The following is a 57,671-nucleotide window of genomic DNA, read 5'->3' as shown; positions in this document are numbered from 1 at the left end:
AACCCGTTTCGTCTTCTTCAGAACCGACTTGTGGAAATGAACCACCAATCGATTTTGACGATTTGATCCCTTTTTAGAGTTCACCTGAGACTTAATATGTAAAATATTTCCATTAAGCCCTTATTTTAAGGGCTTTTTTTGTTTCTAAATGTTGATTTTGTTTTGTAAAAAATATATTGACGCATTTTGTATACCTTGAAAAAATGTAAACATTTGGTGCGCGTATGAACACAGATTATGGAACAACAACATTTTTGATGGATAGTGGTGAGCGTTATACCTTGGTGAGTATAGGTAGCTAGGTTGCGTAACGTGAACCACTAAATCAAATCATCAATATCACCATGTCTTCAGTGTAATTGCCCGCTTCCCTTTCTCTCAGCGAAATGATGACAATCTTCATCTAATTTCACATGAATCACTATCGGAATTTTAAATCCTTTTGCCTTGATCACGTAACACCTATCTTCACAATGAATTCCCAAGCATTGCTTTTGTTGATTCAATCAAAATAACGGTATGCCATAACATGCGTATTCCCTGAAATCGGGTCTTTGACGGTGTAGCATATCGGAGAAAAACTCGTACAGGCTGGTTTTATGGTTTTAAACTTCATCTGTTTATCGACGATTGTAGGGAATTGTTCGTGGTCAAATTGACACTTGATGGATTCTTCATCCGATTAAAAAGCGGCTGAAATGGGGAAGCGGACATGTGTATGGAGATAAGGGCTATATCTCACAGGCGCTGAGTGATGAAATTGCTGCGGAAGAATATCCGTAATAACATGAAAATAAAAGCCTTTTATCTTTGGGGTAGATTAATATTAAGTAAGAAGGTGTTCTTTGATAGGAAATGGTTGTGGAACAACTGAAAAATATCTCTCAGGTAGAACATCAAGGCACTGCAGTGTGTGGCCGGCTTTTTGTTGGCGGTCGTGTCAGGATTAATTGTTTACACTTTTCAACCAAAAAAGCCGAGTTTGATTTATGTGGTTCTGAAATGGCTATTCTTAAACAGATTTGAAGTTAAATGAGGAAAGAAATGTTTAACAGTGAAGATGAGCTTATTGAGTATTTGAACGAAAACGAACTGGCTGGATTGGACAGCGAGTATTCTTTTTCATATACAGAGCTGATCGAGAAATTTTCTGCGAAAGGCATGGATCTGAATCGTTGGTGGATTCTGACTCCGACTACCTGGATATGCCCATGCTGCCAAAGAACAAAGCGAGAGATAATAAGAAAAAACAAACATGGTTATCTTACTGGACACTTGCATGAGCATCATGATCACATGACCGATTTTGTGAAAGATGAATTTACCCGAATTTCACAAAATAACGATATCGTCATTGCAGATCTCCTGGCTGAACGTTTTGTTGCAAGGACTGCATTTGCTTTTTCTGCTTACGACAATACTATCATTTGTGCTGATTGTAATTATGCAGACGCAAGAGCAAAGAAAATAGCCAAAGCACCAGCAGCGTTTTCTTTTTCCCCATCTGAAATAAAAAGATTTATTTTGCCATTACCTAATCGTGATCACGAAATTGACGGTAATGCGGCAATAACACTTTGGCAAGAGTGTAAGGAGACATTTTATCTCCGATGCTCTTTTGTAAGAAAAATAGCAGAAATTGGGGCAAATAACAGGCATTGGTATCAACCTTCGGAAAGGACCGCAAAGCAGACTGAAAGAACCGCCAGGTACAGAATTAATTATTATGGACTTGATAAAATCAAACCTGGATACCCTGAAAGTTTACTTTATAAATCAAACAAATTTATGGGAGATGCGGACTCATGGAGGCGGAAAAAAGAACCATTTTCTTCAACCCCACCGACATCAGGAGAGCTTCAGCACCTGATCAATTTAAATAAAGAGCGCTGGGGAAAAACGCCTGATCATTGGTGCTGCCCTGTATGTTTACGTCCTAAGCTGTACTGTGTTCGTAAATCTAATAAAGGAAAATGGACTTTTCAGCTTATTTCAAAATACTTTTATGACGGGGAGTCAGAAGATTTTTATCAAGTCATCAAGGTATGTAATGATTGCAGCGTCACCGCAACCCATATAGGCGCGGAGGTTAAATCGTATATGGGGATAAAAATTTTATACTCCAGCATGCTGATCTCGCCAGACGAACTTAGAACTGTTATTCAGGCCAAGCCTTATTGCAAGCATTATATAGATAATGGCAATGTCGATTCATTATTACCTGTCTTAAAAGATAGAGTGCTTGAGGGGGATTATTATAAGGCATCATCTTAATATTATTCTGGTAACATGGCAGCTAATTAATAGCTTAAAGGGATTGATCGTTGTTATTGCGATAAGTTCAAAAAAATTCCCTATTTTGCAACAGGGAATTTGTGAAAGACAGGTTTTATGTCCTGTCGTTTTCATTTATCTACTTCCATCAAGAATTGGTTCAATTGTTGGAGGAAAATAAAGTTTCATCCTATTGAGTGTGCGTTGTCGGTGTTCTAATGGGTTGCATAGTAAAACGTAGTCCCAAGGCGTTGGCAACCTTTGTGATTGTAGTAAAATGTAGGTTTCCCTCGCCAGAAAGGGCCTTTCTCAGCTCATTCCAACATTTCTCGCTATTTGGCTGATGTTACGGGCTCGTGCTATGTCACCCAAAGCAGCCACAATAAGGGAAGGATCACCATCTTCCATCACGGCCTCTAGGTACGCCGTAATATCTTCCTCTGTTTGGAGGTAATCAGCGGTATCGTAGCGGCTGAACTTTACTTTTTGGTTTTTCATTGGTTACTTCTTCATGGCGTGGCAATGACTTTTGCCAATTCAATATCGAGGGATTGGCTGTTTTTGCCTCCACCGCACTGTGTTGTGGTTTAATTTCTAGGATACTTCAAAAGCCCGGTTACTTACAGATACCGAGAATAACCCTATGCGAATCTGACAAAAGTATCAAAATGCGTTGACAAAATTTACGCCAGGCGTAGTATTAACTTTACCAACGCTCGCAATGTTCCCTAGGGGATGTTAGTGGGCTTTTTTTTCTTCAGGAATGACGGCTAATCATGCCTTATACCCTCTATCCAAAGCCGTATCGCTCACCGGGGAGCTTGTTGTTGATTTACAGGTTAAGTATCTTTAGCTTCAGAATACTGCCGATGCAGCACGAATTCTTAGTCAGATAAGCTATCACCACTTCAAAATTTACCTGCATCTGTTCCTCAATCCGGCCAGTAGCACGCTGCAAAAATTAGCGGCTGAATTTGGTGCGCGAAAATTTTCAACTTTGTCTAACTGGGTCACCATGTTGCATGATGTTCGCAACAAGTGTGCCCACCATAGCCGCCTTTGGAACGTCAACCTGTCTGCACCAAAAGATATGAATCAGATGATCAAAACGCTTGGTATTACCAGCCTGGACTTTTTTGACACGATTGATGATCTGATCCAGCGATATCCGGCGATTCGACCTTACCTGCGTAGCGCTGGGTTTGCCCATAACTGGCGGGCAGATCCGCTCTGGCATTAACTTTTCACTCTGACAAATTGACTCATTTGACGCACTGACTTCGATGGGTGCGTTTTTTTTGATTTTGCAAAAAGAGTTCTGTATTGAGCGTAGTCCCGGATCCCCGCACAGTAAGCCGCATTTAAGATTACCTGCACGGGAATGCTCATGAAAAACCCTGTTTTTTTCTCACTCAGTTGGCTGCCCGTCATGGTATTGGCTGGGTGTACCGGACAAACTCAGGAGGCTACTGCATCCGGTGTAAGTTTTCACCGTTCTCATCAGGAAAGTCCCGCCGTATCCGATATCTATTCTCTGACACCAGAAGTTACGCGCTATGATCGCTATACCTTGGTGAGTGTAGGCAGCCAGGCTGCGCAACGTGAACCCCTAAATCAAATCATCAATATCACCATGCCAGTACCGTTGGTACAACGTATTGGTGATGGATTGCGCTATTTGCTATTTGGAACCGGTTATTCGCTGTGTGATACCGCCGCAACCCATTTCGTTAAATTGATAGGCAGGCCATTACCGGCTATTCAACGCAAAATTGGGCCGATACGGCTCAGTGAAGCGTTACAGATTGTTGCCGGGTCTGCATGGCGTATCCGGGTAGATGAGGTGAATCGTGAAGTGTGTTTTGTTTTACGTGATGAATATCGTCAGTTTTCCGAGACAACGGTTGGCCGGATGACACCGCCAAAAATGCAGGTACCGTTGCAGAGATCTTCTTCACCGGCGTTATCGGCACCTACATTGTCCAACAGCATATTAGCCACTCCGTTACCAGCGAAGCCCCTGATAGCTGAAAGACCGAAAACAGATACCCCTAAAATTCCTGTGACAGGAGGAAAACCTACGGCCATTTCTTCTGTATTGCCCACTCAGCCCGTTAAATCCTTACTCAGCGGCAGTACACCCGTGACAACGATACCGATAGGCAACATCTGGCGTGCGGAAACGGGAACCACTTTGCGTGGAATGTTGGAACGGTGGGCTAATACAACGAATTGCCCGGTAGGGGGACACTGGGTAGTCGTGTGGTCGTCACCGACGGATTACCGCATTGATGCGCCGTTGACGTTCAAAGGCAACTTTGAGTCCTTGTTGGTACAACTATTTGATCTTTATAGACAGGCCGAGAAACCGTTGTTTGCCGAAGTCAGTCGCCTTCAGTGCCTGATTTCAGTCAGTGATAAACCGGTAACCCGGTAAGCCGTGATGGGGTATGTCATCAGTGGGTTTGCCTTGGTTTTTCTGCTGATTGCCGGGGGTATACAGCTGCGACAGGCAGAACAACTGCACGTCGATGGTGACAACGCAAGGGCTCGAATACTGGCAGACCAAATGTTGCTATTAGCCAGTGCCATTAATCACTGGCGTGGCGGCTCATCTAAAAATGGCACGGTGGATCTGCGTAAGCTCATTCTGCCTTTTCAGCCTGATGCCCGTATCCGGCATGTTATCAGCCAAGATCGGCTCTGGGTGTGGATGCCGGAAATACCCGGTCTTGTAACCGCTCTGCGCGAACGCACTAAGGGGTCAATGTTGATTGGTGAAGTCCGGCAGGGACGGTTGTATGGCTTATCTGGTCAAGAGATAGGACTCACTCTCCCTGACGGGATTAGCGATGGTGATGTGGTGTATTTCAACTGAAAAAGCGAACAGGATTTGATGAAAAATAAACTGTATTCACTCAGGCTTTGTACTTGCCTTGTTCCACTGGCGGCGGTAACAGGCATGGCGCTGATGTCCGGTTGCACCTTGCGGGCAGTGGATAATATGGCGCGTGAGGCTAGTATGCAAAGTCGGGTAGCGCAACAGTATTTGCATCAACAGCATAGCCTGAAACAGCCAGTAGTAACCTGGGTAGATAAACCCTGGGTGAATCTGAAACCGGTAGTTCAGCCTGTCGCATCGGTAAAGTTACCGTCCTGTCAGATAACGATTAACAGTAAAGTCGGGCTGACATTACCGGAACTGGGACAACGCATTACCCAACTTTGTGGTATTCGGGTCACGGTCGCGCCCGATGTTTTAGCACGAGTATCAACCACTGCCGGTGGGTTGACGCGCCAGATGAATAGGGCATTACCGACAGCTGATGATAAGGGACGTATGCCATTGGATTGGCTGGATGATCGCGATATACACTCAATTGATGCTGATGAGCGTCGAGAGTCAGAAGTACTCACGGGTCTCAATTGGCAAGGGGAGCTAACGGGGCTTTTAGACAATATTGCCAGCCGGTTAGGGATTGCATGGAAGATGGATAACAGGGCCGTCGTGTTTTATCGATTCGAAACCCGGACATTTCAGTTGAATGTTCTCAACACCCGTACCAGTAGTAATGCCAGTGTTGCCTCAGGTTCAACCAGTAGTATGGGGACATCAGGGGGCAGTGGTAATGTCAACAATTCTGTTTCTGGGGAGGCCAGCTCTTCACAGAAAACGACGGTTGATCTGAACAGTGATTTATACGAAGACATCCGTAAGACAGTCGAAAATATGTTGACGCCCGAGCGGGGTCGGTTCTGGTTGTCAAGCTCCAGTGGAACGCTGATGGTAACAGACACGCCGGCGGTACTGGATTCGGTATCCCGTTATGTGGAAGAACAAAATACTGTTCTCAACCGTCAGGTTTTGTTGAATGTTCAGGTGCTGAGTGTCAGCACTACCCGTAAAGAGCAAATGGGGTTGGACTGGGGATTAGTTTATAACTCATTGCATAATTTGGGGGCTACGTTATCTGGCAGTTTTAGCGGTATGGGCAGTGGGGCAACGTCTACGGGTGTCAGTATTTTGGAAAATGCCACAGGGAAAGCGGCAAAACTCTCCGGTTCCAGCCTGTTGATAAAGGCGTTGAGCGAGCAAGGTAATGTCAGTGTGGTGACGTCTCAAGGAAGTGCGACCACTAATTTGACCCCCATTCCGATACAGATGGCTGATCAGACGGTGTATGTGGCTCAAAGCAGTACAACGACGGCTACGGATGTGGGAGCCACCACAGCTCTGACGCCTGGGATGATCACTACCGGGTTTAATATGACTTTGTTGCCGTTGATACAGCGTAATGGGGATGTTCAGTTACAAGTGGCTTTTAACCTGTCTGATCCGCCGACTATCCGTTCATTCACATCTAAAGAAGGCAATTCTTATATCGAGATGCCGTATACCCGGTTACGTTCACTGAGTCAGAAAGTGAATCTACGTGCCGGGCAGGCGCTGGTACTCACCGGATTTGAACAGGCTGATACTCGGGTGACTCAGGCGGGAACCTTTACACCGGGTAATTTCCTGCTTGGGGGAGGCCAGTCCGGAGAGAATCAGCGCAGCACGTTGGTTATTTTGATCACCCCCGTATTACTGGATTGAGGAATGAAAGGCTGCATGAATCAATGAAAAGCATCGATTTAGAAATACCCGGTGAGATACCCGAAGTCACGGTTGTAAAGGCCGAGCGCTATTGTTGGATCGGTGGCCTGCGTTGGTCACCGTACATGAAGGTGAAACGGGGACCCCGCAGAAGGCAACGTGTTCGTCCGGTAGCCAGTCGATCTCAATACGCCGATGTACATCGGGTCGTGGGCAATCGTTCGGGGAGACGTCAGCAGACTACACGCATGATGGGAACGGGAATAATCAGGAAATTGTATTGCCGTCACACACCGTATTCTTTAGCCATCGCTTTTTTATCGCATTCCGGCCCAAACGGGTACGGGATTTACGATTTGGGCGAGGGGCAATGGTTATTTTTGGCGACGCAGAATGGTTTGCCGTCCGTAATGGCCGATATTGTTGGAACTCGCGAGAGTGTCAATGCAGCACTGTCCCGTTTTTTAACTTTTAACCCGGCTCCAGATAAAAGCTGGCGGGTAGTATCTGACCCTGATAATCCGGCGCATTGGCGCTCAATAACTTCTGCTTTGTCTGCTCATCAGTATCGGATGTGTCGCCTGCAACGGCGGTGGCGGACACCATTATTGTTGATGGCCGTATTTATCATGTTGTTGATTGTCGTATGGGGGTTATTGCAGTCAGGAAAATCTCCCGATGAGAGATTACCGATGACTGAAACTGTTCAAGTCAGGGCATCACGATTGTTTGAAGAAACGCCAAAACCGGTTGACTTACCTCATCCGTGGGCCGATAAGCCGTTGTTACCCGCGTTTTTGGCACGTTGTGTCATGACCAGTCGGACGATCCCTGTGTTATTGGCGGGTTGGCGCTTGACGGCAGGTTCATGCCGAAAAGATGGCGTCCGCCTTCACTACGAGATTATGCCTGGCGGTACAGCAGCGCATTTTGTTCAGCGTGTACAGAGTGTATTTAAGCAGTCACCGGTTTTTGACCTGGTTCAGGGCGCAAAAGAAGGCCGGGTATTCCTGCCGTGGAAACCTTTGCCGGTTCGCAATGAAGCGGTGCCTGCTGTTTCAGTACAGTTGATGAAGATGGTTTCGAATTTCCAGCAATGGCAGATCCCTCTGACGTTAAATGAACTGACTCCAGCATCGGCATTACCGGGAGACGGGCAATCTATACCTTCCCAGGATTGGCGAGAATACCTGTTCAGCTTCAGTAGCCGGGTGATGCCAGCATGGCTATTTGCTGAACTGGATGATACAGGGCTGCGACTGAACAGCCTCACGTTTACCCTGACCTCACAGGGACAGTTAACCTATCAGACTGAGGGATACATTTATGCCCGGAAATAATACTGCCTTGTGTATCAGTGTGTTAAGTGGGCTAATTTTTATCAGTTCACCCGTATGGGCAACAGAGGATAGCGCTCTTTCGGTAACAGGGATGACAGAAGCATCTGCGGGTGTGACTGTGGGGCAGTTAGAGCATTTACACGCGAAAAATTTGTTGCTGGAAGCGGAATTGCAGCAGGCTAAATTACAACGCCAACTGACAGAAAATCAGCCTTTGGGGTTAACGGGCAGTAATGACCTTGATTTGCCGATGACCGTATCACCGGTGATAACGGCGGGACAACCTGTGACCCGTCCGGTGGTGCAGGAGATTTATGGTCGGGGGCATGCATTGCGGGCCAGCGTAAGCCTGCCGGGCCGCGGTGTGATGGAGTTAGCTGTCGGTGACGCAGTGCCTGGCACTCAGTTCAAAGTTAAGGTGATCACGCTTTCTGCGGTCACGCTAAGTGATGGCTCGGTATTAACGTTCTGAGAGAAGACAGGGAATGAAAGAAAGTATCCAGGTTAATGATGCCGTGTTGCTGTTATGTGAAGAACAGCAGGCTACGGTATTAATTGACAACAATCGTCGGGGCGATCCACAGGTTCAGACGCGGGTCATGCAATTACTTGAAGCCACGCCAGAAGCAGAAATTCGCTTTGTCAATTTGTCAGAATTGCAGGCGAACCGCCAGAAACAACATCAGCGGACGAATGAACAGGGCGTGTGTCTGTCGGACCTAACTGATGTGAGTGAACGTCAGAAGCAGGTACTGACCTGTTTTGAACTGGCAAAAAAGCTGAATGCGTCAGATATTCACCTGACCATCAGTCCGGGATTGACCCGAATTGAAATGCGTATTCACGGTGAGCTGGAAGTCGTCAATGAACTGTCGGAAGAGGAGGGAATGGCACTGGCATCCACGATCATCCTGTCGATGTGTGATGTCACTGAAACGCAATTTTTTCCCGGCCGTCAGCAGGACGGGAGGATTAAAGCGGATTTTCTGCGTCGGGTACATTTGTATGGCGCCCGGTATAGCCATACGCCAACCGCAGATGGTTTGTATGTTGTGATGCGTGTGATTGCTGATGATGGTGACAAAGTGCCTACACTGACACAATTAGGTTTTTTGCCGCAACAAATCAAATTGGTTTCCCGTATTTTGCGACTGCCCGAGGGCCTGATTGTGTTATCGGGACCAACCGGTTCTGGGAAGTCCACGACATTACGCACTTTTTGTCGCCAGTATCTTGACAGGACAGGAGGTAAAAAACGGTTATTGACCGTTGAAGACCCCCCTGAAGGGAGGATTGCCGGCGCGATTCAAACGCCCATCGTGTGTGACAAAAGTGATGAAGAGGCGGTCAGGCTTGCCTGGCACCGAGCGCTCACCTCTGCGCTGCGTCTTGATCCAGATGCCGTTATGCCAGGCGAAATGCGAGACCTGACTTCCATGCTAACGGCAATTTATGCTGCGCAAACAGGACATAGTGTCATGACGACGCTGCATACCAATAGCGCAGTCGGTATTCCTGAGCGCATGATAACCATGGGGGTGAATGCGGGGCTGATTGCTGATGCACAGCTTTTGATTGCGTTGATTAGTCAGCGTTTGGTACAGACATTATGCCCACACTGTCGGGTACCTTGGGCACAGAAACAGGCGGTACTGGATGAGGAACAACGGGCTTATCTGATGCGTTATTGCCATGCTCCCGGTACCTGTTGCGTAGAGAATTTGTATTTTCGTCATCCCGAAGGATGTGAACATTGTTGCCAGACGATTACCTTGAGCGGACGGATTGTTAGCCGGGGAGTAACTGGTCGTAGCGTGGTGACAGAAGTCATTAGGCCAGATGCTCGATTTTTTACCTTGTTGATGACTGAGGGCAAAGAGGCCGCGAGACAACACTGGGTATCGAACCTAGGCGGGATTACTCGTCGCCAGCATCTATTGAATAAGCTGAATGCCGGGCTGATTGATCCATTGGAAGCCGATTTAGTTTGTCCGCTGGATGAAGATGATTATTTGCTGATGGAGCCGTGTGATGCGTGAAATGTCATGGGTTAGCCGTCTGCGCTATGTGTTAGTTCGCCACACGTTCTTACCGAGTTATCGCATCATTTTCTATGAGGCGTTGCGTTTTTTACTGGAAAACAAGATACCGTTATTGAAAGCGTTGCGGCAGATACGTGATGTGTATACGCATTTCGATACCCATTGGCATCCGTTTGCTGAACTCATTGACGATTGCATCTCGGCGCTCACTGATAACAGTCAAACGAATACCTTGGAACATGTGCTGGCTGTTTGGGGACCGGTAGAAGAGGCGGCGTTAATTAGTGCGGGTATGCGCAGCGGTCATTTGCCTGAAGCATTGAGTCAGGCCATTACACTGATAGGTTGCCGTCAGCGTATTCTGATAGTGTCGCTCAGAATGATGATTTATCCCTTGCTGTTGGTGTTACTGATGGCGGGATTATTGGTGATCACCGCAACAGAATTGGTACCAACACTAAAAAATATTGCAGATCCGGAAAACTGGCAGGGGGTGCTGGCATGGCTGAACGGGATGGCGACATTCTTTGAGCATGCTTTTCTGTGGTGTGGTGTCTTACTGCTCTCTTTTATTGTGGGCGTGGCGTATTCGCTCCCGCGGTGGGTCAACCGTCTGCGTCGCATCGCGGATCATCTTATCCCCTGGTCGGTCTATAGCGATATTCAGGGCGCCATTTTTTTACTGAACATGGCTTCCCTTTTGCGTGCCCAGGTTCAGACGCTGGATGCGTTAATTATCCTGCAACGCTTTGCATCTCCCTGGTTACAGATTCGTCTGGAGTCTATTGCTGATTGTGTCCGCGAAGGGGATCACTTTGGCCGGGCATTGCATCACTGTGGTTATGACTTTCCGTCAAAGGAAGCGGTGAATTTTCTGTCATTGCTGACGGAAGGTGATGGTACTCCTGAGATGATTGGACGCTATGGTGAGCGGTGGCTGGACCAAACCATTGTTCGGGTGAACAGGCGGGCCAATTTGGTCATGTTGTGTTCCCTGTTGCTGGTTGTCGGGACATTTATGTTGATCCTGCTGGCCGTTATGGAAATACAGAACATGGCTAACATCATGCCGTAACCCCTTTAAATTAAACCTCCTTTTAACGATTTTCTCCGTAAAGAACCCTTTATATAAGGAATAAATCAATGCAGTACATGATGATACAGAAACAAGACCGAATGGTCCGTTCCCCTGAACGGGGTTGGGCTATTTTGGAAAATGGCGCGGTCGCTCTGGTTGTGATTGCCGTGATTACTGTAGTTTTGGGGGGCATTTATATGTTGTATGACCGCAAGGATGCGGTTGTGGAAACAACGAATCTGCAAACTATCATCTCCAGTACTCAGGGGTTAATGAAAGGCAGCGGCGGGTATGAATTTAGTAATGCAGACAAGATGACCGGCGTCCTGATTCAGTTGGGTGGCATACCGAAGAGTATGACAGTTCGCGGTGATACGACTGCTGGTAATGCTACGTTGTGGAATACCTGGGGTGGTCAGGTTAAGGTCGGACCGAGCAGCACGGGGGGATTTAATAATGGATTCACGGTAACTTACGAGAGAGTCCCTCAGTCTGCCTGTGTTTCATTGGCGACTGGGATGAGCCGGGGAGGAAGTGCGTCAGAGATCACTATTAATAATACTCATCACGCTGATGGCAAGGTGACGCTGGAAAGTGCCAGTACAGAATGCACAAGGAACAACGGTCGTACCGGGACCAATAAACTGATCTTTACGATTAATGGTTAAATGAAGACACTGATTGCGGTTAGCTTTCCTACAGAATATACCCCTCTGGTTATGATGACGTTATTTGTCATCGGATGCGTGCTGCTTCGTCCGGTGAGTAAATTTTTGCAGGAATACGGTCTGTTGATGTGTTCAGTGCATCCGGTACCACGAATGGCTATCTGTTTGTACGTGGTGTCGGGCACGTTGATGTTGTTATCACCAGCGCCGCTGATGGAGCGGATAGCCGCACTGTTGCTGTTGAGTTTTTTGTTGCAATTATCGGTTATAGACGTTTTGAGTGGCTGGCTTCCTCGTCAGTTTACACTGGCTTGCCTGGTGTCCGGTGTCTTGGTCAGTATTTCGTTGCCGTCAGTGTCAATAACTCTTTTGGCTACGGTGCTTATGCTTGCCGGGATGAGTGTGTTACGCAAGTTGATGAACCGGCACTCTCAATGTGAAGCGCTGGGAATGGGGGATGTCTGGCTGATGGGAGCGTTGTGTGCCTGGCTGACAGGGTTACCGGCACTGATAGGTTGCTTGATTGGTCTGTCCGGTTTCGTGCTGTGGTATTTGGCACAATTACCTCATCAAGGTATGAAAGGCGGGCCGCTGGGGCCTTGGCTCAGTTTAGGGAGTGTGGTCATGTTGTTGGAACGATTATATCAGCCAATATGGGTAATCTAATTGTGACAGAAAGAAAGGGTTGTTGTGGCAGCAGCAGAGGGCCGGATAGGGGATACATGATGCTGGGCACAGCTGCCGGACTCATGATATTGCTGGTACTGGCGGCGTTGGGAACCCGCATTTACAACGATTATCTGACAGAGAAGTCTTGGCAGGTCATGGCGGCGAAAAGCAGTCGTTTCAGTGCAGCGTCGAGAGCTTATATTGGTCGTTATTATGATAGGTTACGGAATTTAGCAACGACAACCCAACCTGTGATGATCACCCCGGATATGTTGAGAAAAACGGGGCTGTTGCCATCTGGATTCAAAGACACCAATAGTTCAGGACAGCGCTATCAGACCGCTGTGGTACGAAATACCCAGGATCCGGCATTATTGCAGGCAATGGTGGTGACACAAGAAGGGAGTCAATTGCCTTATAAAGCTCTGCGCCTGATATCGATGGATATCTCTACCGGATTGGGGGGATATATTCGGGATGGCAAGACGGTTACTGGCGCAATGAGTTCATGGACGGTGCCTCTAAAGGATTTTGGGATAAACAGTGGTGAAGGTCATCTGGCCGTGTTATTGAGCGCAGATGAGTTATCTACTGCCCGTGAGGAGAGTGACCGATTGTACCGTTTTGCTGTCCCCGGTCGTCCGGAACTGAACAAAATGCATACTGACATTAACATGGGAGGCAATAACCTGAACAATACGGCTACCGTGAATGCACAGGCTGGACATTTTAGTGGCGATATCCGGGCGAATGCCGGCCAGTTTCAGGGGGATATTCGTAGCCACGATGGCTGGATTGTGACGACAAAGAATAAAGGCTGGTTAAATGAAACCTATGGTGGTGGTTGGATGATGTCAGACAGCAACTGGCTTCGCAGCGTCAATAATAAAAGCATTTATACGGAGGGGCAAATCAAAGGCGGCGCCCTTCGGGCTGATGGTCGTCTGTCGACAGGGGAGTTTTTACAACTTGATAAAGTGACTATGGCGGGTACGGCCTGTTTACCCAACGGATTGGTTAGCCGCGACAGCAAAGGCGCCATACTGTCCTGCCAGTCCGGCCTGTGGACAAAAGCAGAAGCCACCTTACAGCAGAACCAATGTTATCAGGATGGAAACTGGGGCGGACGTGATTTCGCTGAACACCGATGTCAGCCCGGATATTATGCGGCGGGACTTAAATTTGTGGGTCACCAACGCAGCGAATCAGCCTATGTCATTACCTGCTGTAAATGAAAACGTAACATGTGCGTATATCTGATTTTTATTTTGGTGGTTTTGTGTTGTCCTTGTTTTGCACTGGTGAGCGGATTAACGCCTTGGCGGGGATTTATCTGTTCGGGGGTTCGGCGCAGGAAAAAACGGTATTACGTCATTCACCTTTCCCCGACTGACAGGATAGGGCGTCTGACACGGAGCCGAACCCGGTGCTTTCATGCGGCATTTGTTCGCGAACTTGAGGTGGCGCTTTTGCGGGCAGACAGGGATATTCTGTTTCGTTCTCATTTGATGCGGCCTGCTCAGATACAGCTGGCCTATTCGGTTCTGGCACGTTACCCGACATGGCGTTACCGGATGGTTAACGTGGTGATCCCTCGCTGGGAACGAACAGGAATTACATTACAAAACTTACTGTATGAGTGGCGTTATGTTCCGACGGCTGCCTGTGGTGTTATGGTGGTGGTGAAGCAGGAAAAATAACATTTTATATTGGGGTGTAATTTTCATTTTTTCATGTTGAATTTTTTATCGTCATTCTCTTTGGTTTTGCACAGTATGCTTCCCGGTATCAGGTAATCATATGATTAGACTCTAATCACGCTCTGAATAACGCTAACTCGATTTAATGATTTATCTGACATAGTCACCAACATCCGAATGTCTTTCTTATGGCAATAAGGGTTTTATCCTTTATGCCATAAAAAGTGACATTACTAAATTGGTGCTACAGATTCATTATGTCGTTTCCATTTTATGTCAAATGGATAACATCAAATCATATTTATACCCGCTTAACTTGAAGATGCAGGATTCAGAACCTGGAAGTTGTCATTAATTCGGCCCGACAGGTTCCCGGCAAGTTCCGGTAATATTTCCGTAAAAAAGCGATGGATTGCCTGCCTGAACAAGGCCGTCGAGGCGAAATAATAGTTATTTCTGACCTGTTCATTCATCACCTTCCACAGTCTTTCTATCGGGTTCAGATTCGGGCTGTATGGCGGCAAGTAATGAAGCTCAATATTCATCACATAAGCCCAGTCTTTCACCCGCCTGCTTCGGTGGTAACCGGCTCCGTCAAGGATAATATGAACCTTCTGACTAACCGGATAGGTCTCACGGATGGCAATGAAGAACTCGGCGATGTGATAACTGTCGATACGGTCATACTCGCGTACTATCGTTTTGCTGATATCGGCCAGATTCAGGGCCCCATCAGGTTCAGACGGGTACGGCTTCCCGTGGTTTTCACCGCGGTTTTCTGCCCTTTTCGCATCCAGCCATAAGCAAGTTTGGTCCCCTGCGTGGGATGGACGCCATCAATGAACAGGATGGGTTCATGGTCTCCGGCTTCCTGCCTGAGTTTCCCGTAGGTTTCCATAAAGGCTCGTTGCTGCTCCGCATTGAACTTGTGTGGCACGCCGGTCGGTTTTTTATGACTGAATCCATTGTGGCGCAGCCATTTATTCATGCCGGGAACAGTGTAGCTGATATCCCACGCTTCTTTGACAAGGCGGATAACCGCCCGTGTGGTGGGCAGAAGACTCGCGGTCAGATAAGCGATAAGTGCCTGAGTCTGTGTTTCGCTGAGATGGCTCTGAGAGCCGCCATTTTCGGGCTTGATTTTGCGGTGATTAAGGTAATCGCTGATATGACGATTAACGGTCGTTTCATGAAGGCGCAGGGCCTGAGCGATCATCACGGAACTCCAGCCCTCAGAGGCCAGCAGGACCGCTTTGATGCGATCACTCTCTCTTATCACGGCAGGTGTGATGGAGGTGTTCAAGTTCAGCTTTTTGTTCATCGGTAATGAAGATTTTCATGACTGATACCATGAACCTCATTTGGGCGAAGATCAAGCAGTTTCAATGAGCACGGATATATGGTTAGTTGGATATCTGCTTGATGGGTGTATTGCATTTTCGTTACGAAAGTATGCAATATATACTTTCAGTGATCTTTCCCTGCATGATCCCCTTTTTGGGAAAAATCAAGCATCTTCATTGAACACAGGTATAGCTGATGATGGGATTCTAATTATTATTAAATATGACTTTGTCAGTTAAGATGACCGATGCAAATAACGCACCAAGAATCTCATTATGATGAGCAACAATTTGTTTGGCATCTAATACATCGCCATCACAAGTACTATGGGCATCCCCAACTAGCGTAACATTATAGCCTAATGAATATGCTCGGCGGCAAGTAGAATCAAGACAATATTCAGTCTGCATTCCAGCAAGTATAATATTATTAATAGCTAGCTCACTAAGAACGCTATGTAATTCTGTTGACTGGAATGAATCCGGGTGTTTTTTTTGAATTATTATGTCATTGGGCGTTACGCTTATCTGATCAATAAATTGATAGCCAATATTACTGTTTTCCAACGGATGACATTCACCACCACAATGTTGCATATATATAATTGGTATTCCAGCTTTTCTAGCCTGATTAATAAGAGAGTTTATATTTTTGATCAATCGTACTTCATCATAAATTGGCTTATCTAACATAAACAAGCCTTTTTGCATATCTATAATAAGCAAGCCTGATTTCATAATGTGAAATCCTTATGTGGTTGTTAATGACAATCTATTTAGATGATGGTTCAAAAGAAAGTTTTTTTATAAGATTATTATTGTATAATTTAATATAATCGCTCTTTTGCCATAATTGTAACATATCATCATAATTCTTATGTAAAATATTTCCTGACTGACCTAGTGATAAAATAAATAGGCTATTATTATCTATATCTGCTAGGTCTATAATTTGTCTATAACCTGGACCAACGATGTTTTTGAAGTCATCATCATATATTCCAACATTTACTGTATATTTCCCGCCATTAGTGGCAATATCCCTGTTCCATAACCAACCTAGCCATGGCGATTCACCAATGACTAATCCTTTAAATTGGGCTTGGTGTACCCTTCCCCATTGCCATTTCGATAAATTATCCCCATTATCTGATTTAAGCCTGGTCATCGCCGCATGAAGTGATTTAGATAAATAATCTGAACAATTTTGTGTGAATTCCGTAAGACAAAAAGAACCTTCAGAGCTTAGCTGTTTTTTAAGGAATAATGATTCGGACCACTTAAATGGCGTATCAATTATATTATTCATTTTGGATAATTCTTCGTACCAATATGACCAGATTGTAGGTTCAATTCTATTCCTAACCATTTCACCATCCCATTTTTGTAATTTTTCAAGGGCGACTTCACTAAGATCGTCATTTGGTTTAGTTTTTTCCAATAGGATAGGCATAAAATCTAACCATAAATAACTTTTTATATCATTTTGAAGCTTTTTTGTATCTTCAATATTGATTTTTTGACTATTTATGATTGTATCGGTAATACGTTTTGCGCGGTAAGGGGGAACATTCCAGCTGCTGGTGAGTAAAAACGGATATTGTTCAGAAACAATCTTGTTATTTGCTGATACAATATAACCTTTTTCTGGATTTAAAACATGGGGCATCTCATTGAAGGGAATATATTCTGTCCAACCACCGCTATTTACTGGAAATCTCGGGTCAATATTGTTCCTAATTGGTATCCTTGCAGCCAGATAATACCCAATGTTACCTTTTATATCTGCATAGAGAAAATTTTGTGCGGGTGCAACATATTCGCTTAAAGATAATTTAAATTCTTCCCAGTTATTTGCATACCCTAATGTTATTAGTGCTTGCACAGATTTATCTCTAGGCATAAGCGCCGGCCACTTTATTGCAATATCTCTTCCAATCCTATTCGTAGGTTCTATGCTACTAATAACAGGGCCTTCATCACTTAATTTTACAGAATAGAGTACGTCCTGTTTGTTTTTTACCTTGATTCTTTCTTCAATTATCACTTGGTTTGAAGGGTTAATGAATAAATCTTGATTGTCAATGACCGCAGCAGTAACTCCCCAGGTAATATTTTTATTGTGTCCAATTACTATCGATGGGAAACCGGGAATTGTTGCTCCGGTTACGTTTAAATTAGGTCCTTGCATGGTAGCTAAGTACCATAAATTAGGTGCAGAAAAAGATAAATGAGGATCGTTTGCTAATATTGGTTTCCCTGTTTCTGTATGTTGCCCAGAGATAACCCAAGCATTAGAACCAAGACCATAAGACTCCACGGATCTAATATAAGAACTAATTTTTCCATCAAACAGATCTTTCTTCTTAATATTCTTTATTGTAGATATATTAGTACTAACACTATGATTTAACTTATTGCTTTTCCTTATAGAAGAAGTCCAATCACTATCAGAAAGTGTGATAGGCGCATCTTTGGGGTAGCTTATGCTTGCAAGATTAAATTTTTCTTGGCCAAGTTGTGTTATCACGAGATAGTTCTTTAATTTTTCCTCCCAGGCACGATCTAAATTCCAAGCTAATATTTTTTGCCAGGATATAGTATCAATATTCGTCCAAGGTTCTGGCTCATATCCTAATAGTAAAATTTCGATAGGGTACTTTTTTAACTTTAAAAATTCATTAACGCCGGCAGTATAACTTTCTATAATTTTTTGAGTATTATCATTCAAAACATCGAGTGACGACTTGGCCGCTCGTTGAAATTGCCAGGTTCTAAGAATCTTGTCATTATCAAGCGCTTCCTCCCCGAAGATTTCACTGAGCCTACCCTGAACGATACGCCGCTGGACCTCCATTTGCCAAAATCTATCTTGTGCATGAGTAAATCCTAAAGCGAAGTAGGCATCTAAATCGTTTGATTCGGCTTTTATGCGAGGGATACCTAGTTCATCGCGCACAATAGTAACTTTTCCGTATAACCCTTTGAATTTAATCTGCCCGTCATGTTTTGGACTGGTCGAGTTGTACAGATAGCCGACTAAGGCAACAAAACCGAAAGTTGAGAAACAGAACAGGAAAAAAAAATATTTAAACAATTTTTTCATAAAAGTCTATTTCCTGAATTATTAGATAGAATTAATTTGGTATATTGGAAAATAAGTGTCTAAACTTTCATATAAACCGAGCTTAGAAAGATGGGGGATGTCATCCCACTGCCATATTTTATCGGTTATTGGGGGGAGCCAACCATTTGTTTCTGCAAAGGTAACAGCGTCTAGGCCTTCTTCATAAGAAGCATAATGTGTGTGAACATGAGTGTGGCGCTTAATACACTCCACAGCCCGGGAAGAGGTCAGATGCATTCCTTTTTTCCAACCGGACGTTGTTATTACGCCTGGAGAAGCTAATGCCTTTAATGTTGCCCTGAACACTGGAAAACCTACTAGATCCATGAAAATAGCAACGCCTTTTTCAGAAGTTTTTTCGTTAATAATATTTAAGAAGGTTTTTTCAGCTTGCCGATAATTTTTTTTGAAATTTTTATCTGTGTTATAAAGCTCCTCGTTATAAGCCAGATCGCGGAATAAGTTCCTATCGATTGAGTCAAGACCGACATCTGTAATATATTTTAACATCGTTTTTTTCGATGAGATAAGTCCTGCATTAAAACCATGAATTTTTGCTAGAGTGACAAAGGCAAATGAAACTCCGCCTCCCCAAGCACATACATAGGCATCAGAATATGCAGCTTTATTGTTTTTAATGTTAGCCAGCCAACAGTTATAAGATACTTGCCAGTTTGACCAGGCTGTAATATAACGTAAAGAAAAAGCAGCCCACTGTGGTAGCGTATACTTTGAGTTTTCAGGTATTGGAATAAGATATTTATGATGTAACTTAACTTTTTTCGATAATAATCCTATTGTATTAGGTTGATCATAGGCATAAATTTTTTGCGGAAATTTATCATTTCTTGTATTTTCACCACAAAATAAAATACAGATCATACCTTCTCGTAAATGTTTTATAGTATTACCAACCTTGAGAATGCGAACAACACCTGAATTACCAATAACAACTTTGTCCTCTTTTCTTTCTTTACAGATGTCAATTGGTTGGCGTTCTAAAGCGTGTCCCATATTACCTTCCCAGCATCCATAAAGAGGTTCAGCTAACACTTCCTCCGGCTCAATATCTTTAATATAGATCATTTCTCTTTCAAGGTTTTTCCTTTCAAGCCCTTTGTATAACATCCATACTTCTACTTGTTCCATGTTATTCTCCATTAGTAGCAGATGATATATTACTAGTACTCTCGATTAGAATACGGCTTAACTCTGTAACTTTATCTTTTAGGAAATAATGACCAGCATTTTCTATTACAACTAAATCAACTTGGTTACTAAAGGTGCTCCATTCTTTATATTTTTTCATATAATTTGGTGTCAATGGGTCATTTCCTCCAATAATACACGTAATTGGAGATTTTAATTTTTCCTTTGATTTAAGGTGATTATATATATAGTCTTCAGCCCAATTGGCATCACGAACAAATGCTTCTGTCACAAAAGATAATTTTGTTGGATCTTCTATCTCTTCAATTCCCCCTAACTTTTGTATGTAATTCAATATAGCTTGTTGGTTTCTAAAAGGATTAACTAGTTGAATATTACCTATTGCTCTTAATAATTTGTTTCTTGCCCATGGCAATGCGGCACCAACAAATGTTCTTTCAACCCTAAAACCATTTTTTTCCAATTGCTTAGCAATTTCAAGAGCCAAAGCAACGCCGGCACAATGCCCGTAAAGATAAAGAGATATTGTTTCCCCAAAAACAGTTTTTAACTCATTTGTGCACTGTTCGGCGATGCTTTCTATAGACCTGTTGTTATTTTGAGTATCTGGAATTGCTACTGCGTATACATTAAACTTATGTTCGATTAACTTTGCTAAATATTGATAAATAACTGCACTCCCTCCACCATAAGGTACACATACAATCGTTTTCTTTTCTTCAGCATGATTAGCATTGGTTGAGAACTGATATATGAGCTTTTCATCTTTTTGGCAAGAGTTATAATTATCAATCTTAGTAGCTAGCTGAGAAATAGTGGGATTTCGCATTAAATCGATTACATTAATATTAATAGGTAGTTTTTGTATTACTCTGATTAATTTTAAAGAGTTGCCTCCTATCTCAAAAAAATCATCATCTATAGATATTGTTTCAACATCTAAGATTTCTTTCCAAATTGCGGTGAGCATTTTTTCTGTTTGAGTTATAGGAAGAGTAATATCTTGACGTAACTCAATTTTTGAATGGCAATACTCTTGTAATTGCCGTCTGTCAACCTTACCGTTAGGCGAAAGAGGGATTTTTTCGATAAAGACTATATGAGAAGGTACCATGAATGTAGGAAGGTAATCACTAATATGGCTTTTAATTTGTGTAACTGTAGTTTCCACTTTTGGAGCCATAATAATAAATGCAGCTAAACTCTTCGAAGTATTCTCATTATTGAGAGTAATTACTAGCGAATCTAAAACACCAGGTATTTTTTTTATAACGTTGGCAATTTCTTCCAACTCAATTCTTAGGCCATGAATTTTTACTTGGCTGGTATCTATACGGCCAATTAATTCAATATTCCCATCTGGCATCCAACGAGCTAAATCTCCAGTTCTATAAAGTCGCTCTCCAGTAATATTAGAAAAAGGATTAGGTATAAATTTCTCTGCTGTTAAAGAGGGGTTGTTTATGTATTCTCTGGCTAACCCTATTCCGCCTATATATAGTTCACCTTGCATACCCGTTGGTAGCGGCTGCAATGTTTTTGACAATATATAGGCCGTTTGATTTTTCATTGGATGTCCATAAGGGATACTCTTCCAGTGGTCTTGAATAGACTTCACTGGGTAGATTATAGAGTGGATAGAGGCTTCTGTAGCACCACCGAGGACTACGATCTCTGAGTTAGGTATCACCTCTTCTTTAATATTCTTTAACAATGGTATAGGGGCCCAATCACCACCTAAAATTATCAATCTAATTGATTGAATTTTATATCTATCTACGATTTTTATTGATTCTATTAACAGAGACAATATTGCTGGAGCTGAATTCCAGACACTTATGTTAAATTTTTCAATTAGTTCAACCCAGTGACGCGGATCTTTATGTTTACTTCTTTCTGGTATGACTACAGCCGCACCGGCAGATAGAGTACCAAAAATTTCATAGACAGACATATCGAAGCTTGTTGATGAAATTAATATTAGCCGATCGCTTGGTTTGAGAGAAAAATTTAAGTTTAAGTCGAGCAGGTTATTTACAATTCCTCGATGTTTGATTGCAATTCCTTTAGGTCTTCCTGTCGAACCTGATGTATAAATTACATAGGCCAAACTTTCAGGATCCGCATGATAAGAGAGTTTAGAGTCGGTCGGTAGACTATTATTGTTTGCTTCTTCTACAATAAGTAATTGTCTATTATTTTCTTCGATATTGATATTTTTAACATACTTTTTCTGAGTAACTATCGTTGCTACCTCTGCATTATCTAGCATGTATTGTAATCTTTCTTCAGGATAACTAGAGTCTAGAGGAAGATAAGCAGCGCCTATTTTTAAAATAGCAAGCATATATTGAATTAATTCTGTGGAAGGATCTACACAGATTGCTACTATCGCTCCAGGCTTTACACCAAACTGATAAAGAGCTTGTACAGTCAGATTAACTTTATGAGACAGCTCAGAATAAGTTATAACTTGTTCCCCGTCATAAACGGCAACTGCTTGTGGGTTATTGGCTACCTGCCTTTCAAAAAGTTCATGCAGTTGAATATTTTCTATCGGTATCGTTGTATTATTGACTTTTGCTAGGAAATACTCGTCACCTTGATTAAGTAAATTCAATCTATTGATATTTATTGCCGGATTTGTGATTATTTTTTCTAATAAAATATTAAAACGTTGGGTAATACTTCTTGCCGTTTCTTTTTTATAAAGATCAGTATTGTATTCTAATACAGCTTTAACGCCGTTATCTGATTTAATTAAATGTAATAACAAATCATATTGTGCAATGTTTTTTTCAGGTGAGATCATTTCTGAAAAAAGATTATTCATTGTATCAACTTCTAAGTCTGCATTGTGGAATACGATCATCATTTGTACTAAAGGGCTAAAACTAGAATCACGTTTCGGTTGTAACTCTGAAACTAATAGTTCAAAAGGAAGATCTTGGTGTGAGAAAGCTTCACTTGTCTTATTACCTATTCTTCGGATTAGCTCAATAAATGTAGGATTGTTCGAAAGATCGCTACGTAATAGCAATATATTAATAAAACATCCTATTAGTGGTTCTATTTCCGCTCTATTACGATTAGCTATTCCTGTACTAATCGTAATATCTGTTTCTTCCGTATAAATATAAACTAGTAATTTAAAAACTGTTAATAGACCGACAAATAAGGTTACATGATTTTCCTGACAAATTTTTTCCAATATTTTAACTTTTTCTTGGGATATATCGAAAAATATAGAGGCTCCATTATACCTCTGAATAGAAGGTCTTGAATAGTCACCATCGATGGTTAAATTAGGGATAAAATTATTTAATTCTTTTTTCCAGTAGTTTAATAGTTTTTCTGAGTGTTCTTTTGTCGTTAATCGCTCCCTTTGCCAAACAGAGAAATCCTTGTATTGTATTGATAATACATCAAAATTTGGCTTAACACCTTCAAGGTAAGCATTATATGCAATAGTTAGTTCTCGCCCTAAAACAGGTACAGACCACCCATCAAATACCATATGGTGTGTTAAGAATATAAACCAATGTTCAACATTACTTAATTTAATTAGCTTGGTTTTAACTAATGGCCCTTTTTCTAAATTAAAAATATCCTGTACTGATTCATCTGTAATTTCGTGCGCTTTTGCTTCTCTGTCACCAATATCATCATAATTACTGAGATCAATGATAGGCAGCTTTATACTAAGAGATGGCATTATCTTTTGGAGTGGCATGTTATTTTCGGTAGGGAAAATGGTTCGTAATATTTCATGCCTATCAATAACCGTTTGTACCGCCATTTCCAGTGCAGAATAATCCAGTTGCCCTTTTAATTTAATGACAAAAGGAGTGTTGTAAAATGCACTGTTAGGCTCTAATTGATGTAAAAACCAAATCCTCTCTTGAGCAAGAGACAAAGGGATTTCACTTTGGGTCGTTGGTTGTATTTTTTCCTTTTCTGCCAGTTGAATGCCCTTTTTTTTAAGTAGTAGATCAAACAGTTCTTTTTGCTGTTCAGAAAGAATGGGGAACCCTTTAGATAGTTTTACTGCCATAAATCGCTCCAAATATTATGATCTAAACATCATTTAACTCTAATTACTAAAATCAGCAACATGCTATACATGATATAGTGGAAATTGATCGCACAGAGCTTTTACTTGGTTAACAGCTTTGTTCTTTATATTTTCATCCAATCGGAATTGTGTATCGGATATTACGGTTGTGTGGGTTAGAATCTCATTAATAATTTCAGTGCATTGTTTTAATTCTGGTTGACCAAGTCCTCTAAAAGCTAAGGAATTTGTACCAAAACGTAACCCACTTGCTATCATTGATGATTTATTATCTCCGGCAATACGGTTTCTATTAACAATGATGTTACATTCTTCCAATGATTTTTCTGCGCAATATCCTGTAATTCCTCTGTCAAGCAGATTAACTAAAACCATATGATTATCCGTGCCTTGAGTAATAACGTTGTACCCTAATTCGATTAAATTATTGGCTAATGTATTAGAATGCAAGATAACGTTTTTCATTAACAAAGCGAATTCTTTACTATTAACAAAATCCAAAGCCCTTGCCTTTCCTGCAATAGCATTTAAGATCGGCGTCCCTTGATAAAACGGAAATACTGCTTTTTGCAGTTTTTGGGATAATGTGACGTTTTTTTCTACGCAGATATCATAATCTTTACCACATAAAATCAATCCTCCCCTAGGGCCGTATAATTGCTTATATGTACTAGTTGTTGTGATATGGGCATGGTCTATTGGACTCATGTGTAGCCCGGAAGCAACAAGGCCAGCTATATGAGAAATATCAGCTAATAAAAAAGCGTTGATCTTATCTGCTATCTTTCTGAATTTGGCGAAATCTATTTTCCTCGGATATGAGCTTGCACCACAAATAATAAGTTTTGGTTTGCAATGTAAAGCTATATCTTCTATTTGTTCATAGTCAATATATCCTTTTGGATCAACTCCATAAGAGTAGACTTCAAAATATTTAGCAATAGCAGAAACCGGCGCACCGTGAGTTAAGTGACCACCGCTGCAAATATCCATCCCCAAAATGCGATCTCCTGGATTTAGCAAGCCAAAGATTACAATTTCATTACTGGAGGAACCTGAATGAGGTTGGACATTTGCATATTTGGCGCTAAATGCGCTTTTTGCTCTTTCAACAGCTAATTCTTCAATTTGGTCAACAAACCTACAACCTCCATGATAACGTGAATTCGGATAACCTTCTGTTGTAACATTGATTAATGTCGTATTTTCACAAGCAATAACGCTTGGTAGGGCAACACTTGCCGATGCTACCATTGATAGAGCATTTTTTTGGCGCTTAGATTCTTTGTTTATCAATGAACTTAATAAAGGATCTTCGCTTTCCAATAAACAAGATGATTGTTGTTGTGATATATAGTTAATCATTTAATTCCTTCCATATTTCCTTTTTTACTTCATCTTCGGATAGGCCACTTATCCTAATTAAAAGATCTGAGATTTCATGAATATTAATACCATTTTCATGACCAATTGCTTCTAATTTTTCACTCATTGCTCTAACAGTCGGCTCTTTAAATAATTCACGTAGTGGAAAGTCAATCTTAAGTACATCTCGAACTCGGGAAACTAGACGTACAGCTAATAAGGAATGGCCACCTATTTCAAAAAAATCTGTTTCTACACCAATATCGGCTATACCAAATAATTCTTGCCATATATTGACGATAACAGTTTCTAGTGAATTGGCCGGGGTAACATATTGTGATGTATATTGAGGATAAGTTGTTAGACAGGAAACATCATTTCCAGCTATTTTATCATGTAATTGCAGACCTTCTCTATTTACCCACTGGTTGATACGAGAATTCAAATTACCGGTTGAAACCGCAATTTGAGAAAAGGTAGCTAAACCTGTAATTCTATGAAAAACTTCCGCCCCCTCAGAGGGAGACATAGGTAGTTTTGATAAACTTTTACCAAAAACCTTCCCATCATTTGTATCCCAAAGATCCCAGTTTATGCTAACCCACGGCCTACCCTTATTATGGCTATAGGCGTCCATGAAGGCATTGGCCGAGGCATATGCTGAATACCCTAATCCCCCTAAAATTGCGGATAGTGATGACATTAAAATACAAAAGTCTAATTCAACGTTATCCAAAGCATTGGCAAGCGCCAACGTTCCATATATTTTTGTATTTAACTGTAATTCAAGATCATTCCTATTTAATTCAGTTACAGACCTAACCGCTCTTTCCCCCACCGTAGCTGCGCCATGGATAACACCATTAATTTTTCCAAATTTTGCTAAGGTTTGGTTGATCGCTTCACTCATTTGCTCTTTACTGGCAACATCTGCTTTTATTACCATTATTTCTGAGCCTAATTTTTTGAATTGGGAAAGTTTATTTATGCAATTTATAATTTTTGGATTACTTTCTACTTGCGAAACAATACGATCCCATTCCTCTTCGGGAGGAAAATCTGAATGCGTTAACAAGACTAATTTGGCATTAAAATGAGTAGCTAGATATTCAGCCAGGATTAAACCTACACGCCCTAAGCCACCGGTGATAAAATAGACTCCTTTATATTTCAACGCAGAAGTGTTTTTTACAGCGTCTGTTGTCGGTAAAGTTATATAATTTTGTTTCCAACGTTTTCCTTGACGGTAAATAAAATTAGAGTTTTCTGGTTCAGAAAAAACCTCTTTAATTAAAGCATCTAAATAATATTGAGGGTCTTCTGATTCAGTGGGTATATCTACGCATTGAACGGTAATGTTGGGATATTCTTGAGAGATTGATTTGCTCGGCCCAAGAATGAGTGACTTAAGAGCATTCGGGATATCATATATGTTAAAAGTAGCTAACTGGCAGGTGAAGTAATACAGCGCTATATCTTTACCAATCGCGTATTGTGACAAACATTTCGCTATATATAATATGCTATAAAAAGAATAATCAATAAGTACGGTATCAACTTTTTCGTTAAATGTATAATTAGGTATGAGCCATAAATTAACTATGACGTCTGGAGTCTTCCCTTCTTTATCAAGCTCTGAAAAGAGTTTATCATAGTGTGAGTGATCTCCAGGATTGATATAAAAAGTATTTTCTGCTTTTTCGTATGGTTCAGCTCCGGAATAAACAATAATAGTATTTTCAGCTATGCGCTGAATCTTGCTTAAAAGCTGGCAAGAGATGCTATCTTCCTTATGAAGGAAAACGAGTACACATTCAGGATTTTTTTCTTGCGACAATAAAATAGCTTCTTTCCAAATTGGAATATTCAACCACCTATCAATATCTTTACTTTTTTCAATTGCAATTGATGAAGATAGTTGATCATTTAGTAGAGCCGGAAGCTCTGGCTTTCTTGCTCTTGAAAAATATTTTCTCTGAAATGGGTACTTAGGCAAGCTAACCCGACTAAATTTGTTTTCTTCATTAAACTTAGACCAGTCTACAGTAACGCCAGTCTCCCATAATTTTCCAACTGCATTTAATAAAATTGATGAGTCAGAATCATTACTTTTAGCTCGTTTCATACAATTTATTGCTAATATCGGGCTGATAGGATTATGGTCCTTGATAAGCGTTGTTAAAGCCCTACCCGGTCCTACTTCTAGAAATATTTGATAGTCATCTTTTAGTAGCTTACTTATCCCGGCACTGAAATTTACAGTATTTTTTAAATGCTCTAACCAATATTTTTTACTCTGTGCTTCTTCTTGTGTTATCCATGTACCGGTTACATTGGAAACGTATGGAATAGTTAGTAAACCAAACTTTATTGTTTGCAGAACCTCTTCAAATGATTTAAGGACAGGCTCAACGAGATGAGAGTGGCCAGCTGTATGGATAGGAATTTTGTAATATGCGATTCTATTTTTATCTAAACGAGCTACAAGCTTTTGTACTTCTTCAGGACGGCCAGACACGACAGTTTGATTAGGACTATTGATAACAGCTAAAGATAGCTCGGTTCCGTCTAGGTATTCTAATGTTTTTTCGGCACTACACATGATGCATAGCATAGCACCTTCACCTGAGATTTCTTCTAATAAGCGAGAACGACATGCAACTAAATAAATTGCGTCTTCAAGTGAGAAAATACCTGAAATACATGCGGCTACATACTCTCCTAGGCTATGACCTATCATAGAATGTGGTTGAATCCCCCAGTGCATTAATTGACAGGCCAAAGAGTATTCGATTGAAAAAATTAATGGCAATGAAATAGATGTTTTTTCTAGTAACGTTTCTATTTCTTCAGATGGGAGGTCCCCTGAGTATAGTGCTGAACATAAATCTAATTTTAGTTGAGTTGATAATAGATCTGAACATTGTTTAAATGTTTTTTGAAATATGGGGAGAGTTTCAAACAGCTCTTGTCCGATTCTTAGATAATGTGTGCCACCACCAGGAAACATGAAGACCACTTTGTCGTTGTTAATTTCCTTTGTGGCAGATGTTGAATGAAGAAGTTCCTGCAAACGTTTAATGGCCTCGGTTTTATTATGACATACTAATGAAACTCTTGAGTCAAATTGACTCCGGCCAATTTGATAAGTATAAGCAATATTTGCTAAGTTAGGAGAGTTCTCTTTTTCTAGAAAATGGCATAATTCTTGACACATTACAGCCAGATCGGTAGCACGTTTAGCAGACAAAATAATTAGGTGTGGATTTTTTTTATTATTGGTTGAGTTTATATTATGGTCTTGGTACTCCTTTAGAACAATATGTGCATTAGTTCCACCTATGCCAAAAGCACTAATGCCGGCATACTTTTCCCTAGCACAGATGGTATTCCATGATGTTAGCTTTGTATTGACATAAAATATATTTTCTTCAAGTCTTAATTTTGGATTTGGTTTATCAAAGTTAAGCGATGATGGTATTATTCCTTTATTTAGGGAAAGAGAAGTTTTAATTAAACCGGCTATTCCAGCGGCGATGCCAAGATGACCGATATTTGTTTTTACGGAACCGATCAGACAAGGAGAAATTCTATTCTTGCTTGCGTAAGCTCTTTTTAAGGCAGATAACTCAATTGGATCGCCTAATATTGTTCCTGTTCCATGCGTTTCGATATAAGTGACGTCTTCTGGGTTGACACCAGATATGTTCAATGCAGTATTAATTGCTGTAAATTGCCCTTCTTCACTTGGTGCAGTGTATCCAATTTTACCACTGCCATCATTATTGATACATGATCCTTTGATAATGCAATAGATATGATCTTTATCTTCAATTGCAGAAGCCAATCTTTTTAATACTACAATGCCTAACCCATTACCGTCAGTTGTCCCTTGGGCTTTTTCATCAAAAGCTCGGCAATGTCCATCAGGAGAGAAAAAACCGCCTTCTTGATAGAGGTAACCGGTTTGTGAAGGGATAGAAATCGAAACACCACCTGCGAGAGCTATATCAGACTCTCCGCTTAGAACACTTTGACATGCCATATGGACAGCAACTAAAGAGGTCGAACAAGCTGTTTGAATATTAACACTTGGTCCAGTTAAATTGAGTTTATATGATACGCGAGTAGGTAAATAATCTTTATCGTTTGACAACATTAGATGTAGACCGCCGACCGGGTCGATATCTCCTGGATTCGAATACAGATCTATTAAGTAAGTGTTCATTGCAGCACCAGCAAACACGCCAATATTACCGTTGTATCTTAGAGTGTCATATCCGGCATCTTCTAATGCATGAAAGGCCGTTTCTAAAAATAACCGGTGTTGAGGATCGAGTAATTCGGCTTCATAAGGAGTATACCCAAAAAATTCTGCATCAAAAAACTCAGAATTTTCAATACTACCTTTTGCAGGTACATAATTAGATTGCTTTATAACTTGTTTTTTAACGCCGAGTGCCAATAATTCTTCTTCGGAAAAGAATTTTATAGACTCTTTCCCTTCACATAAATTAGACCAGAACTGATCGATATTGTCAGCTTCCGGAAATCGTCCTGCCATTCCTATAATAGCTACATCATTAAGCATATCATCACACGTTAATTCATTTTCAATATTCATGTTGCCATGCTCCAATTAGGATTTATTATTCTGCTTTCGCAGGAGAAACTGTTTACGTAATATTAATTTTTCACTTGCAATACTTTGGTTTTTATTTGTTTCTATGTGTGGTGTGTTTAAATATTTACTTATTGAAGATACGGTTGTGTATTTGAACATTTCAATTAAGTTAATTTCTTTATTAAATTCTTTAGATAAAGCATTTTGTACTCGAACCATCGCTAGGGAGTTACCGCCAACATCAAAAAAATTATCGGTTATAATGAATTTATCGTGACCTAATACTTCTTGCCAGATAAGGAATACTTTCCTTTCATACTCATTAAGGTTTTTGTTATTAACCTTTTTAACTTCATTTTCTTCTTTGACACTTAGTAGTTTTTTTCTGTTAATCTTACCATTGGCCGTGATTGGTAATTCTTTAACTATAAATATTTTTGCCGGAAGCATATAATCGGGTAAGGATTCTTTTAAGTCGTTAAATATAATTTCTATATAATTTTCACTGGATAAATTAGTTTCATTCACTATACAAAAAGCGACAATTCTTACTTTTTCCTGACCTAAAGGCTTATTAATAACTGCAGCTTTTTTTATATACTTAGACTTATCTAATACTGATTCTATTTCCCCTAATTCAATTCTAAATCCTCTATTCTTTATTTGATAATCCTGCCGACCGATATATTGAATATTACCGTCAAATCTCCAATATCCCATATCACCGGTGCGGTATAAATTAAAAGCATCATTGGAATACGGATTAAAAAGGAATCTAGCAACGGTTTCATCTACTTTATTTATATAGCCAGGCGAAACAGGTATACCTCCAATAAAAATTTCACCGATTCCTCCTATAGGTAATGGCTGAAGATTTGAGTCTAAGATATATATCTCAGCATTTCTTATTGGCTTACCAATTGGCGGAGAATCAGGCCATGTTTCTGGCTGTCCGGTTAGGATAAATTCTGTTACAACATGCGTTTCTGCTGGACCGTAGTGGTTATGAAGGTTTGCACCTGGTAATTTAGAAAAGAAAGTCCTTATTGATGGTGTGACGACTAATTTTTCACCTGCTGTAATGACATGCTTTAGTTGTTTAGGAAATATATTAATACTTGTTGCTGTTTCAGATAAAATATTTAGTGCTACATAAGGTAAGAAAATTCGCTCTATTTTTTTGTTATCAATATACGATGATAGCCATCTAAAATCACTTCTCTGATCTTCATGAATGATATGCAATGTACCACCACAAGATAAGGTGCTAAATAACTCTTGAAAAGAGACATCAAATGTTAGAGGTGAATAATAGAGTGTTGATATCGGTGTGTCTTGTTTCAAATCAGCAATATGATAATCAATTAAATTTGATAGACATCCTCTAGTTATGCCAACACCTTTAGGTTCGCCGGTCGATCCAGAAGTATAAATGATATAGGCTAAATCAGTTGTATTAAAATTATTATTTCTTTCTATATAACTGTTACTTATATTAAGATTAAATGCACTGTGAAGAAGCTCGGCCACTTGACAGCATTGTATATTAGAATAGTCATAACTCTCAATTTCGCCAATATGTTTGCTAATAAGAATAGCAGGAGTGACATCATGTAAGATTGATAAAATCCTACTTTTAGGCATGGCGTTATCAATAGGAACACATATAGCACCAATTTTTAATACAGCTAATATAATTTTAATTTGTGATTCAGAACGTTGAAGACAAATTGCAACCTTGTCTTGCTTTTTTATTCCTAATGACTGTAAATATCTAGCTAATATTTCGACTTCTTTGGTTAATGTTTGATAATCAATTGAAGTGTGTGCCTTATTGTCAATAATTGCAGTATTGTTAGGGTATTGGGTAGCTTGCTCTTCAAATCTTTGAATAATGTCTTTTTTAAGATTATATTTTTTATTGCTGCCGCTATATTCAGTTAATATATTATTTTTTTGTTTAGAACAAATAAAATCTATTGAACTTAGTTTTTCATCAATATTTTGAGTAAGTTTTTCCAATAAGTTTTTATAATTATCAATAATATTAATGATGCTTTCTTCAGTAAAAAGATCGGTACTATATTCAATGTATCCTCGTAACCCTTGTATTGTCGGATTTAATGAAAGCGTTAGATCATATTTTGCAACATTCAATTGAGGATCAATTAATTCTATTTTTAGGGGACTTAAATCTATGTTTCTTGGTAGTGTGTTTTGTAGAACAAATAATACCTGAAATAAAGGAGTATAACTTAAAGAACGTGTCGGGTTGATAGCTTCAATAATAGATTCAAAAGGTACTTCTTGGTTTGAAAAATCTTTTAATGTATTATTTTTAATAATGTTTAGAGTTTCATGGAAAGTAAACTTCTCGTCCAACTCTGTTCTAATAGCGAGCGTGTTAACAAAGAACCCAACAATATCTTCAAAATCTGGGTGACTTCTATTGGCAACAAGTGTTCCTACAACAATATCTTTTTGGCCAGTATACCGGAACAGGAGGGTTTTTAGAGCCGCTAATAATAGCATAAATAACGTCACGTTATGTTCATTGCATAATAGATTTAATCTATCACTTAGCTGTTTGGATATGGATAAACTTGCTCTTTTACCCTGGTGACTGAAGATGGGGGGTCTAGGATAATCTGTTGGTAATGAGAGAAGTGCAGGTGATCCTTCGAGGCGTTTTTTCCAATAATTAATTCCTTCTTTTATATATGATGAGTTTAATCTTTCATTTCGCCAAACAACATAATCGCTGAATTTATATTTCAACGGCGGTAGGGTTCCAGAATCTTGTACTACATAATTTTTATATAATATGGCAAATTCTTTTAAAAGAATTCCCATAGACCATCCGTCTGAAATGATATGATGTAGAGAAACAACCAGTATATGTTTTTTTTTCTTGATACTAATTAATAAAGCTCTAAATGGAGATTCTTCTTCCAACTTGAAATATTTATTACTTTCATTAGAAATTATATCTGAAATACTCTCTCTCTTTAGGTTCTCTGAAGTAGAAAGGTCTATAACCTGGAAATTCAAATGGGGATCTTTATCATATTGCTGAATAGTTACTCCGTCAGTATCAATAAATCTTCCTTGTAGTGTTTCATGTCGTTTAGTCAGCTGTTCTAAAGCATATTTGATAGCAATAACGTTAACTTCTCCGTTAAGCATAAAGGCCTCAGAAATATTATAAACAGGGCTTTGCTTATTTAACTTATATAGAAACCAAAGTCTTTTTTGGGCATCTGAGAGTGGGGATTTTAATGACAATAATTTAATATGTGATGGTATTGGCTTAATACTTATAGCATGAGTATTTTTAATTATGTTATTATCAATAAATTCTGATAGGCTTTTTATTGTAGAGTGTTCAAAAATAGAACGAATTGATAGGGTGATTTTTAAATAGTCTTCTATACGATAAATAACTTTTGTTGCCGTTATAGAATCACCGCCTAGTTCGAAAAAAGTTTGTTCATGAGTTAGGCTGGATATGTCCAGTATATTCTTCCAAATATTAGCTATTTGCTTTTCAGTTTCTGTGAAACTCTCTTCATCATATTTTTCAACAATCCCACTTTGGGGTTTCAATATTGATATTTTTTTTCTGTCTATTTTTCCACTTGGTAATGTAGGAAATTGTTGTAAGGCAATAAAGTGTGTAGGTACCATATAATATGGAAGATGAAGCTGTACTTTCTGACGTATTATTGTTGGATCTACGATATTCTTATTTTTAGTTATATAATAGGCAAATAGTTGTTTCCCATTATTAGTATCAACCACAACAACGATTGCTTTAGCAATTTTCTCTTCAAGTTCAATCGCTTTTTCTATCTCACCTAACTCTATTCTATGCCCCCGGACTTTTACTTGAGAATCACAGCGACTTATATACTCTAGCACTCCATTTTTTCCTGATTTAACTAAATCACCGGTTTTATATATTATTGGTGAGAGTTTATTGCTATAGTTTGAAAAAGGATTTTGTAGAAAATGTTTCTTCGTTAAAATCCCCTGATTTAGATAACCTTGACCAACGCCTAGCCCTCCAATATATAACTCTCCTATAACGCCAGTAGGTAGGAGGTTAAGGTCTTTATTGAGGACGTATAATTCAGTATTATTAAAAGGATAACCTATTTTAATTGCTTTATCGTTTGATAGTTTATAAACAGTAGACCAGATCGTAGTTTCTGTAGGGCCGTAAACATTCCAAACATTTGGGCTGATGTTAAGCAAACCATTTTTCACACTTGTGGTAAGAGGTTCCCCACCGCATAAGATTTTTATTTTATTTTTGTAACCAGTTAGAAAAGTTAGAATGCTTTCCCAAAAGGTGGGCGTTGCTTGCACGAACGTAGGTTTCTTTTGCTTTATAAATTCACTTATTTTTTTAAAGTCATTTTTATCGGATTGGTCATAAAGTATGTATTTCCCTCCGGTCAATAAAGGTAATAATATTTCTAAAAGAAAAATATCAAAGCTCCAGGAAGTTATACCCAAGAAACTATCTTCTTTTTGAAAATTAAATTCTATAATAGCACTGAGAACAAAGCTTATTATATTCGTTTGGGAGATTTTTACACCTTTTGGCTTCCCTGTAGAACCAGATGTATAAATGACATATGCTAAATCGTCCGGTGATATTGGATAATTAATCACTGCATTTTTTACTTGGGATTCTATTGAATCCACACAAATTAAGTCACAGTTAATTGATTTTAGCGAATTATTATTATTAAACACGTTTGTATTTGTGAGAATCAATTCTAAATCAGCATCTTGGCTGATATATTTTAATCTTTCTTCTGGATATCCTGGATCAAGGGGTAAATATCCTATACCCAATCTTAATGCTGTTAATATGGAAACAACCATGTAATAATTACGATCAAAGCATAATCCAATTAACTTTTTATTTATATTAGATTTTATCAATTTTTCTTTTAAGAAATTTGTTAGGGAATTTATTTCTTGATTCAATTCTGCATAGGTTAATTTTATATGGCTTGTTTCTATCGCAACATGATTTGGTACTAACGACACTTGCTTATTAAATAGATCATAAATTGTTAGGTTAGGTAATCTATCTATCCTAGGCTCTATATTTATTTGAATTTTTTCTTTTAATCTCTGATCTTCGAGAATTTGCATGTTTCTGATTTTACTATCTGGATTTTTGAGCATATTTTCGAGCAAAGTAGTGAAACTATGTGCCATCTCAATAATATATTCGTCGCTAAATAGAGCGGTTTTATACTCAAATGCAAACTGAAGAGAATCACCTTCGTCATAGATGAAAGTAAGATCGTCCTTGGAGGTTTTTGTGTCAATAAGAATAGACTCAGAACAGGCATTGGTGAAATTAATGCCTGAAGTTACAAAGTTTGTCCTTAAAATAGATACATTATATAATCTGAGTATGGAGGCATTTTCTTGTTTTCTAAGCGACCTTAGAATTATATTAGTAGGAACATTCTCATATTGACGAGCATTCTTACGGTTCTTTTTTATACGTTCAAGTAATTGTGAAAAAGTTAGATCACCATTGAGTTTTATACGCATTGGCAATTGGTTTAAAAGACAGGCAAATAGATTGCTAAACATTTTATTTCTATTTGATTTTGTATAACCTAACGTTATGTTATCTTGCCCGGTATAGTAACGAATTAATATGCTAAAAAGACCAGTCAATAAAATAAAAGTAGTTACTCCTACTTTTTTAGAAATAATTTTTATTCTATGGGTTAATTCGTCTGAAATATCAAAATAATATCTTTTTCCATTGAAATCATATGTTGTTTCTTCGGCAGTTTTATCATATAGATTGATAAGTAATTCAGCCCCTTTTAATTCAGAAAGCCAAAATTTGATTCCTTCTTTAAATCCTTCAGATTTATTAATAAGATTCTCTTCATAATCGAGGTAATCATTAATTGAGATATTTATATTTGGCAAAATGACACTATTTTTTATAATGAATTGATTATAATGGAAAGATAAATCTTGTAGAATAAAGTTTGCAGAATATCCATCGGTAATAATATGATGCAAGTTAAAAACTAAATAAAATTTTTCTGATGAGAGTTTAATTAGGCAAAATTTAAATAAGGGTGCTTTTGTTAAATCAAATGGTTTACTAATAATTTTATTTATAGTGTCTATTTTAACTTCGTTTTGTTTATATGAAGGAATGTCTGTTAAATCCACCAATTCCATTTCCGGAACTAAATCATCCAGAATCTTTTGAAAAACTTTATCATTGACTTCTATAAAAACTGTTCTCAATGTGTTGTGTCTTTTCACTACTGAAGCCAAAACTGAATTTAATGCGCTAACATTTATATTACCTTGTATTTTGAATACTAAAGGAGTATTAAATGCAGGGCTATTGGGAGTTAGTTTCCATTCATAAAAAAATCGTTCTTGGGTATTTGATAATAGCATTGGCATCGGAGGTATCCTTAAACATTAATATTAGATGTTCCAAGTTATAACGCCTTGATACTTATTTACTACTAGTTAACAATTTGGGGTTCTTACGTAGACTTGCTGATCACTTATACTTTGCCTTTTAGATGTTATACATGGCAAAGATTGATGTAGCCTGTCCTCGGTACAATATTCCTTGTTCACTACTATGGTTAGTTGGATATCTACTTGATGGGTGTGTTGCATTTTCGTTAAGAAAATATGCGATTTATATTCGAAAAACATACTTTTCGTGATCTTTCCCTAACCACCTGGCGTGATAAGATCGGAAGTGTTTCAGCCACCCAGCATCTGAAGGCTGATTCAAACTGCTCCGGGCATATTAAGGCCGAAGAGGTGTCCGAATACGCTATGTGAAGGAATGTCGTTTTTCAGTGGCAAAATACGGCGGAACCCAATAAGACAACTAATAAATAGACAGGCTACCGCCTTGAGAATTCGCTCCCAAAGTCTGATGGCAATAGTCCATAAAAAGCACAAAAAAACGAAATATATATTTATGGCTGTAATTCAATCAATAATTGGTTTAATTACACTCAATTAAAAAAGAACACATAACATATAAACAAATTTAATTTAATTAGTCAATCTAATGAATGATGATTTGGACACTTTTTCTGTTGCATTAAGCGCTGTTTGGATAATATTGCATTTTTTTATTGGTTGAACTGACGATATCCCTGACTCGAGAAGCATTCAAACATCTGCACTATCTTGTTGATATTATCGTTCAGTATGTTCGCTGGTATCTGGCCTATGCACTGAGCCTGTGTAATCTGGAAGAAATGATGACGGAGAGTGGGATTGCCGTTGATCATTCCCCGCTCTCTCGTTGGGTTCATTGTTTAGTTCCGTTGATGATTAAACATTACCGGCGTAGTAAGCCCACTGTTGGGCGTCGGTGGCGCATGGATGAAACCTGTATCAAAATCAAAGGGCAATGGCGTTACCTTTACCGGGCAGTGGATTCGAGCAGTAATACAATTGATTTTTTGCTGACGGCTCATCGGGATAGGAAAGCTGCACTGCATTTCTTTAAAAAGGCGATGCGTCAGAATGGGCAGCCTGACGTGGTGACCATAGATTTATGCTCTATATTGAGGGGATAATTTTCATTTTTTCATGTTGAATTTTTTATCGTCATCCTCTCTGGTTTTGCCCAGTATGCTGCCCGGTATCGGGTAATCATATGATTAGACTCTAATCACTGTCTGAATAAGTCACATTTTTGTCAAGCAACCCGATAATACTAAAAGTACGCTAGGCACAGCGCTAAATAAAACAAACAAGGATGCTGTGTATGACAACTGAAATCCCTCCTCTGTCGCCGACGTCTGAAGCTGAAATTGACAGCTTGCGGCAGGCGGTTTCTCAAAAGACCCAATCCAGGTTGTTGTCGTTAAAAAAATGTCTGGGGTATCTGTCAATATTGCTTGTTATTGTCAGCATCGCATTTCTGGCATTCGTAGTACGGCAGCAACATCATCAGTTAGTGGAATTTCAGTCATTGATGCGAAATGGATCATTCCGGCATTTGCCTGATGAGGTGCAAAAGCTGCATGAACGGCTTGATAAAGCGGATACTAGCTTTGTCTCCCGTCAGGACTGGCAAATGCAAAATGACCGGTTTCATCAGGCATTGATAGCGCAACAGGGATCCGTTAACGACCAACAGAAACCACTGGTACAGTCAGTGGTTGATTTAAGCCGTGCGCATCAGGATCTTACCGAAGCAGTGAGTGTATTGAAAAATACCGTGAAACAGCAGGAAATGCGCGTTGACGCATTAATCACGTGGAAATCTCAGCAGGAAAAGCATGCGGGTAAAAAAGCGGGCACACCTGATCGGGAAGTTCTTCGAGCGAAGAAACGGATGGTTGCCCCTTTCATACTTTCTGGTATTGAACATCGGGGAGAACAAGTTTATGCCGTTATTATTCCACGAGACACAGATCCTCATTCTCAAATATCTCAAATGCGCTTACTGACCCCGGGTGAAAGTGCATTTGAATGGACGTTGGTCAGTATCTCCGATCATCAGGCTTTGTTCCAGGTACAAGGGCACCGTCAAACCCTGTCAGTCAATGGAGGGTAATGATGAGAAAAGATTTTTTCAGCCAGAGGAAGGGGGTGGTGCTGATTGGCGTTGTTATGTCTCTGTCAGCTTCGGCGGCACAGGTTGCTATCTCTGAACAGACAGAGACGGGAATGAAAGCGACTCAGCAACAGGTCATGCAGGCTGAAAACCACCGTATTCAGGCGCAAATGTGGGGGCTGACAGAAGCAGAGTTTCAGCGTTATCAGCAATTGATGCAGGGACAACGGGGCATTCAGTCTCCTGGGCTCGATCCGTTGAGTGCATTGGGTATTGAGGCAGAAACAGTACAGGCGCGTCAACGTTATGCCGAACTGTGGGTTAGGCAGGAATATGTTCGTACTGAAAAGGAACTGGCGTTCCAGCGGGCGGTGGATGCGGCCTGGAAGCGTCTGGTGCCGAATATTTTGCCGGTTAATTTAGGGAAGGGGGGCGGAATCGCACAGGGTAATCAAGGGCGGCTGGCGTTATTTGTGAAAGAGGATTGCGCGGCTTGTGATGCCCGGCTGGTTGCTGTCTTGTCAGCTGACCGTGAGGTGGATATTTACCTGGTAGATAGCGAAGGCAACGATGATGTTTTACGTACCTGGGCAGGTAAACATCATATTCCCTCAGAAAAAGTCCGGAGCCGAAAAATCACGCTTAATCATGACAAAGGGCGCTGGCGACAATTTGGTCAGGGGAAAATGCCGGTCGTACTACAACATGAGAATGACGGATGGCGTGTGGTGGCATTTTGAGTCTCGCTGTGGCGGGAAGTCTCTTTTGGGTGACAGAAGGTATGGCCGCGGCGGTAAAACAGGTTGTTCCGCCTGGGTACCAGCAGATTGCGCGGGTGCATGGCGTACCCGCTGAAATGCTTTATGCGTTGGCACTCGCTGAATCAGCAAAACGTTTGCCACAGGAGAAACATGAACGGCCCTGGCCGTGGACGCTCAATGTGGCTGGAAAAAGTTATCGTTATGCAACCCGACAAGCGATCTGGCAGGCGTTGCAGGGATTTATGCGTAGCGTACCCCTCAAACGTATTGATGTGGGGATTACTCAAGTGAATTTAGGCTGGAACGGCCATTATTTTCGTTCTTATTGGGATGCCTTGGACCCCTATACTAATCTTCATGTGGCAGCCCGTATTCTGAAAACCTGTTATCAATCCAATCCGGGTAGTTGGTTGAATGCGGCAGGCTGTTATCACCATCCCGCTGGCGGTCAACCCGCGAGTAAGTATCGGAAAATCGTCGCACGTAAACTGAGTACGCTAGAGACCCGATATCCTGTTTTGTCCACCAATATTGCTGTAGTTAATACGACACAGACCTGGATTGAACCGAAGGAAAAATAAAGAAGATGTTAATCCATAACTTAATCCGTTATCGCTGCCGTTTATTTTTAATGATGATGATGATATTGGCGCCCTGTTCTCAGGCTGCACTGACTATTGTGGCTGATTTAGGTGGACAATCTACAGCAGCGTATTTTGATGCCATTAACGCTCAGGACAATGAACCGACGACTTCTTCAAATACGGAGGCGACCCCGCCAGATTTAACCGAAGGGGGCATGTTACCGGTGGAAACGCCGGAATTGTCTCCCGGACCTGTTGACGCTCGTCCGTTGCAATTGCCAGGAATGGGAGCGTTGTTCATGATTGGGGATGATGCCCGGTCAAAACAGTGGTTGAAGGAAAATTTGGTTGGCCTTCGGAAAAAGCAGGCGGTGGGGTTGCTGGTCAGTGTGCGGGATAAAGCACAACTGGATGAACTGCGTCAGCTTGCAGAGGGATTAGTATTAGCCCCCGCTTCCGGCAGTGATTTGGCCCAGCGGTTGAATTTGCGGCATTACCCAGTGTTGATAACCGATATCGGTTTAACTCAGCAGGTGCGTTGATGTGGCCCCGTCACCCTATACTATCCGAACTGATGTTGCCATACAGTTTCCCGGTGCTTTTGTTGGGATTGTTGTTGGCAATTGTGGTGTTATGGCGGGCTAGATGAGCGATCGTTATGTGATTGAAGCACGGTTACGTCCGGCTGTTGAGTTGAATACCGCTGTTGTTTCGGCGGTTGCCGCCGGTGTCTGTATCGTAGCGCCGTGGGCTGTGGCATTGTCACCATCGGTCAGTTATGTCATGGCGGCAGGTTTTGGCATGTTATCAGGTCTCCGATTCCGGCAGGGGTTACATATACTGAACTACCGGCGCAATATCCGACGATTGCCCCGTTATGTGATGGCCAGCCACCAGGTACCCGTCAGTCATCAGAGATTGTTTCTGGGGAAAGGGTTTCTTTGGCAACAAAAACATACACAACGATTTCTGGATACCCTGCGCCCGGAAGTCGAACGTTATGTTCAACCTTCCCGGTATTATCAATTAGCGAGGGCATTTGAGCAGCGGTTTGAGTACCCATTGCCCTCTTTATGTCGTCTGACGCAACGTGATTCTCCGTGGAACCCGGTGAGGCCACTGCCGCCAGTAGGAGGCAATCCAGCATTGCATGGCATTGAACCAGATGAAGTCAATGTGTCAATGGATTTGCGTGAGCGGGTCGGGCACATGTTGGTCCTCGGTACAACCCGTGTTGGTAAGACCCGGCTGGCAGAGTTACTCATCACTCAGGATATCCGGCGGGGTAATATCACGATTGTGTTTGATCCGAAAGGGGATGCAGACCTGCTCAAACGCATGTGGGCGGAAGCGCATCGTGCCGGGCGGGAAGATGAGTTCCATGTGTTTCATCTGGGCTGGCCGGATATTAGTGCCCGTTACAATGCTGTTGGCCGTTTTGGTCGGGTTTCAGAAGTCGCTTCTCGTATAGCAGGGCAATTGAGTGGGGCGGGTAACAGTGCCGCTTTTCGTGAGTTTGCCTGGCGCTTTGTCAATATCGTTACCCGCGCTTTGGTGGCACTGGGGCAGCGACCGGATTACACCCTGATATTACGTTATGTCACCAATATTGGCGAACTGTATGAAACTTATGCTGAAAAAATTATCAGGCAATGCCTGCCTGTGTTATGGGAGCAGGTAGAGAAAAGTCTGGGTCTGCTGACGGAAGACGATTTGCCACGCAATATGCAGGGGCAGGCGAATGCAGTGAAAATCTGGGCGATTGAAATGGCATTAAGCTCAGAAGTGGGGAAAAAACTCTATGATCCGATACTGGACGGGTTGCGCAGTGCGGTTCGCTATGATCGCACCTATTTTGACAAAATTGTGGCGTCCCTGTTGCCATTACTGGAAAAACTGACCACGGGGAAAATAGCCGCGCTGTTGGCACCAGATTACACGGATATGAATGATCCGCGTCCCATCTTTGACTGGCAACAAGTGATACGTAAGAAAGGTATCGTCTATGTGGGGCTGGACGCTTTATCGGATGCAGAAGTGGCTTCGGCAGTAGGCAATTCCATGTTCGCAGACTTGGTTTCCGTTGCTGGCCATATCTACAAATTTGGTCTGGATGACGGTTTGCCAGAAAGTAAAACGAGAAAACTCCCCATTAGCTTACATTGTGATGAATTCAATGAGCTGATGGGCGATGAATTTATTCCGCTGATTAACAAGGGGGGCGGTGCCGGGATAGAGGTAACCGCTTACACTCAGACCTTGTCTGATATTGAAGCACGCATTGGCAGCAGTGCTAAAGCGGCACAGGTAACAGGAAATTTTAATACCTTAGTTATGTTGCGTGTTAGGGAAAATAACACCGCTGAGCTGCTAACCCGCCAGTTGCCAGAGGTGGAAGTGTACACTAAAACTTTGGTCTCCGGGATTACTGATATCTCCAGTCCGGAGCAGGGGAGTCACTTTACCTCTAACACTCAGGACCGGGTTAGCACGATCAGAACGCCGTTAATTACCCCTGCCGAGGTGATTAATTTGCCGAAAGGTCAGGCATTTGCTCTGCTTGAAGGGGGACGGTTATGGAAGATTCGGATGCCGCTGCCGGCAGCCGATGATGATGACCTGATGCCGGCAAGTCTGCAAAAAATCGCTGATGATATGCGTAAACATTACCGTACCAGTGAATCCTGGTGGTCAGCGGGCTCAATGCCAAGTGACAGTCAGGCTGACCTGGATATGATGTTAAATCCAGCGGTGCTGACTCTTGATGAGGAAGCTGACGATGACGCAACAGAAAACTAAATCGCCGCAGACACCACCGAAAAAGTCAGGACCATTAAAAACAGTTTTGTGGGATTTTCCGTGGATACTTATTGGCTTGTTGCTGGCTTCGTTGTTTTTCAGTCTGGTGATTGAATATTTTGGGATAGCCTTTTTCTGGCCGGAACAGGGAGAGAGACACAGCCAACAAGTTATGATCACGGAAAGCGGTTGGTTGTCTAAAGAGTTTACCCGCAGCTTACTGTTATCAGAGCCCGCTACTACGCTTAATATCTGGTTAAAATGGGGTTATCAGTGGGCGCTTGTAGACAGTGGTACACTGGACTGGATTAATCAACAGCATACAGTACAAGCTCGGAGCCATTATGAAATGGTGAGAGAGTTGAGCGATTGGAGTGTATGGCTGGCGGAAAGTTTGCGGAAGTACCTGTTGGCAACGGTATATGTGACCGTAACCTTTATTATCCGGCTCACTATTCTAGTGTTGTTTTTGCCATTGTTTGTGATGGTTATAGGTGTTGCTGTTGTTGAAGGGCTAAGTCGACGTGACTTGAGACGTTATGGTGCCGCTTATGAGTCGAGTTTTGTCTATCATCACGCCAAACGGTTTGTGAAACCGGCGTTTTGTGTACCCTGTCTGTTATATCTCTCCTGGCCATCGGCTGTGTATCCTAATTTACTCTTGTTACCCGCAGCTCTCCTATTAGGATTCTCTATTACCGTGATGATGAGTACTTTTAAGAAATATCTTTGATGTAATAACATGGGTGAAATTTTTAATGATTTTTGTTAGATTTCTCAGCAAAAAAGCCTAATTTTGCAGTAAAAAGAAAAAATAATGGCATTTGTTCAGTTAACCATTTAGCATGTTTTTGTACTGCCTTTTCGGCAGTTACTGTAGTAGGTGTTCTTAGTAACCTTTTATACTATGAATTGGGAACGGATAGAATGTTGCAACTTGATTTTGGATCTTCAGATTCCTTCGAACGAGCGATATCTCCATTTGAGGAGATGGCGGCATATGAAGCGTTGTGGACCGAGCAGGACGCTACATTTAAAACTATTGCTGATAAGTTCCGGCAAGCACCTAATGGTACTATACCATCTGAACTCGTCCCCGAAGAAAAAAGAGAGTCTGTCAAAAAGTCGCTGAAATATATTCTTAATAAATATTCTGTCGAGCATTTAGGTGTTAGAGTGCATGGAGCTAGTGAGTATCCTGATAAATTGAGAGATGCTCGTCACCCAATAGAATTGTTTTATTATCAAGGTTGGTGGGATTTAGTTAATACTCGGTGTGTGGCTGTTGTCGGTTCACGAAAGATATCTGATGAAGGTCGCCGTAGAACAAGAAAGCTAGTTAAAAGTCTTGTGAATGATGGATTTACTATTATTTCTGGCTTGGCTGAGGGAGTAGATACGGTTGCTCATACGACTGCGTTGGAGTTGGGAGGTAACACAATAGCGGTTATTGGTACTCCGTTGTCTCATATTTACCCAAGACAGAATAGTGAGCTCCAAAAGGCAATTAGAGAAAGTTATTTGCTAATTAGCCAGGTACCATTTAAACGTTATATTGAGCAAGATTACCGTAGTAATCGTCTGTTTTTTCCTGAGCGTAATGTGACTATGTCAGCATTATCTGAAGCGACTATTATCGTTGAGGCATCTGATACCTCAGGAACGATGACGCAAGCTAGAGCGGCTTTGAATCAAGGCAGGAAATTATTTATATTAGAATCTTGTTTCAAGAATACTTCGATTAGCTGGCCGGCAAAATATGAAGCGTTAGGGGCTATAAGGGTTAAAGACTATGAGGATATTAGGGAACATCTGTGACTTACCGTCTTACGAAAATTGATGAACTGAGTCGTAGAGATCACTACTATCTTGCAGAAGACGACACTTGTTACTTTTATGGTGAATATACAGCCAGGAAAGGTTATGCTTACAGTGAAACAAATAGGCTAATAATAAATCTAAAAAAGAGCGTATTACAGCGAACTGAAGATCACTATAAACATAAGCAGCAGGCAATAAATAAAATAGCTGAAATGTTGTCTCATATCAGCACTCTTCAACGTTTAACTTTTGTTCCAATACCTCCATCAAAGTGCAAAACTGACATTGGTTATGACGATAGATTGATATCTATTCTTAATCAATGTAAATGCTCAAATCCAGAACTTGATTTTAGAGAATTAGTGACACAAAAGTATTCTACAATAGCAGCCCATTCGACCAAGAACAGACCTTCACCGGAAGAGATAATGTTAAACTATCACTTTAATATTGAGCAGGTTGAAGGTGTGAGAAACATGGTTGTGATATTTGATGATGTTCTGACAGCAGGTAGTCACTATAAAGCAATGAAAATGGTTATTAAAAACCATTTGCCGCAAGTTCAGGTTGTGGGTTTATTTGTAGCTAGAACTGTGCGTGAAGCTGAAATTAATTGGTTTGATGAGTGTTAAATAATTCCTCTAATTTAATATCGACTAATAATACCTCTAATACACCATTTAATTACAGTTTTTGATGTCGGATTATACTTATTAGTCGAATCCGCCTACAGAAAATATTATCTATAAAGTTTGAATAAACGAACTCCTAATGATCTGTTATACCACTTAATTCCTTTGTTGTATTAGAAAGCATCAATTATCAATTCTATTATCTTATCAAACAGATGAGAGGGAGATAGTTTTATACCCTAAGTTCAGATATTCAAAATTTTCAAAATCAGATAAACAATTATTCACTGTAATCGTTACCCTTTTTCGTCACTCTGTTGATGTATATATCTACGCTGATTTAGGGTAATGCTATGGCTTATTTTCGCTTACTTTCCCGCAGCATCTTGGTATTGACGATGCTGATGAGCGGGTCTGCACTGGCTGGGGAAAAAGATGAGCTGGCCACCACACTCAGACAGCTTGACCAGGTGCAGGCCAGTTTGGAACGTGCCCGGGTTTTGGCCGTTCAGGAGGGTCAAACAGACCGTTTTTATTTTGATTATCTACGTGCTAACCGGGACCTCAATATTGTCCGTGAAGGCATTAACCGCTATCTGACCCCCTCCCGTGCCCAACCCGGGATTTCTGCGGCTGCGCTGGATGTGACCGGTCAATATCGTCAGGAGCGAATACGGTGAACGAGGTACAACGCAATGCGTTCAGGGCGGCTTCCGGCAATCTCGATCCCCATGTGATGCAATTTCTCTGCATCGGTTTACTGATAGCGGTGCTGTTTCTCTGGGCGGCATGGGGAATGGTAGACGTCTGGCAGGGCTGGGCCAATGAAAAGGTCCGTGAAGCGGCGATGAACCGTTTTGTCATTCGTGTGGCGTTGTTGCTGGTGATGGCTATCTGGATGTTTGCCAGCTAATCGGTTTTTTAACCTGTAATGGAAAAAAGGGAAAAGGAAATGGATCTGTTAAACCGGGGATGTCAGTCACTGTTCCGCCTGTTTGCCCGTATCAATACCCGTGCAGTGTCACTCAGTGTGCTGGTTTATCTGGTTTGTCAACCCGTGACTGCGGCATTGCCAACGGTTGAACCGCCTTCCAGCGGGAGTGGTGGTGGCATTTTTAATACCGTCAAAGGGTACTTGCAGGACGGCATAGTGATAGGCGGGCTGGTCGTTGCCGCGATCGCGTTTATCAATGTGGCAACAGCGGCAATCCATACTTTTTCTGAAGTTCGCAGTGACAGAGCTTCCTGGACTAAATTTGGCGCGATTGTGGTGGTTGGCGTGGTGCTGTTAGTGGCGGTTATCTGGCTGCTGGGCAAATCGACCTCCATTCTCTTTTAACCCCAAGGGAAGTGTCAGTATGGTTCAGACTATTCGTTTTTTACCTGATCGTCTTAACGCCGAACCTGTCGTGTTCCGGGGATTTACTACCTCAGAGCTGGGCTGGACGGCATTAACGGGACTGATAGCTGGCACGGTCATTGGCTTGTTACTGGCACCGGTAACGGATCGGGTGATGATACCGACGGTGGCCCTGATTGCGCCGTTATTATTGATTGCCTTTGGCGGCAAATACCTGGCCCGGATGAAACGCGGTAAACCGGCGCATTATCTCTATCGACGGCTGGAGGTTAAAAAGCGGGGCTGGGGTTTGGGTGACCCGTCACTGATTATCACATCACAACGCTGGTCGTTGCGCCGCGGTCACCGGGTAATGACCCGAATGGGACGGTTATGAGCCGTTTTCGTCATGCGATTCAAAACCGGGACCAGCATATCCTGACGTTACGCGCTGCCTGTGGTGTGCTGGTTTTGTTGTTGTTACTGAGTCTGAGTGGCTGGATGATGGCGCCGAGAGAGTTAACCATTTATACGCCGCCGGATGTCCGTAGTGGTAGTACCCGCCCGTGGTGGCAAGTGCCGGTCTCCCAGGTCTATGCCTTTGGCTTTTATATTTTTCAGCAACTGAATGCCTGGCCGAAAGACGGGGAAGTCGATTATCCAGCGAAAATAGCAGCGCTTTCTCCGTATTTGACCCCTTCCTGTCAGGTGTTTCTGGAACAGGATGCTCAAAACCGGTCACAAGTGGGTGAGCTCAAAGATCGCGTGCGGGTGGTATATGAAATTCCGGAACGGGGCTTTCGTGACAGCAATGTGATGGTAAAAGACCGGGATAACTGGGTTATCCGGTTAGATTTAGTGGCCGATGAATATTTTCATGCTGAGCCGGTAAAACGGGCACTGGTACGTTACCCAATTAAAGTCACCCGTTGGCAAGGGGATGCAGAGCGTAACCCGTTTGGTCTGGCACTGGATTGTTATGACAGCACACCGCAACGGCTGGAAGCCGCATTGCAGCCGGTACCGGCGAAAAAGGGGATATTCCAGTGAAAAAACAGGTACTCGTCGAGTTATTGGCATTGACCGCATTATTATTCGCTGGACTGGTGATGGTTTCGCCTGTTGAGGCCGTGGAGTTGATGAAGTGGGAGCGTATCCCGCTGCCGGTTGCCCTGCATGTTGGGCAGGAGCGGGTAGTTTTTGTGGATAAAAATGTCCGGGTGGGTTTTCCCGGGATGTTGAATGGCAAATTGCGGGTACAAAGTACCGGTGGTGCAGTGTATTTGTATCCGAGTGAAACGTTTGCTCAGACCCGGCTGCAACTTCAGGATGTGGAAAGTGGTGAAATGATTTTGCTGGATGTGACCGCCACCAATGGAAAAAGTCTCCTTGAGCCGGTTCGTGTGGTGTACCACGGGGACGTGACCACGCTGACGGACAACGACCAGGCTCACTACAGTGCCAAAGGGGATAACACGTCAGCAACGTCTCCCTCTCCTGCCGGTGAGCGTCAGGCTGCCCGGCGTCAAAAACGGTCCTACACGGCTCCGCTGCCGGTGGTCCTGACCCGTTATGCTGCGCAGAGTCTATATGCACCATTGCGTACAGTGGAGGCGGCACCAGGTATTCATCCTGTGTCGCTAGCATTACCTGCACTGCTGACAACGGTGTACCCCTCTGCATCCGTGATGGTTTCTCCATTGGGGGCCTGGGGGGTGGATAACTTAAATGTAGTGGCACTGAAAGTACGTAATACGCACCATGAGAATGTGGTACTTGACCCACGTATGTTGCAGGGGAAATTCATTGCGGCGACTTTCCAACATCGCTGGCTAGGGCCGTCAGGCACGCCAGAAGACACGACTACCGTCTATTTGGTGGTGAAAGGTCGGCCTGACCGTGCCTTTCTGCCAGAACCGGTGAGGTCAAAAACGCCGATGAAGCAACAAGGAAATCCCCATGCAAATTAAGTCAAACGGTCTGGTGAAGTGGGTGGTGCCTATTTTTGTTATTGCAGGGCTGGCGGTGGGTATCAAGAGTTGTCGGCAATCAGAGATTCCTGTCAGCCAGACAGTGAATCATCAGGCTCTGGCAGAACTGTCTCCTGGGGAGTTACGTACATTAGGTATTGAGGGAGACACCCCGGAAGACACGTTGCGCACCCTGATTGGAGCTTTGCGCAGTATCCGTGTTCAGCAGGCGGCACTGGAAAAACAAAACGCACAATTACTGGCGGACAATGAGAAATGGCGCAACGGCAGTCAGAGCATGACTGACCAGATTAACCAGGCGGTAGCGGGCACCCGTGAGGAAACAGAAAAGCAACAGCAGGTATTGAAAGCGGAGCAGCAAACGCTGTTCAGCCGACTTGATCAGTTGACCCGTCAGTTAGGCAATAAAAGCATGAGTACAAACACCCCTCTGGTTGAGCGTGAGATTCCGCTGGGATTAGGATTGGACGATACCGGCCAGAATACGACCTCAGACGGGGACAGGCTGGTCTGGATTACCCCACAGGACGTGTTACCGGCTGACTCACAGGTTGCAATGAGCGGGCAGCCAGCGACTCCCCGTTTTCCCGTGTCATTTCTGGAAGATAATACATTGAGCCGTCAGAAACTGGAATATGACGGTATGACTGAAAATCAGCAAGCCATTACCGAGGGTGATACAAACGAGACTATCCGGCCCGTTTATACCCTGCCCGAAAATACGACGCTGGTCGGCAGCCAGGCGATGACCGCATTATTAGGCCGGGTGCCGGTGAATGACAAAGTCACTGACCCGTATCCTTTTAAGGTACTGATTGGTAAAGATAACCTGACTGCCAACGGCATTGAACTGCCGGATGTGGAAGGGGCGATTATTTCGGGTACAGCTACCGGTGACTGGACCTTGTCTTGCGTGCGCGGCAATGTCACCTCCTTAACCTTTGTCTTTGCAGACGGCACCGTCAGAACCGTGCCGAAATCGGATAATCGCATCGATGGCAGTTATCACGTTCAGGATAATCATGGCGGCAGTATCGGCTGGTTGTCTGACGATAACGGTATTCCATGTATCAGCGGGACACGGAAATCCAATGCAGCCAGTTACTTACCAACCTTATTTGCTCTTTCTGGCGGTACAGCGGCGGGTGATGTGTTGTCACAGAGTCAGCTTACCACCCAGACTAACGGTTATGGCGGCGCGACGTCATCACTGACCGGGGATGCCGGTAAAGCGGTTTTGGGACAAGCTGCTGCCGGAGGATTTAAAGCCGTGTCGGAATGGGTCAAAGCCCGTTACGGCCAAACTTTTGATGTCGTTTACGTAACACCGGGTGCCAGAGTAGCAGTGCACATTACTCAGCAAATACCGATTGATTATGAAGGACAGGGACGCAGGGTGAAATATAACTTTGGTCTTGGACAGGAGGTCCGTGATGGTTTGGACTGAGAAAACGAGTATGAATAAAGCGCGAAAAATAGTGATGTTGGTGGTGATAACGATCCTGACCGGTTGCAGCACGTCTAAAGAAGAGATGCTTCCACCGGGCGATAGCACAATGCTAGCTCTGTGGCAGGGGAAAGTCTCGTCGTCACGAATTACGATGGAGGCCCGTAAAACACTGCGCCGGGAGCTGAACGAACGGGAACAGCAGGCTACTCTGAATTACACGGAAAGTTATAGCCGTACGCAGGAAAATGAAATCAGTCAAACCTTCCCACGGCTACCCAATCCGGACATGGTGATGTATCTCTTTCCCCATTTGGTTGCGGGAAATTCGCCTGTGCCGGGATATAGCACGGTGTTTTCGTTTTACAGTCAGGTGCAGTACGCTCTGCCGGGTGAGCGGACGGTGGCATTGTGATGTGGTCGCTGTTGAATAAAGCCCGCTTGCGTAAACGGAGTAATCTATCGGAAGTTTTGGGTGAAACTGAGGTCATACTACCGTCGCCTTCCACCGTTGTTGGGCGTGAACCTTTGAGGCGGCCTAGCAAAATGACGCACGCTGATGAAGCGGCACTGTATAACCCTTCACCGTCTATCATTGATTATTTGCCCTGGGCAGAATACCTGGACGAGGAAAAGTGTCTGTTGCTGGATGACGGTCTGTCAGTCGGGGCGGTTTATACCGTCTCTCCGGTCCCGACAGAAGGACGCCCCGCTGCTCGTCTGGAAGAGATCCGTGACCAGGTGGAGGATGCGTTGCAGGACAGCCTGGAGGAAGAAGATATTTCTCCCTGGGTGGTACAGTTTTTTTGTCAGGATGAAGATGACTCGTCGTCATCGCTGATGCAGCTTCGTCAATATATCAAGCCCTGGGCACAGGGCACAGCCTTTACCGAAACGTGGCTGGCTGAGACTGAACGTCATCTGCGAAGCATTGCCCGGCCTGAAGGGCTGTTTAACGACACATTGGTTACCGGTCAACCTTGGAGAGGACAGCAACGCCGTACCCGAATGGTCGTTTATCGCTGGGTCCCGGCAGGCCAGAAGGAGGCTCTGTCACCGGCAGCGTTGCTTAATCAGGTCTGTAACCGACTAACGGCCTCGCTGGCCAGCGCCGGCATTTTGTGTGAGCGACAAGATGGTGAACAGGTTCATCACTGGTTACTGCGGTTGTTTAATCCCGCTCCAGACTGGATTAATAAAGCGACGCTATATTGGGAGGCCCGCTATGCGGCCCGGCAGGTGGGTGAATTGCGTCCGGATAATGACTTCACGGAAACTTTGTGGTTTACCCCGCCGCGTTCTGACGTGAAAAACGGTATATGGTGGTTTGATAATATTGCTCACCGGGCGGTACCGGTTGAACGGCTGCGTCGCCCTCCAGAACCGGGAGCGCTGACCGGTGAAATGGCCCGGGGTGAACATATTAATGCGCTGATGGATTTATTACCCTCAGGTACCCTTGTTTCACTGACCGTTGTCATACCGGCGCAGGATACACTGGAACGGGATTTTGACCGGTTGTCAAAAAATGCAATGGGAGAAAATACTGAATCAGGGCGAGTACGCGCAGACGTAAAAGAAGCTAAGGCGCATCTGGGGCTGAGACATAAACTGTGCCGTTCTGCACTGACTTTTTTGTTACAGGGGGCTGATGTTGACGAGTTGAACCGTCGGCATCAGCAACTGGTCGCAACCCTGTTGGTCGCGGGGTTGCAGCCGGTCAAACCCGAATGCGACGTCGCGCCGTTAAACGGTTATCTGCGTGCCTTACCGATGTGTTTTAACCCGCAACGAGACAAGCATCACTGGTATACCCGGTTGACTTGGATGCAGCATGTGGCCGGGTTGTTGCCCGTGACAGGGCGGGCGACCGGCACCGGTAACCCGGGTCTGAGCTTTTTTAACCGGGGCGGTGATGTGCTGACCTTTGATCCGCAAAATAAACATGACCGTACCCAGAATGCGCATCTGTTGCTGTTCGGGCCGACCGGCGCGGGGAAGTCGGCTACGCTCTGTGCGAGTTTATCGCAGCTGATGGCGGTGCACCGTCCCCGGTTATTTGTGGCGGAAGCGGGCAACAGTTTTGGGCTGTTTGCCGATTACTGTCAACGTCTGGGGCTGAGTGTCAACAAAATCAGCATTAAACCGGGCTGTGGGGTCAGTCTGGCGCTGTTTGCTGATGCTCGCCAATTGCTTCAAATGACATCTTCTCAGCTGGATTTGGCGGGTGAAAAGCCGGCAGAGGAAATTGAAGACGACGGGGACGATGAGCAGCGCGATATTCTGGGTGAAATGGAAATTGCGGCCCGCATGATGATCACCGGCGGGGAGAAGAAAGAGGAAGAACGTCTGACGCGGGCGGATCGGGGCATGATCCGCGAAGCTATCATGATGGCGGCAAAAGCGAGCGCTGACGATGGCCGACAGATGATAGCGGAAGATCTGCAAAAGGCATTGTCTGTCATTGCCCGGGACAGCCGGCGGGATGAACAGGGGCGATCATTACGTACCGAACAGCGTCGTGCCCGTGCCGAAGAGATGGCGGGGGCGATGTCAATGTTCACCAGTGGTTTTGAGGGGGAATTGTTTAATCGGCCGGGAACTCCGTGGCCAGAAGCCGATGTGACGCTGATTGACCTCGGTACGTTGGCGCGTGAAGGGTATGGCACCCAGATGTCGCTGGCGATGGTGTCTCTGGTCAATACCATCAACAATAGGGCGGAGCGTGACCAGTTTGAGGACCGGGAGATTAATTTTGTGGTGGATGAGGCGCATATACTGACCACTAATCCGCTGTTGTCGCCCTACATGACCAAAGTGGTCAAGATGTGGCGAAAACTGGGCGCCTGGTTGTGGCTGGCTACTCAGAATTTGGCGGACTATTCGGATAGTGCGGAGAAAATGCTGAATATGGCGGAGTGGTGGTTGTGTCTGACAATGCCGCCGGATGAAGTCGAACAGATAGCGCGTTTTAAAAAGCTGTCTGAAGAACAAAAATCGGTGTTGCTGTCAGCCAGCAAACTCCCGGGCTGTTATACCGAAGGCGTGGTGTTGTCGAAAAAAGTGGAGGCGTTGTTTCGGGTGGTGCCACCCAGTGTGTATCTGGCGCTGGGTATGACGGAGAAAGAGGAAAAGGCAGAGCGCAGGGCGATTATGAAAGCGCTTCATTGCAGCGAATTGGATGCCGCCTTTGTTGTGGCGCGAAGACTGGACCGTGCCCGTGGTCTGATCTCTGGGGAAGAGGCAGATGTGCGTGATGAGGATATCTTATCCATGCAGGAGTGTAGGCTATGAATATCAGGGTATTCTGGACACTTTTGCCGTTGTTAATGCCGGTATCCGTGTTTGCCAGCACAGTGATATATACCGATACAAGCCATCCCCCACGCAATGCTGATCAACGTGTCCGGGTTGTGTACCTTGATGAGGCCGAACAGCGGCAAGCACAACTGTTCGGTCAGTTATCGGCTGATCCTCAACAGGCAGTCAAACAGGCCCGTCAGATTTTGCAGTCTCCATCGTGGCATCAACAGGGGCAATATATCAGTCAGGCTTACCAGGGGTTATTGAATGCCTGGACTCTGGGCCTTAAGAAGTTCCCGGCAGTGGTTTTTGATGATGGTTCTGTTGTGTACGGTACGACAGACGTCAGACAGGCCCGGTTACTTTGGGATACCTATCAGCGGGAAAAACAGCCATGAAATCTCCGGATTTACCGTCATTAACATGGCATTCCCGGCTGAAAAAGTTCGGCATGGTCTTGCTGCTAACGGTTGTTCTGGCACCCGTGGCCGTTGCCAGTGTGAATACGGCCCAGATTGTGGCCAGTGCCGCGTCGGTATCGTGCATCAGCTGGCGGATAAAAGGTCTCTGTTACTGGCTGCTGTGTTCTCCCTGGGGATGCAAGGTGCGTACCTCGGTGAAAGTGGAACATTTTATTCCTCAGGCCGTGGTCTCCGTCTATAACGCGCCTGGCGGTAATCCCTGGAGAGAAATGTCGCCGGTCAGCCAGACTGTTGACGGCGTGGAAAATGTCGTAACGAGAGCACTTTCCGGGATAGCCGTGGGCGGCGGTAATCATCAGCTGAAAATCCCAGGCAACCGAAAAAACAATCTGCATTTTAAATATGCCGATGCGATTGGGCATCCGGCAACTGCCATGATGGGTGGAAGAATTTCGGGGTATGCGTGTAAAAGTGCCGCCACGCCTTTTATGCCTTACTTTTTGAGTACTCTGGATAGCCTGGTTTGGCGGACCGGTATGCCGGAATCATTTTATCCCGAGGCGCTTATTCCGGGTAAACGTGAACTGGGTGATTCATTTCGGGGCAATATGTGGGGCAATATTTATCCGCGAAGCGGGTTTGTGACACAACAGGATGATAATAAAGCGGCTGCGGTAGTAGCGCAACGGGTAGCAGACATTATCACCCGTACTGGGCAGGGGCATGTTTATCAATCCCTGCAAGGGAACCGTAAACAGGGTTACTGGCCACCCGGCGAAGTAGTCGAAAATACGGGTAGCCAGAATCATCAATGGCAACGTATAGCGCCGAAAATGAGCGCATCTTGTGCTGTTTTTCCGGATAACAGCGGGGAAGCGGCAAAGGACGGGAATTATGTCTTTGCATTGTGGCAACCCTATAGTTGTTGTCAGCGACGTGGACAGACTTTTCTCTACAGTACCGATTTTTGAGACTGGGATCATGGGATGAGACAACGATTATTTTTGCCTGTATTGATAGCACTGGCGTTTATGCGTGCTCCTGTTGTTCAGGCGGCAGGTTTTGCCATTGCTGACAGCCCGATAGGTTACGGGAAAAGCCTGAATGGGGCGGTATCGGACAAGCTGTTTTACAACATAGGTGGCGGATCCGTGATATCGCAGCCGGCGACCCGCAGTCATCTGCAACATCTGGGCGGATTAAACCTCGGTTGGAGCAGTGACCTGATGTGCGGTCACTTTGATTTAAAAACGACGGTAGGGAATCAGCTTAATGGCCTGACTTCGGGGTTTAAAAACCTGATGGGGGAAGTAATACAGGGGGCTACTGGGGCCGTAGCCAGTTTGCCGGCAATGGTTATCCAGCGTGCTAATCCGGGATTATATGAAATGCTGACCAACGGGGTGTTACAGGCAGGTATTGCGTTCGACAAATCACAACTGAGTTGCCAGAACATGTCACAGCGTATGATGGATTTCTCGGATAGCAGTAAATGGACTAAAGCGGCGTTGATGGAGGAATACAAAACGCTGGTGAATACCGGCAATGGTGACGCGGTCGGCACGACACAAAAAATGGAGGTTGCGGACGGTACACAAGGTTCAAATTGGATTGGGGGTGAAAAACGGGGAGGAAAAGGGCAGAAAGCCATTCAGCCTATCCGGGATCTGGCAAAAGCCGGCTTCAATATGATGAACAACCTGCCGGCGAATAGCCATGCCAATGTCAACCGCACCCAATGTAATGGCGCTGCTTGCCAGAAATTCAAGAACAGTGAAGAAGCCGCCGCCGCGGTCGTCAGGGTGTTAGGTGATCGTTCGGTTCGTACCTGTACGGACAGTCGTCAGTGTACCAGTGGCGGTACCGAAGACCAGCCGGGTGCAAGTGTCGCCGGGACGGGGTTTGCGCCGATGCTGGAAGAGGCGACCAGAACCAACATTGAGCAATTGATGAAACTGGTCAGCGGGGAAAATGCGCCTACTGTAGTCAATCTGGCAAAACTCAAAACGGGTAGCTTGGCGGTGACTCGCGGGGTTGTCCAGGCCCTGAAACGTGATCCGGACAGTGGTGCGCTGGTGAGTCGGTTGGCCAGTGAGTTAGCGATGGCAGACACCATTGAGACTGCGCTCACTATGCGGCGAATGTTGATGACCGGGCAGGCAGAACCGAATGCCGCTGCGCAGGCGCAGGCTATGGCAGAGAGTGATCGTCGTATTGCGACACTGGACAGAGAAATTACTGCCCTGAAGAATGAAATGGAGTTGCGCCGGGCGATTGCACAAAATACCGCGCTGACCACGCTTGAGCGTGAACAAAATCGGGTTGAAATGAATCTGCAACGGCAATCCATCGATAATACCGACAGCCGTATTCACACCTTGTCCGTGCCGCCGAAAGGGCGCGAAGGACAATAATGATGTCTGAGCAAAGTGAAATCCGGGTACCTGCTGGCACTACACAAAGGTTGAGCGTGAGACTGAAACAGAATTTCAGGCGAGGGTTAATCGTCACGTTGATGATGGGGGGCATGTTACTTGTTGCCGCAGTTGGCTTGGCGTATCCGTCTCAGTTCAATGCCTTACAACATTGGATGTACACGACCCGTTACGGCTGGCTGGTCTGGCGATTGGCCATGTACAGTGTTATTGCCTGTTTCATGTGGCAGCTTTGGCGATCCCCATTGCCGTTAACACAGAAAGCGGCTCTGAAACGGATTGTACTCATTTTGCTGGGATTTGTGGGATGTTGTGAGTATGCCATGTTCTTCGTCTCCGGAGAGCCGTCATGACAACTTACAGCTATCTGGAATATTTTCTGACCCTGCTGGGCTGGATGGTGAATAACGGCTTGTGGAATGTGCTGCTGGCCACCGGGTTATTTGTGCTGCCGCTGACATTCAAAATGATAGGTATCTGGCTGAAAGTCCGGGAAGAAGGGGAGGATGAAGGAAATAAGGGCCTGCTCTCAGTGACCCGGATTGAAAACACCTTGTATGGCGCTTTCTTGGTGATGATTGCTTGCTGTGTGCCGTTGGTCAATGTGAGTCTGAGTACCATTACGTATGATGACTCGCGGGCAAAAAGTTGCGGTACTTGGACGCCGAAACCGGCTGAAACGGGCTATGCGTCCGTGATATCGTCGCTGGATGGTAAAACAGCGGCGGCTCCGGTTTGGTGGATACTGGTTCATCAGATTTCCAAAGGGGTGACTCAGGCATCAATAGCTTCTCTTCCCTGCCGTCCCGACCTGAGGCAACTGCGTTTTGAGGTCCAGCATACGCGAATTAATAATCCGGCTCTGGCGCAGATATTACAGGATTTCACCCATGACTGTTATGCGCTGGCATTGTATCAGTGGAAACGTCGGGACGAGGGAAGAACTTTGGATGAAGCGGTATTACGGGATATTGAATGGTTAGGGTCAAAAACGTTTCTGAATAGTGCGGGTTATTATGATGTGCTTCAGTCAAAAACGCCCCGGTCGGATTTTCCCTGGAAACCGCACCGGGATGACGGTTTGGCTAATACGGGGCAGGGGGGATATCCGACCTGTAAGGAATGGTGGTCAGACAGTCAGGTAGGATTGGAAAAACGGGTGATGGCTCAGGTTGAGCCAGGCATGTGGTTTCGGCTATCGGCAGCATTGAAACTGATGGGCAAAGAGACGTCAGAATACAAAGAAGCGGTGATACGGCGTCTGGTGAGCCCGGAAAATTTGACCGCATCTCAAGGGGGACATGTCTATGCAGGCTACGGCGGTAACGCAGATTTTACCCTGATGAATTCGGTGGGCCGGATAGCCTCATTGGGCGGGGTGTCGTTGGGAAGTCTGGCGGCCTTTCCGGCGTTTGATGCAATGCGCCAGGCATTACCGATGGTGCAGGCTGTTATATTGA

The 57,671-nt window shown here is 43.3% G+C and carries 44 protein-coding genes and 4 pseudogenes (2 of these 48 cut by a window edge); 38 read left to right on the top strand and 10 right to left on the bottom strand.

Going from position 1 to position 57,671, the window contains the following annotated elements; all coding sequences use genetic code 11:
• The 3 genes and pseudogenes from ssb to B0X70_RS21225 form a co-directional block, all read left to right on the top strand.
• Positions 1–77 carry the 3' portion of a single-stranded DNA-binding protein gene (gene ssb / locus B0X70_RS21240; protein ID WP_217470316.1) on the top strand. 394 nt of this gene lie to the left of the window's left edge, so 77 of the gene's 471 nt are visible here — the last part of the coding sequence; its start codon lies off the left edge, out of view; the stop codon is at positions 75–77.
• Positions 78–365: 288 nt separating this feature from the next.
• Positions 366–1,026, top strand: a pseudogene (locus tag B0X70_RS26020) (transposase); the annotation flags it as partial.
• Positions 1,027–1,044: 18 nt separating this feature from the next.
• Positions 1,045–2,274, top strand: coding sequence for a hypothetical protein (locus tag B0X70_RS21225; RefSeq protein ID WP_217470314.1), 1,230 nt, complete (start codon positions 1,045–1,047; stop codon positions 2,272–2,274).
• A 309-nt stretch (positions 2,275–2,583) separates the two neighbouring features.
• Here B0X70_RS21225 and B0X70_RS25820 read toward each other — a convergent pair whose 3' ends face one another.
• Positions 2,584–2,772: an addiction module antidote protein gene (locus B0X70_RS25820; protein ID WP_217470313.1), complete on the bottom strand. Its 189-nt coding sequence runs from the start codon at positions 2,770–2,772 to the stop codon at positions 2,584–2,586.
• A 382-nt stretch (positions 2,773–3,154) separates the two neighbouring features.
• On the opposite strand from B0X70_RS25820, the gene B0X70_RS21215 reads away from it, so the two are divergent.
• The 12 genes from B0X70_RS21215 (at position 3,155) to B0X70_RS21160 (ending at position 14,368) form a co-directional block, all read left to right on the top strand.
• Entirely contained in the window at positions 3,155–3,514 is a 360-nt protein-coding gene (locus tag B0X70_RS21215) for an Abi family protein (protein ID WP_217471680.1), read from the top strand.
• A 147-nt stretch (positions 3,515–3,661) separates the two neighbouring features.
• Positions 3,662–4,711 carry a PFGI-1 class ICE element type IV pilus protein PilL2 gene (pilL2, locus tag B0X70_RS21210; RefSeq protein WP_217470312.1) on the top strand — a complete coding sequence of 350 codons (1,050 nt, stop codon included), beginning with the start codon at positions 3,662–3,664 and terminating at the stop codon, positions 4,709–4,711.
• A 6-nt stretch (positions 4,712–4,717) separates the two neighbouring features.
• Positions 4,718–5,152 carry a type IV pilus biogenesis protein PilM gene (gene pilM, locus B0X70_RS21205; RefSeq protein WP_217470311.1) on the top strand — a complete coding sequence of 145 codons (435 nt, stop codon included), beginning with the start codon at positions 4,718–4,720 and terminating at the stop codon, positions 5,150–5,152.
• An 84-nt stretch (positions 5,153–5,236) separates the two neighbouring features.
• Positions 5,237–6,871: a PilN family type IVB pilus formation outer membrane protein gene (gene pilN / locus B0X70_RS21200; RefSeq protein ID WP_246593548.1), complete on the top strand. Its 1,635-nt coding sequence runs from the start codon at positions 5,237–5,239 to the stop codon at positions 6,869–6,871.
• 23 nt (positions 6,872–6,894) lie between these two features.
• The gene (gene pilO2, locus B0X70_RS21195; protein ID WP_217470309.1) at positions 6,895–8,211 is read left to right on the top strand and encodes a type IV pilus inner membrane component PilO; all 1,317 of its coding nucleotides are present in this window, start codon (positions 6,895–6,897) and stop codon (positions 8,209–8,211) included.
• Positions 8,198–8,683: a type IV pilus biogenesis protein PilP gene (gene pilP / locus B0X70_RS21190; protein WP_112896253.1), complete on the top strand. Its 486-nt coding sequence runs from the start codon at positions 8,198–8,200 to the stop codon at positions 8,681–8,683. The genes pilO2 and pilP overlap by 14 nt, the downstream gene beginning before the upstream one ends.
• 13 nt (positions 8,684–8,696) lie before the next feature.
• A complete protein-coding gene (locus B0X70_RS21185; protein ID WP_246593358.1) occupies positions 8,697–10,250 on the top strand; it encodes a GspE/PulE family protein in 1,554 nt (517 codons plus the stop codon).
• Positions 10,243–11,328 (top strand): type II secretion system F family protein, encoded by a 1,086-nt coding sequence (locus B0X70_RS21180; protein WP_217470308.1) that lies wholly within the window; start codon positions 10,243–10,245, stop codon positions 11,326–11,328. Before B0X70_RS21185 ends, B0X70_RS21180 begins: the two co-directional genes overlap by 8 nt.
• A 68-nt stretch (positions 11,329–11,396) precedes the next feature.
• Complete coding sequence (locus tag B0X70_RS21175) at positions 11,397–11,999, top strand: type 4 pilus major pilin (RefSeq protein WP_110092013.1); 603 nt, start codon at positions 11,397–11,399, stop codon at positions 11,997–11,999.
• Complete coding sequence (locus B0X70_RS21170) at positions 12,000–12,665, top strand: prepilin peptidase (RefSeq protein WP_110092012.1); 666 nt, start codon at positions 12,000–12,002, stop codon at positions 12,663–12,665. It abuts the gene before it with no gap.
• A 56-nt stretch (positions 12,666–12,721) separates the two neighbouring features.
• Positions 12,722–13,903, top strand: a complete 1,182-nt coding sequence (pilV, locus tag B0X70_RS21165) for a shufflon system plasmid conjugative transfer pilus tip adhesin PilV (RefSeq protein ID WP_217470307.1) — start codon at positions 12,722–12,724, stop codon at positions 13,901–13,903.
• 9 nt (positions 13,904–13,912) lie between these two features.
• Complete coding sequence (locus tag B0X70_RS21160; protein WP_217470306.1) at positions 13,913–14,368, top strand: hypothetical protein; 456 nt, start codon at positions 13,913–13,915, stop codon at positions 14,366–14,368.
• Between the two features lie 311 nt (positions 14,369–14,679).
• Here B0X70_RS21160 and B0X70_RS21155 read toward each other — a convergent pair.
• From B0X70_RS21155 to B0X70_RS25410, 9 genes and pseudogenes are all read right to left on the bottom strand, one after another.
• Positions 14,680–15,708 (bottom strand): annotated as a pseudogene (locus B0X70_RS21155) (IS630 family transposase).
• Between the two features lie 210 nt (positions 15,709–15,918).
• Entirely contained in the window at positions 15,919–16,449 is a 531-nt protein-coding gene (locus B0X70_RS21150) for a cysteine hydrolase family protein (protein WP_217470305.1), read from the bottom strand.
• Positions 16,450–16,483: 34 nt separating this feature from the next.
• Positions 16,484–18,817, bottom strand: coding sequence for a penicillin acylase family protein (locus B0X70_RS21145; protein WP_217470304.1), 2,334 nt, complete (start codon positions 18,815–18,817; stop codon positions 16,484–16,486).
• A gap of 21 nt (positions 18,818–18,838) precedes the next feature.
• Complete coding sequence (locus B0X70_RS21140) at positions 18,839–19,987, bottom strand: MDR/zinc-dependent alcohol dehydrogenase-like family protein (RefSeq protein ID WP_217470303.1); 1,149 nt, start codon at positions 19,985–19,987, stop codon at positions 18,839–18,841.
• Position 19,988: 1 nt separating this feature from the next.
• Positions 19,989–24,062 carry a non-ribosomal peptide synthetase gene (locus B0X70_RS21135; RefSeq protein WP_217470302.1) on the bottom strand — a complete coding sequence of 1,358 codons (4,074 nt, stop codon included), beginning with the start codon at positions 24,060–24,062 and terminating at the stop codon, positions 19,989–19,991.
• A gap of 63 nt (positions 24,063–24,125) precedes the next feature.
• Positions 24,126–25,448, bottom strand: a complete 1,323-nt coding sequence (locus tag B0X70_RS21130) for a serine hydroxymethyltransferase (RefSeq protein ID WP_217470301.1) — start codon at positions 25,446–25,448, stop codon at positions 24,126–24,128.
• On the bottom strand, positions 25,441–30,072 hold the full coding sequence (locus B0X70_RS21125) for a type I polyketide synthase (protein ID WP_217470300.1): 4,632 nt from the start codon (positions 30,070–30,072) through the stop codon (positions 25,441–25,443). Before B0X70_RS21125 ends, B0X70_RS21130 begins: the two co-directional genes overlap by 8 nt.
• 15 nt (positions 30,073–30,087) lie before the next feature.
• Positions 30,088–36,543 (bottom strand): non-ribosomal peptide synthetase, encoded by a 6,456-nt coding sequence (locus B0X70_RS21120; RefSeq protein WP_217470299.1) that lies wholly within the window; start codon positions 36,541–36,543, stop codon positions 30,088–30,090.
• Between the two features lie 284 nt (positions 36,544–36,827).
• Positions 36,828–36,975, bottom strand: a pseudogene (locus tag B0X70_RS25410) (ISAs1 family transposase); the annotation flags it as partial.
• 281 nt (positions 36,976–37,256) lie between these two features.
• On the opposite strand from B0X70_RS25410, the pseudogene B0X70_RS21115 reads away from it, so the two are divergent.
• The 23 genes and pseudogenes from B0X70_RS21115 to B0X70_RS21005 form a co-directional block, all read left to right on the top strand.
• Positions 37,257–37,667 (top strand): annotated as a pseudogene (locus B0X70_RS21115) (IS6 family transposase); the annotation flags it as partial.
• Positions 37,668–37,882: 215 nt separating this feature from the next.
• The gene (locus B0X70_RS21110; RefSeq protein ID WP_217470298.1) at positions 37,883–38,677 is read left to right on the top strand and encodes a hypothetical protein; all 795 of its coding nucleotides are present in this window, start codon (positions 37,883–37,885) and stop codon (positions 38,675–38,677) included.
• A gap of 2 nt (positions 38,678–38,679) precedes the next feature.
• Positions 38,680–39,417, top strand: a complete 738-nt coding sequence (locus B0X70_RS21105) for a TIGR03759 family integrating conjugative element protein (protein ID WP_217471787.1) — start codon at positions 38,680–38,682, stop codon at positions 39,415–39,417.
• A complete protein-coding gene (locus B0X70_RS21100) occupies positions 39,396–40,019 on the top strand; it encodes a transglycosylase SLT domain-containing protein (protein WP_246593357.1) in 624 nt (207 codons plus the stop codon). The genes B0X70_RS21105 and B0X70_RS21100 overlap by 22 nt, the downstream gene beginning before the upstream one ends.
• 5 nt (positions 40,020–40,024) lie before the next feature.
• Entirely contained in the window at positions 40,025–40,564 is a 540-nt protein-coding gene (locus tag B0X70_RS21095) for an integrating conjugative element protein (protein ID WP_246593356.1), read from the top strand.
• Positions 40,565–40,667: 103 nt separating this feature from the next.
• Positions 40,668–42,821, top strand: coding sequence for a type IV conjugative transfer system coupling protein TraD (gene traD, locus B0X70_RS21090; protein ID WP_217470297.1), 2,154 nt, complete (start codon positions 40,668–40,670; stop codon positions 42,819–42,821).
• A complete protein-coding gene (locus B0X70_RS21085; protein ID WP_217470296.1) occupies positions 42,802–43,554 on the top strand; it encodes a TIGR03747 family integrating conjugative element membrane protein in 753 nt (250 codons plus the stop codon). Before traD ends, B0X70_RS21085 begins: the two co-directional genes overlap by 20 nt.
• Before the next feature lie 32 nt (positions 43,555–43,586).
• On the top strand, positions 43,587–44,639 hold the full coding sequence (locus B0X70_RS21080; RefSeq protein ID WP_246593355.1) for a DNA-processing protein DprA: 1,053 nt from the start codon (positions 43,587–43,589) through the stop codon (positions 44,637–44,639).
• The gene (locus B0X70_RS25405; RefSeq protein WP_082300870.1) at positions 44,636–45,274 is read left to right on the top strand and encodes a hypothetical protein; all 639 of its coding nucleotides are present in this window, start codon (positions 44,636–44,638) and stop codon (positions 45,272–45,274) included. The genes B0X70_RS21080 and B0X70_RS25405 overlap by 4 nt, the downstream gene beginning before the upstream one ends.
• A 353-nt stretch (positions 45,275–45,627) precedes the next feature.
• Positions 45,628–45,954: an integrative conjugative element protein, RAQPRD family gene (locus B0X70_RS21070; RefSeq protein WP_172910989.1), complete on the top strand. Its 327-nt coding sequence runs from the start codon at positions 45,628–45,630 to the stop codon at positions 45,952–45,954.
• A complete protein-coding gene (locus B0X70_RS21065; RefSeq protein WP_011145430.1) occupies positions 45,951–46,187 on the top strand; it encodes a TIGR03758 family integrating conjugative element protein in 237 nt (78 codons plus the stop codon). Before B0X70_RS21070 ends, B0X70_RS21065 begins: the two co-directional genes overlap by 4 nt.
• A gap of 39 nt (positions 46,188–46,226) precedes the next feature.
• Positions 46,227–46,613 carry a TIGR03745 family integrating conjugative element membrane protein gene (locus tag B0X70_RS21060; protein WP_217470295.1) on the top strand — a complete coding sequence of 129 codons (387 nt, stop codon included), beginning with the start codon at positions 46,227–46,229 and terminating at the stop codon, positions 46,611–46,613.
• 19 nt (positions 46,614–46,632) lie between these two features.
• On the top strand, positions 46,633–47,010 hold the full coding sequence (locus tag B0X70_RS21055) for a TIGR03750 family conjugal transfer protein (RefSeq protein WP_217470294.1): 378 nt from the start codon (positions 46,633–46,635) through the stop codon (positions 47,008–47,010).
• Positions 47,007–47,663 carry a PFL_4703 family integrating conjugative element protein gene (locus B0X70_RS21050; RefSeq protein WP_021324364.1) on the top strand — a complete coding sequence of 219 codons (657 nt, stop codon included), beginning with the start codon at positions 47,007–47,009 and terminating at the stop codon, positions 47,661–47,663. Before B0X70_RS21055 ends, B0X70_RS21050 begins: the two co-directional genes overlap by 4 nt.
• A 59-nt stretch (positions 47,664–47,722) precedes the next feature.
• Positions 47,723–48,583: a TIGR03749 family integrating conjugative element protein gene (locus B0X70_RS21045; protein ID WP_246593546.1), complete on the top strand. Its 861-nt coding sequence runs from the start codon at positions 47,723–47,725 to the stop codon at positions 48,581–48,583.
• On the top strand, positions 48,573–50,051 hold the full coding sequence (locus tag B0X70_RS21040) for a TIGR03752 family integrating conjugative element protein (RefSeq protein ID WP_217470292.1): 1,479 nt from the start codon (positions 48,573–48,575) through the stop codon (positions 50,049–50,051). Before B0X70_RS21045 ends, B0X70_RS21040 begins: the two co-directional genes overlap by 11 nt.
• Before the next feature lie 10 nt (positions 50,052–50,061).
• Positions 50,062–50,466 carry a TIGR03751 family conjugal transfer lipoprotein gene (locus B0X70_RS21035; RefSeq protein WP_040150391.1) on the top strand — a complete coding sequence of 135 codons (405 nt, stop codon included), beginning with the start codon at positions 50,062–50,064 and terminating at the stop codon, positions 50,464–50,466.
• On the top strand, positions 50,463–53,345 hold the full coding sequence (locus B0X70_RS21030; protein WP_246593354.1) for a conjugative transfer ATPase: 2,883 nt from the start codon (positions 50,463–50,465) through the stop codon (positions 53,343–53,345). Before B0X70_RS21035 ends, B0X70_RS21030 begins: the two co-directional genes overlap by 4 nt.
• A complete protein-coding gene (locus tag B0X70_RS21025) occupies positions 53,342–53,752 on the top strand; it encodes a TIGR03757 family integrating conjugative element protein (RefSeq protein ID WP_217470291.1) in 411 nt (136 codons plus the stop codon). Before B0X70_RS21030 ends, B0X70_RS21025 begins: the two co-directional genes overlap by 4 nt.
• Positions 53,753–53,805: 53 nt before the next feature.
• Positions 53,806–54,747: a TIGR03756 family integrating conjugative element protein gene (locus B0X70_RS21020; RefSeq protein WP_217471783.1), complete on the top strand. Its 942-nt coding sequence runs from the start codon at positions 53,806–53,808 to the stop codon at positions 54,745–54,747.
• 15 nt (positions 54,748–54,762) lie between these two features.
• On the top strand, positions 54,763–56,190 hold the full coding sequence (locus B0X70_RS21015; protein WP_214039714.1) for an integrating conjugative element protein: 1,428 nt from the start codon (positions 54,763–54,765) through the stop codon (positions 56,188–56,190).
• Positions 56,190–56,564: a hypothetical protein gene (locus B0X70_RS21010; RefSeq protein ID WP_217470290.1), complete on the top strand. Its 375-nt coding sequence runs from the start codon at positions 56,190–56,192 to the stop codon at positions 56,562–56,564. Before B0X70_RS21015 ends, B0X70_RS21010 begins: the two co-directional genes overlap by 1 nt.
• On the top strand, positions 56,561–57,671 hold the 5' portion of the coding sequence (locus tag B0X70_RS21005) for a conjugal transfer protein TraG N-terminal domain-containing protein (RefSeq protein ID WP_217470289.1). It continues 401 nt past the right edge of the window; the window shows 1,111 of its 1,512 coding nt (coding positions 1–1,111); the start codon lies at positions 56,561–56,563; the stop codon falls past the right edge of the window. The genes B0X70_RS21010 and B0X70_RS21005 overlap by 4 nt, the downstream gene beginning before the upstream one ends.

Source organism: Photorhabdus akhurstii, from assembly GCF_019090985.1.
Lineage (GTDB): Bacteria > Pseudomonadota > Gammaproteobacteria > Enterobacterales > Enterobacteriaceae > Photorhabdus > Photorhabdus akhurstii.
Note: the sequence above shows the minus strand (reverse complement) of the source record. Positions and strands in the feature narration are given on the sequence as shown.

Bases quoted from the DNA above. Each gene is read 5' to 3' on its own strand.
- B0X70_RS21225 (WP_217470314.1), top strand. From the start codon at position 1,045: ATGTTTAACAGTGAAGATGAGCTTATTGAGTATTTGAACGAAAACGAA.
- B0X70_RS25820 (WP_217470313.1), bottom strand. From the start codon at position 2,772: ATGAAAAACCAAAAAGTAAAGTTCAGCCGCTACGATACCGCTGATTAC.
- pilL2 (WP_217470312.1), top strand. From the start codon at position 3,662: ATGAAAAACCCTGTTTTTTTCTCACTCAGTTGGCTGCCCGTCATGGTA.
- pilM (WP_217470311.1), top strand. From the start codon at position 4,718: ATGGGGTATGTCATCAGTGGGTTTGCCTTGGTTTTTCTGCTGATTGCC.
- pilN (WP_246593548.1), top strand. From the start codon at position 5,237: ATGGCGCTGATGTCCGGTTGCACCTTGCGGGCAGTGGATAATATGGCG.
- pilO2 (WP_217470309.1), top strand. From the start codon at position 6,895: ATGAAAAGCATCGATTTAGAAATACCCGGTGAGATACCCGAAGTCACG.
- pilP (WP_112896253.1), top strand. From the start codon at position 8,198: ATGCCCGGAAATAATACTGCCTTGTGTATCAGTGTGTTAAGTGGGCTA.
- B0X70_RS21185 (WP_246593358.1), top strand. From the start codon at position 8,697: ATGAAAGAAAGTATCCAGGTTAATGATGCCGTGTTGCTGTTATGTGAA.
- B0X70_RS21180 (WP_217470308.1), top strand. From the start codon at position 10,243: ATGCGTGAAATGTCATGGGTTAGCCGTCTGCGCTATGTGTTAGTTCGC.
- B0X70_RS21175 (WP_110092013.1), top strand. From the start codon at position 11,397: ATGCAGTACATGATGATACAGAAACAAGACCGAATGGTCCGTTCCCCT.
- B0X70_RS21170 (WP_110092012.1), top strand. From the start codon at position 12,000: ATGAAGACACTGATTGCGGTTAGCTTTCCTACAGAATATACCCCTCTG.
- pilV (WP_217470307.1), top strand. From the start codon at position 12,722: ATGATGCTGGGCACAGCTGCCGGACTCATGATATTGCTGGTACTGGCG.
- B0X70_RS21160 (WP_217470306.1), top strand. From the start codon at position 13,913: ATGTGCGTATATCTGATTTTTATTTTGGTGGTTTTGTGTTGTCCTTGT.
- B0X70_RS21150 (WP_217470305.1), bottom strand. From the start codon at position 16,449: ATGAAATCAGGCTTGCTTATTATAGATATGCAAAAAGGCTTGTTTATG.
- B0X70_RS21145 (WP_217470304.1), bottom strand. From the start codon at position 18,817: ATGAAAAAATTGTTTAAATATTTTTTTTTCCTGTTCTGTTTCTCAACT.
- B0X70_RS21140 (WP_217470303.1), bottom strand. From the start codon at position 19,987: ATGGAACAAGTAGAAGTATGGATGTTATACAAAGGGCTTGAAAGGAAA.
- B0X70_RS21135 (WP_217470302.1), bottom strand. From the start codon at position 24,062: ATGGCAGTAAAACTATCTAAAGGGTTCCCCATTCTTTCTGAACAGCAA.
- B0X70_RS21130 (WP_217470301.1), bottom strand. From the start codon at position 25,448: ATGATTAACTATATATCACAACAACAATCATCTTGTTTATTGGAAAGC.
- B0X70_RS21125 (WP_217470300.1), bottom strand. From the start codon at position 30,072: ATGAATATTGAAAATGAATTAACGTGTGATGATATGCTTAATGATGTA.
- B0X70_RS21120 (WP_217470299.1), bottom strand. From the start codon at position 36,543: ATGCCAATGCTATTATCAAATACCCAAGAACGATTTTTTTATGAATGG.
- B0X70_RS21110 (WP_217470298.1), top strand. From the start codon at position 37,883: ATGACAACTGAAATCCCTCCTCTGTCGCCGACGTCTGAAGCTGAAATT.
- B0X70_RS21105 (WP_217471787.1), top strand. From the start codon at position 38,680: ATGAGAAAAGATTTTTTCAGCCAGAGGAAGGGGGTGGTGCTGATTGGC.
- B0X70_RS21100 (WP_246593357.1), top strand. From the start codon at position 39,396: ATGGCGTGTGGTGGCATTTTGAGTCTCGCTGTGGCGGGAAGTCTCTTT.
- B0X70_RS21095 (WP_246593356.1), top strand. From the start codon at position 40,025: ATGTTAATCCATAACTTAATCCGTTATCGCTGCCGTTTATTTTTAATG.
- traD (WP_217470297.1), top strand. From the start codon at position 40,668: ATGAGCGATCGTTATGTGATTGAAGCACGGTTACGTCCGGCTGTTGAG.
- B0X70_RS21085 (WP_217470296.1), top strand. From the start codon at position 42,802: ATGACGCAACAGAAAACTAAATCGCCGCAGACACCACCGAAAAAGTCA.
- B0X70_RS21070 (WP_172910989.1), top strand. From the start codon at position 45,628: ATGGCTTATTTTCGCTTACTTTCCCGCAGCATCTTGGTATTGACGATG.
- B0X70_RS21060 (WP_217470295.1), top strand. From the start codon at position 46,227: ATGGATCTGTTAAACCGGGGATGTCAGTCACTGTTCCGCCTGTTTGCC.
- B0X70_RS21055 (WP_217470294.1), top strand. From the start codon at position 46,633: ATGGTTCAGACTATTCGTTTTTTACCTGATCGTCTTAACGCCGAACCT.
- B0X70_RS21050 (WP_021324364.1), top strand. From the start codon at position 47,007: ATGAGCCGTTTTCGTCATGCGATTCAAAACCGGGACCAGCATATCCTG.
- B0X70_RS21045 (WP_246593546.1), top strand. From the start codon at position 47,723: ATGGTTTCGCCTGTTGAGGCCGTGGAGTTGATGAAGTGGGAGCGTATC.
- B0X70_RS21040 (WP_217470292.1), top strand. From the start codon at position 48,573: ATGCAAATTAAGTCAAACGGTCTGGTGAAGTGGGTGGTGCCTATTTTT.
- B0X70_RS21035 (WP_040150391.1), top strand. From the start codon at position 50,062: ATGAATAAAGCGCGAAAAATAGTGATGTTGGTGGTGATAACGATCCTG.
- B0X70_RS21025 (WP_217470291.1), top strand. From the start codon at position 53,342: ATGAATATCAGGGTATTCTGGACACTTTTGCCGTTGTTAATGCCGGTA.
- B0X70_RS21020 (WP_217471783.1), top strand. From the start codon at position 53,806: ATGGTCTTGCTGCTAACGGTTGTTCTGGCACCCGTGGCCGTTGCCAGT.
- B0X70_RS21015 (WP_214039714.1), top strand. From the start codon at position 54,763: ATGAGACAACGATTATTTTTGCCTGTATTGATAGCACTGGCGTTTATG.
- B0X70_RS21010 (WP_217470290.1), top strand. From the start codon at position 56,190: ATGATGTCTGAGCAAAGTGAAATCCGGGTACCTGCTGGCACTACACAA.